The following is a 57,671-nucleotide window of genomic DNA, read 5'->3' as shown; positions in this document are numbered from 1 at the left end:
ATACGCGCACTTTGACCGGCGCTCTCCGCGGCCAGCTCGGCACGCAGCTGCGCGATGCTGGCGTCGGCATCGGCCAGCTGCCGCTGGCAGGCTTCGTAGCACTGCTCGGCAGCCTGCTGCATCTGCTGCGCCTGTTCCAGCTCTTCGGTCACGCGCCGCTGCCTCCCCTCAAGGGCCCGCTTCAAGGGACCACGCAGTATCAGGTACAAGGCCCCGGCGGTGATACCGAAATCGAGCAGGCGATAGGCAAAATCCTTCATCTGGCCGCCACCGTGGCCGCCAGCCTCGGTCGCCAGTGCCGTCGCCGTAAACACCAGCGTCACCAGCAGCCCGCAGCCGCCGGCCAACACACCGCACCGTGACCCCTTCACAACGGCCTCCCCAGCAGCCGCGCCGCAGCTGCTTCTCCCAGACGCGCGGCCAGTCGCGGCAGCTGCTCGGATTGCTGTTGCAGCTGCCCGGCCACCTCGTGGCGCACCTGCTCCAGCACCTGCGCCGCCTGCGCATGGGACTGCTGCAGCAGCTGGGACTGCTGCCGCTGAGCCTCGGCCAATACTGCGGTTCGCGCCTGTTGCGCCTCGTTGCGTACCTGCGCCAGCCGGGCGTCATAGGCCTGCTGCTGCCGCTCGGTGTGTTCCTCCAGCTGCCGGCTGCGCTCCAGAGCCTGTTCCTGCCGTGCCTGGCGCTGATCCACAACCGCCTGCAGCGGCCGGTACAGCAGACGCTCCAACAGGACTATCAACACCACGAAGTTGCCCGCCTGCAGCCACAGCGTCCAGTCGATATTGTCCACAGTGCTACCTCACGTGAATACAAAAATCAGTACTGACGGTCCCGGTTTGCGCAGCCAACAGCGACAAGCACAAAACGGTGAACCGCTAAATTGACCAAAAAAAAGGCAGACACGCCGAAAAACCGTGCAACAGTTTTTGGAATGGCCCACCCTGGTCACCAAATCTGAAACTTCCGCAGCCGCCAAAATGCATTATTTCAGCCTCCACGAGCACGGTGAAACTTGCCCGGGTCGCCTGGAAGACAGCGGCTCTTGCCGGCGCGGCCAGCCCTGTCACGATGTGCAAAATCTGCAAGATTCGTGAATCGGCAGACAGCGCCCTGCTGCCCTATGAAGCCGACTCAGCGACGCGACAGGCACCGCCGCATTTCAGCATATTCCATGCCACTCAGCCATGCTTGACAATCCGGACGGGAAGATCGTACCGGGCGAGAATCGCATCGACTTCCGCCAGCTGTGCCGGGGTATGGGCAGGCATCTCTCCCATGGGGTACTGCATATCGAGTTGACGGTATTTGGTGACGCCGAGGCGATGGTAGGGCAAAACTTCGACGCCCCTCAGATTGGCCTTACCCTGCGCGGCCCGCACCAGCCAGTCCAGTGTACCAGACAAGGCTGCGACGTCGTCGTTCACCCCGGCAATCAGGGGCATGCGCACCACGACATTGGCGCCCATATCCAGCAACATGCCCAGATTGGCAAGAATACGCTCATTGCCGGCGCCTGTAAAGGCCCGATGTCGTTCGGAATCGATGTGCTTGAGGTCGAAAAGGAAAAGATCGGTGCAGCCGGCCAGCTCGCGATACACCTCCGCCGCAGCCTGGCCGCAGGTTTCCATCGCGGTATGCACGCCGTTGCGCCGGCACTCCCGCAAAATAGCGCCGGCAAAGTCGTGCTGCATGGTGGGCTCGCCGCCACCGACGGTCACCCCGCCGCCGGAAGTCATGTAAAAGAAGTGATCCTCCATGACCACCTCGACAACTTCCCCCACCGTCATCTCGCGTCCGGCAACACGCAGCGCCCGGGCCCCGCAGCTCGCAACACAGGCGCCGCAGCCCGTACAGGCGGCCTGCCTGTCGATCCGATGTTGCATCGGACCATTATCGACCGCGACCAGGGTGTGAACGCCCGCGGGGCAGACCTCCACGCAGCGGCCGCAGGATACACACTGTTCAGCCAGGCACATCACCTGGAAACCGGGGGCGAGACTCTCAGGGTTGGAACACCACTTACAGCACAACGGACACCCCTTGAGAAACACCAGGGTCCTGACACCGGGCCCATCATGCATGGAGTATTTCTGAATATCGAAAACCATGCCTTGCAACTGTCCCTGTTCGCTCATGGTGCAACTCCTGTTGCCGGCGGGTTCCCATCTGATGGAAAACCCTGGTGGAAACCGGATAAAACCTTTCGGTTGTGTGAATCGTGACTGAAAAAACCGCTCATGGCAGGGTACCGCTTGTTCGCATCGTGGCCGCCCCGAATTGAGGGGCGGCCACGATGCGCCGTATCAGACCTTCCAGGCTTTGGGCAGATATTTGAGACGCCCCTGCCCGAATTCGGTAATGGCATAGTTCACCACCAGATTACCGTCCCGGTCCAGTTCGATATCCCGGGTTTCGATCAACCCGCCGGCCCTCATGGAAAGAAGGTGTTCGCCGATGACATTTTCATTGAACTGCCCTTCAGCACCATACTCGGAGCGCAACGCGTTCATCAGTTCTTTGATCGAAGACTCCTTCACTGTCGAGAAAAAGTGAAGAATACGGAATCGCATAGGAAGTACAGCTGCCATGTTAAGCCTCCGCCCGCAGGTTGATCATTTCTTTGGGATTGCCGACAACCAGGATGGCGCCGATGGTGATAACGATCGCGCCAACCACCAGATTGCTGGTAATCGCGACATCGGTCATGAAGTAGGAAAATACCAGACCCCAGATAGCGTAGGTGATATTCAGAGCCATGCAGCGACTGCAGCCGCACATGCTGAAAGCCTTGTACCAGAGCAGATAGGAAAAGCCGCCGGCCATGCCGGCCAGAGCGATGACCCAGATAACATTGGGCGTGATCAGGGCCTGCCCGAAAATGGCCAGTCCGGCGACCAGGGGCAATACCGCCAGTACGGAAACGACACAGGAGGTCGCTTCACGGATATTGATGGCCACGGCGGGATCAACCATATCCATGCCAAAGGTAGCCAGTACGCCTTCCGTACCCCAGCCGAAAGCGGCCAGCAGGGAACAGCCGATGCCGAGATAGAAGTTGGGCATGGTGCCGCCCTCGGGCGGAACATAGCCGAGGATAACCGCGCCGGTGACGCAGGTGAGAATGCCGAACCACACGCGGGGGCTGATCTTTTCCTTGAGAATCAGCCGCGCCATAATCGCGCCGACAACCGGATAGCCGGCTGATATGCCCATGGCGTAGGCGGCCCCGGCGAAGTTGATGCCGAGCAGATAGGCGCCCATGCCGATAGGCCCGCCAAGCAGGGCGGCCACACAGACAATGAAGCCGGGAAAGGTCTTGAGAGAGCGGCCGATGTCTTTCCAGCGCCCGGTGAACAGGTTGTAGAGAGCCAGCCACAGTCCGGCAAAGCCGTCATGCAGAGCCGACCCGGCCAGCGGGGCCGCATACATGGTGGCCCCGGCGGTAAAAGGGGCCATGGCCAGCGCAATGCCGAGAACAACCCCGTCCAGCCCCCACAACATGCCGGAGCCCAGGGCCGTTGCCAGGCCGCGTTTGACAAACCCCAATTCCTTTCGTTCGAAAACCTGCCTTGCCGAAACGCGGGTTCCGGCCATACTTGCTGTTTGCACCCCGTTAGCCATAATGCCGTCTCCAATAAAATGGTTGTTTTGTCCTGCCCCCGATGTGACCCCTGCCACAGGCAAAGGGCATTGCAATCATTTGTGCGACCGTGCAGCTTTTCAAACCATCAACCGTCGGACAACGGATCCGGAACACCCCGACGGACCGACCCTTGTGCCGAAGCCGGCGACGGCGCAACGCTTTGAAAAGACCGTCGCACCCGGATGGGTGAAACGTTCATATGAACACCTGAATCGTATGGCATGTTCGTTTATGTTGTCAAGTGTTATTTCGGACACAACCCAAGCATCTTAGAACACGCTTCCACACTTCCCAGCTGAAGGATTGGCATCCTGCCGGGAGCCCGGCACGGCGCTCAATATATTTTTGTAAAGCCCTGTTTTTGAAAGCCTTAAATAAAACAAACCAGACAACCCGACAGCTGAAAACGGACATCTTCGACGCGCCCAACCCTTTTAAGACCGTGTACACTTTCATACCAAATCGTTCATATTTTATCAGAAAAACTACCATCGCATCTCACATCCCCGATATTTTGCGGGCAATAATCACCCCTGAAACTCCAGATCAGTTGCAATCCGGGAGTTGAAAAAGAAAAACACCGTTGAAAGTCTCTGGGAGAGAAAACTTTCATTGCTCTGAAGCGGTTGGAAATGTTATAAAAGAACAAAAACAGAAAGGATCGAACAAATACGCGATGCTCGAAGAGAATGGTAAAATCACGAGATCCGAGAGTGCTTCCGGCAGCAACGACCAACTGCTTCCGGCCGAACGGCACATGCGCATCCGCAACCTGCTGCGCGAACGACTGACCATCCGGGTCACCGAATTGAGCGACATGATGGGCGTTTCAGAGATGACCATCCGTCGCGACCTCGAAACCCTTGAGCGGCAGGGCCTTCTCGAACGGACCTACGGTGGCGCGGTTTACCGGCAGGAGCGCATGACCCACGAAGAGCCCTACGAGACCCGGCTCAAGGAACTGCCCGACATCAAGGACCAGATCGGTCGCAAGGCCGCCTCCCTGATCGAACCCCATGACACGCTGCTGCTGCACTCGGGCACCACCGCGCTCTACGTCCTGCGCCACCTCGACCCGGAAATCCCGGTGCGTGTCTACACCAACAATGTCGGCGCCATCCAGGAGGTCAAGGGCAAACGGGCCGAACTGATCCTGCTGGGCGGTGAGTATCGTCCCGAGACACACTCCATGGAAGGTCCGCTAACCATGGAAACGCTACAGGAACTGCACCCCAAAAAGACCTTTCTGATCCCCGACGGCATCAGCTTTCGGGACGGCATCACCACACCGTCCTTCACCGAAGCCGCACTGGAACGAGCCATGATCCAGCAGACACGGGGACAGGTCATCGTGCTCGCGACACACAATTCTTTCGGCAGGGTGGCGGACCTTGTCGTCGCCCCCATCGACAAAGTCGATCTGCTGATTGTCGATCACAAGCTGCCCGAGGAATACCTGCGAGACCTCAAGGCCCTCGGCATTCGCGTCCTGGTGGCGGATTAAATGCCCGGCGGGGGTCCTCTGATGCAAAGAAAACGGCACCAGGTTTCCACGGTGCCGGATTTTTCCTACCCGACCCAGCTTTCCTGCAGGCTGATGGCCGAACAGGCCGCGCGGGTAGCCAGGGACTGCTACGATATCGGCGAACTCCAGGACATCGTGCAGCTGTACGGGGGCTATACCAACCTGAGTTTCAAGGTCATCACCCGCACTGCCGGCGGTTTTCAAAAATACTTCTTGCGCATTTACCGCCAGGGAACCCCCATCGAGCATATCTGCTTCGAACATTCCCTGGTGGAGCATATCGTCGACCGCGGCGGCCACATGGTGGCCGCCCTGATCCGCACCAGAGACGGCGCCAATTTCGTCCGGCGCCCGATCCCCAATCCCGACAGCAGCGGCGAGCTTTTGTACGCGATGTTCGCGTTCATCGGCGGCGAGGACAAGTATTCCTGGACCTGCAATCACCTGAGCAGGGAAGAATACATCTACTCGGGCCGCATGCTCGCCGAGTTGCACCGATGTGCCGCCGGTTTCGATCCGGGGGGGCTGACATCAATGCACCGACCCATCAGCGAACGCCTCGTCACCCTGCCGGTCGAGTTTGCACACTGTGCCGAACAGACGCGGCAGAGTTGCTTCGACCGCTACTTCCTTAAAAACCTCGAAGACATGGCAGCGGTCGCGGAAAAAATCCACAACCGTCTGGTTGCGGCTTCAAACCTGCCGATCATGGGTATTCATGGTGATTTTCACCCGGGGAACCAGAAATACAATCTCAACCGGGTGATCGGCGTGTTCGATTTCGACCGCGCCTGTTACGATTTTCGCCTGTTCGATGTGGCACTGGCGGTTATCTATTTCTGCTGCTGCTGGGAAAAAAAGATGGATGGCAACCTGTGGCTGCGCAAGGCGGATCTGTTCCTGCGGGCTTATCAGAAACGCGCCGCGCAGTGGCCCGCGCCAGGGCCACTAAACCGCGAAGAGATCGAAACATTCTCCCCCCTGCTGACCGCCGCCGCCCTGAGCCTGATCCGCTGGGCCACCGTTGAAGCCTACTACCTTGAGCGGGAGAACTGTCCGGACCAGGAATATCTGTTTTACCTGAAGCACAATGTCCGACTGGTACGCTGGCTCGAGCATAACCGCGGCCGCGTCGAGAACATGCTGCGCAAGGCCCTGGCCTGACCCTCCCTGCCCGCCTCCTGCCGACGGCACATACCGGCAAACCCCATCCATCAAACCATGCCTCAACGGCAATCCCTGTCTCGTACACATTTCGCAAAAAGGCTCCCCGCAAGCCGATCGGCCCGAGCGGGGAGCCCGTAAGAGAATTGCCCTGCGGCCATGACAGCCGCGTCAGGGTCAGAAAGTGAAGGTTACATAGGCTTCAACCACCATCATGGCCTGATCGTCGCCCCAGTACTGCTCCGCGGCTTCGCCGGGGAACGCGCAGCCGAACACGCCACTGAGCCAGACGTTGTCGTTGAGGGCATAATCGGCGTACAGATTGATTTCGTCGGCATACTCGTCGCTGGTCACCGGCGTGCCGAAAATGTTGTTTTTGTCGAGCTTGAAGTTGTAGTAGATGGCGCCGACGGAGAGCTTATCGGTCGGAACCAGGTTCAGATGCACCATCTGGATCTGCTGGTTGCTGTTGAACAGATGATATTCGCCAACCACCTCGCCCATGAAATGGGTGCCCCAGCCGCGCAGAAAACCGTAAAACAGCGGATCGAAGGATTCGTAATCGGAGGTATCGGCATCGTCGCCGGAGAAAAACGCGTACCGATAGCTCAAGGTCGGCGTCCAGGGCAGGTTGCCGAAGGTCCAGCCCGCCTCGACATAGTAACCGTAAGCATCGACGTCGGCCCGGTCACCGCCGGACTGGTCGACATATTCGCCGGACAGGAAGAGCTCTTCGAGGCCCCAGGCGGTCAACGGATTCCCCTGAAAACGCACGCTCCAGACATCCATGCCATCGCGGTTGGCATAAAAGTTCTCGGTCACGCCGTCTTCATAGAAGGCGTTGGCGTCGGTGATGGTCATCCAGGAAGCACCGAGGGTGCCGAAACCGTCCTTGATGTACTCGACATTCACCCCGTACAGTTCGGTATCGGCATAATCCTTGTCGGCCTTCAGATAGAAGAAATCGGCCCGCACCGGTTCGGTGTTGACTTTGAGGATGGCGGTCTCGCGGAAGGATTTGTGGGGCGCGATCCAGTAACAGCCTTTGGCGCCATCGAATTCGCCGTCGGCGATCAGAAAACCGTCGCCGACGGAAAACACCTGCTCACCGAAACTGATGTCGATGACGTTTTCAGGCAGGCCGGGGATCAGGTTGCCGGATTTCCAACCGGCATAGAACAATTCGGATTCCCAGTCGCCGGGGTTTTCGCTGCCGCCGAAGGTCTGTGAGAAACCGGCGGGATCGATACCGCCGAAGGTCTGGGTGCCGACATAGGAAAACTCGCCGTAAAAGGTACCAAATTTTCCGGTGTCGTAGGACATGTTGAGGCTGGGCATGATATAGACTTCAAACCAGCTGTTATCCTTGTCGCCGTTCTTGACGCCGCCAGCCCCGAAATTGGAATTGTTGGTGTGAAAGGTGCCCATGGCGGCACTCAAGCCGGCGCCGGCATGAAAGCCATTGTAGTCGATTGCGTAGATTTCCGCACCGGCCGGCGCCGCGCCGAATCCGACGCCCGCGGCCAGCAGTCCGAGCAGCAGACTTTTAATCCACCTTGCTTTGCTCATTGCCTTGTTCCTCCATCGAGTATTTTCTCGCCCAGTGCGCCGGCGCGCCACAATCCGCCAGCGACTGCCAAGTTCAAATGCGAGTTAACCTGCCGATCGTGCAACACCATCAAGACACGCAAACGCCATTCCTTCCTGATGCATTGCGGCATAACACCATAAATTACATTTGAAAAACCGTGCCACCCAGAGACTCAACGCTGTAAAGTTCAAATTTTCATCACTATCTTCCGTGACAGGTTTTTCGGCAACCCTCCGGCGGGCCATATGCCGGCCCGCCGGGAATCTTCTTACCTGGTCGCCATCCGGAAACTCCGGATGGCGGCCCGCCTAAAACCCCTGCAGCGTGGTGCGGCTGATGATTTCGTCCTGCACTTCCTTGCAGAGTTCCACGAAGAAGGCACTGTATCCCGCTACGCGGATCATCAGGTCGCGATATTCTTCCGGGTTCTGCTGAGCCTGCTTCAGGGTTTCGTTGTCGACATAGCTGAACTGCATCTGGCCGTTGCCCAGAATGGAGGCGGTGCGCAGCAAAGTGATCAGGCCGGCCTCGCCTTCGGGGGTCTCCAGGACGCCTTCCATCAGCTTGAAGTTGTGCACCATGCCGATATTCATCGATTCCACATTCATCTTGCTGACCGACTTGATGATGGCGGTGGGGCCTTTTTTGTCGGCGCCCTGCACCGGGCTGATGCCGTCGGACAGCGGCGTGAAGGCCAGGCGGCCGTCGGCGGTGGCACCGGTGATTTCGCCGATGGGGGTGTTGTTGGAAATCGACAGGGTCCCGTGGCTCATGGTGGAATACAGCATCTTGAACTGACGGCAGGCCTTCTCGGTGTATTCGACCAGGTCGGCGGCGATCCTGTCAGCGTAGTCGTCATCGTTGCCGTACTTGGGTGCGCTCAGGCAATCCTGGCGCATCTGCTCGTAGCCTTCCCAGTTGGCGTCAAGGGCCTTCTGGAAATCGGACAGGGTGTATTTCCTGTCGTCGAAGACAAGCTTCTTGATGGCGGCCATGGAGTCGGTATAGGTGGCCAGGCCGGAAAAAATCAGGCCGGGACCATGGTTGAGGACAGCGCCGCCGGCGGTCACATCCTTGCCGGTCTCCATGCAGCCTTCCACAAACAGGGACATCAGAGGCTTGGGCGCCACGTCCCGGTGCACGCGCTGGCTGATGACGGTACCGATAGCCGACAGCTTGCAGATATATTCGATCTGCTTCTTGACGGCAGCGTCAAACTGCTCGTAGGTGGCGAACTGATCCAGATCGCCGGTATCGAGGCCCTGCCTGGTGCCGTGCCACTTCATCACGCCGCGATTCAGAACAAACTCGATGGCGACCGGCCACTGGGTATAGCCGGTGGAGGTCCACTGATAGATACGGCCCGATTTCTGTGGCTCGACGCAGCCCATCAGGCAATAATCGCGGGCGTCTTCGAAATCGTAGCCCTTGCGCAGCATCATCTTGATATGGGCATCGTCGAAATGGCAGGCGGGGAAGCCCAGACCCGCCTTGACCACTTCCACGATCTTCTGCAGATACTTGTGCGGCGACTGGTTGTGGATGCGGCAGGCCAGAGACGGCTGATACACGCCAAGCTTGCGCACCACGTCCATCACCAGATAGGTCAAATCGTTGGTAGCGTCGCCGCCTTCGCGTTTCTGGCCGCCGACGCACAGATTGATGAAAGGCTGGTAGCCGGCGAAATACTTGGCGGCCAGTTCGCTGGTCAGCCACATCATTTCGGCGCACTTGATAATGAAGCAGCTCAGCAGTTCAAAGGCCTCGGTTTCTTCGAGTTTACCGGCTTTGACATCCGCTTCGTAGCAGGGATAGACGTACTGGTCGAGACGGCCAAGAGACAGACCGGTCTGGTTTTCCTCGATGACAAACAGCGACTCGATGGTCCAGATCGACTGCAGGGCTTCCTGGAAGGTCCGCGGGGGATTGGCCGGCACGCGGGCGTTGACCTCGGCAATCTTTTCGAGTTCGGCCTTGCGCCCGGGATTCTGCTCCTTGCCCGCAAGTTCGCTGGCGTAGGCGGAGAGACGACTGGCGTAGGTGATGATACCATCGCAGGTATGAATGGCGGCTTTGTAGAAATAAATCCTGTCGATGTCTTCCGGCACGTCCATGGACAGCGTCGCCAGGTTGGCTTCGGCCTCGGCCTTGATGCCGCTTACTCCCTTGGTGAACAGGATCACGTCGAAACCGGGGCAGGTGTCGCCGCCGCCGTTTACCTGATGGTAGGACAGATCGCTGACGAACGCCTCGGCGGCAAATTCCCACAGTCCCGCTTCGCGATACTGGGTTTCACAGACTTCATCGAGGGACTTGCCTTCCCAGAAAGGGAAGATCTGCTCACGCATGATTTTTTTGTCTTCATCGCTGACCTCGAAAGGATCCTGCGAACGGGTACCGATGCTGTCGAGTTCGTCGCGCACCCATTTCCAGGCGATATCCGGGGAAAAGGCACCGGCACGAGGTTTGCCGCAGGGATGCCCGACGATCAGCTCGTCGTCCTGGATCAGCAGCGGCGCATCCTCGCAGGCCTTCTTGAACGCCAGGGCGCGACGCAGAATGTTCGGCAGGCCCGGGTTCTGTCGGGTGATTTCCGTAAAAGCCAGGGCGCGACCGACGGCAATGCTGGGTTTTACCTGCAGGTAGGCATCCTTGAGACGCTGAATCCGTTCGGGAAGTTCGTACTTTTTACGGGTGGCGCCTTCAGCCATTCCCCCACAACAGGTTCCTGCCATGATCAACCTCCGTTATTTTGGGTGTAAAAGGTTAGCAACCGTGGTTAGACACTCTCAACCAGAAGCCCATCCTCTCCGGCCGGCGGGGCCAGGCGCTCAAAAGAATGAACTGTTGTGTTCGAAATCAATGTAAATGATGTTCGTTTTTGTTGTCAAGAGTAAAAACCTAACCACAACAAAACATTTTTTGCAAAGAACCTTTCACGCACCGCTCTTCTCCATAAACCACCAAAACCCACGACTGCCACGTTTTTTCAATACCTTAAACCGCAACCACAATTTTGATCACCCGCCGGGCGCAAGATAATTCGCGCCCTCCGACGGACAATACACCTCACAACTTATCGGACAAACCTTAACAAAACAGCAAGCGACAGCAGCCCGAAGACGCCAACGACACCCTTTCAGCGGCCTGAAAAGTCGTATACATTCAGACGCCTCCACGCCACATGCCCGCCCGATGGCAAGAGCAAACACATTCAACAGCATTGCGGGCTCCAAAATGTTTGACTGCTCTCAAAATAACGTTCATTTCCTATTGAGCCCAGGCCTTGTTTGCGGCAGAATGAACACAGCAATTCCTTGCCATGCAAGCACGCCGTTCGCGACTGGAGGTTCCATGAAAAACGACACCGCCGCCGACAGGGCAAAATCCTTTGCCGATTCAGGCTTCGGCCATTTGAAAACCGCATCCTATGATGCCGCGCTTGACGCTTTTGCGGAGGCCGCCAGGCTCTGTGAGCAAGCTGGCGACAAGGCCGGCGAGGCGACGCAGCGCATGATCATGGCCGACATCTGTTTTGCCACAGGCCGTCAGGGCCAGGCACTGGATATTTATCGGGAGGTTCTTGCCATTCTGAGGCCCGACGCTGACAAGGCACGTATTGCCGCCGTGCAGAACAATATCGGGCTGCTTTTGAGCCGCCTGCAGCGACACGCGGAAGCCATGGCGGCGTTCGGTGAGGCCAGGGCTGGATTCCAGGCATGCGGGCAGACGCAGAGAGCAGCCGAACAGCTGGGAAACATGGGGTCGCTGTGCCGCGACCGCCAGACCTACGAAGACGCCCTGAATTATTACCAGCAGGCATTGGAGATGTTCGAAGAGATGGCCCTGGCGGAAAAAATCGCGGATCAGCACGCCAATATCGGCTATATCCACGCCATGCGCGGCGACAAGGACGCCGGTTTGTTACACTTTGAACAGGCTCTCACGCTATATCGGCAGTCGGGAAATCAGGACAAGGCTCTGGAAACACAAAAAAACATCGACACGCTCAACAACTGAGGGCACAGACCATCATGCAGGGATTACAACTGGCGCGGGAATTTTTCCTGGCCCACGGCCAACCGATGCTCGAAAGCCGCTTCGGCGATCTGTGGCCAAGGATCGCCATCGGCCTCGTCGGACCAGGCTCGGAGTGTTACGGCTTCGATGACGCCATCTCCCGCGATCACGACTGGGGACCGGGCTTCTGCCTGTGGTTGACTGGAGAGGATTACGCGACCTGGGGCGCGCAGCTGCAGGCTGGCTACCGCAGCCTGCCACCAACTTATGCCGGGTACGGTCCGCGCCGCAGCAGCCCCGGCGAGGAACATCGCGTGGGGGTCATGAGCATCGAGAATTTTTATAGTCGCTATACGGGCCTCGACCATCCGCCAACAGCATTGCGAGAATGGCTGCGGCTGCCGGAGCAGAATCTGAGCGTCTGTACCAACGGCGCAGTGTTCCATGATCCCGCGGGCGTTTTTTCGGCATGGCGCCAGGCGCTGCTCGCCTACTACCCGGAAGATATCCGTCGCCAAAAAATTGCCTCGCGCTGCATGACCCTGGCGCAGAGCGGCCAGTACAATCTGGCGCGCAGCATGCGGCGCGGCGATCCTTTTGCCAGCCGCTATGCCGAAATGCAGTTCTGCCACGACCTGATGTCCATGGCATTTCTGCTCAACCGATGCTACCCGCCATTTTACAAGTGGCTGCACCGGGCCACGGCCCGACTGGCGATTCTCGGCGCGGTGATTCACGAAAAAATCACCTGCCTGGTCACCAGCACCGAGGATGCGGAAAAGCTTTCCATCATCGAGGAGCTTTGCCAATTCATCATTGACGAATTGCGCAGGCAGGGGCTGAGCGACGCCCGCGGCAACTTTCTGCTCGACCACGCGTTCCCCGTGCAGGCCGGTATTGCCGACCCCGTATTGAGAAAAAACTTCTCTATTTCACCCTGAAAACCAGGAAAGGTGCTGTTTATGAGCCATCGTGCAACAATCACCGACCAGATTCTGGAATGTGAACTGGCCATGTTCCTCGCCGTTCCGACCGACCAGCCCTATCGCTGCCAGCAGGACCCCGAGAGCTTCAAACTGCACCGGCGGGCCCAGTTTGCGGCCTGGTCGCTCGCAACCCTCCAGAGCTACCTGGCCGACCTGCAGCAGGCCCGCAAAAACAGCCGCAATCTTCTGGCCATCAAATATGCCCGCATGGAGAATCTCATCCCCTGCGACAATGCCAGCCCGGTTATCGACACCATCATCGCCATGGCACTGGACGGGCAAAAACGCTTCATTGCGGCGTATCCCTTCCTGATGCGGGGCGGGCGGCCGCTGGACAAGGCTCAGGACAGCCCCGGCGTGACCTCTTTTGAAACCTACCTGCGAGGCGAGCTGGAAACCTATTCAGAGAGCACCCTGGCGTTGCTGCTTCAGGACCTGCAGGAGCTGGAGCGGGCCGGATCGAGCCTGTCCGAAGCCACCTATCGCCACCTGGCGGCAGAGTGGGGATTCGATTCGCTGCAAGCGCTTGAGAAGACCCTGGAGGAAAAAAACAAAACTTCCGACAGATAAGAAACGCCGGCGCCGAAGCGACAGACCTTTCCTTACAACCGTTGTCCGCGGTCAGGGGCGGCTCTCAGCGCACGTTTCCCCCGGCTGACCCTGCAATGCCGCCCTGGATCTGGTACGCTTCGAGAAGACGCACTGAAAGTGACGCTATTCCAGAACCGGAGGTCGAACATGGGGAACAGACACGAACTGGAAAATAAGCTCAAAGGTGAATCGCTGGTGCGCAAAGGGCTGATGAAATCCCATGCGCATATCAAGCCGATCCGGCTCATTCCCGATCTGCACGTGATCAAGATCGGCGGACATGGCACCATGGATTACGGTCGTGAAGTGGTGATCCCCCTGGTACAGGAACTCGGCGAACTGTCCAGGAACCACAAACTGCTGGTCGTCACCGGCGGTGGCGTACGGGTCCGGCATATCCTCGACATCGGCATCGACCTCGGCATGCCCACCGGTGTGCTGGCGGAACTGGCCGGCAAAATCAGCGAGCAGAACGCCGAAATCATGGCATTGCTGCTATCGCCCTATGGAGGCACCCGTATCAAGAGCGACGATCTGCTTGACCTGCCGATGATGCTGAGGCTCGGTTTTCTGCCCGTCACCCACGGCACGCCCCCCTACGGCCTGTTCGAGCATCCGGCCGGAACCGGGCTGATCCCCCCGCACCGCACCGACACCGGGGCGTTTTTGATGGCCGAGGTGCTCGGCGCCCAGAGCTGCATTCTGGTCAAAAACGTCGACGGCCTGTTCACCGAAAATCCCTTTGTCAATCCCGAGGCGAAACTGATCCCCGAAATAACCGCGGAGGAACTGCTGGCCATGGACATGGAGGACATGGTTCTGGAGCGCAAACTGCTGTACCTGCTCAAAGATGCCGCCAACCTCAAGGAAGTTCGCATCGTCAACGGACACAAACGCGGAACCATCATCCGGGCGATGCGCGGCGAGCCGATCGGGACCGTAATTCGCGCCTGAAACTTGCTCTCGAACCGGCATTTAGTGGTATACTATAAGTGCAACTGTATCTACCGCTATCCAGAGCGGTACAACGAGAGGAGGACACCATGGCAGGCAAGATTTTTTACCGCGAGCGGGAAAAAATTGTGGACGGCGCCAAAACTCCGCGCTACATCGTCGGTGCCGTGTCGGACGTGAACCTCAAGGTTTACAGCAAGCACATGCGCATGTGCGAGCTGAAACAGATTGCCGAAGAACTCGGGGCGGAGCTTATCGCCCTGAAACGCGGCCCGAAGCACTAGGTTAGTATCCATCCGGAAACTCCGGATGGATACAGCGTAGTTTTCATATGGGGAACGAGCAATTTTTCGTTGTGGCAAGGAAATCAAGGGGTTGCGCGGAGGCGTACATCGGTACGCCGCACAAGCAAGCCTGCGGATTGACGCCGCCACGGCGGAAAAGGGCCGTTTCCGGATGAAAACTAGACTAGAGGCTGTGTAAACAGGCAAGGCAACACTGCGGCCCGCCACAATTGTGGTGGGCCGCTTTTTTTATTGCCGCCCGATGGCCGCCAGAAAGCACTTCGTCACACGGGCCAGCCTGTCGTCGAGGCGACTGAATGCTTCCTTGGCGATGACATCGGGCACCGCGCCGTAAAAGGCCTCGGCCACCGCCCCGGTGATGCAGGCGATGGTGTCGCTGTCGCCGCCAATGGAAACCGCATTGCGGATGGCATCTTCGAAGTCGTCGGCCTCGAAAAAGGCCTGCAGAGCCTGGGGCACCGACCCCTGGCAGGTTACGTCGAAGTGATACCAGGGCCGGATGTCTGCGAGGGTCCATTTGAAATCGTAACCAAAGCGCGCGGCGACAAATTCCCGGATGGCGGATTTGCACTCACCGCTGCGGGCCAGGAAAATGGCCGACGCCACCGCCTGGGCCCCCTTGATGCCTTCGGGATGGTTGTGGGTCACGGCGGCGCTGCGGCGCGCTTCGTCAAGAACCTCCGCAAGGTCGTTAAAATACCATCCGACCGGGCTCACGCGCATCGCCGAGCCGTTGCCAAAGGAATTGTACGGCTCCAGAGAATCGCTACCGGCCCATTGCCGGAAAATCCCCCCATAGCCGGCGTCGGGATACAGGCGGAAATACTCTTTCAATTTCCGGGCGAAGGATTCCCCGGTAAGCAGGGCGTCGGCCTGTGCCACGGTCAATACCGTATCGTCTGTAAACCGCGAGCTGTCCGTAAACAGTTCGAAATCCCTGGTCTTGATATTGTGCCACTCAAACCGCGAACCGATAATATCGCCAGCCAAAGCCCCGAGCATAGCCGCACCTCCCGCACAAATCCACCTGCACCTCGATCAATTATAACACGGCCGAAGCGACGCCCCGTGCATCGACGGGGAGACAAACCTCGGGTGATTGTTCAAAGGTCTTGGCAAATCCCCGGGCAACGCTATATAATCCACAACAAATCGCATATCCGCCCGTTATCCCCCTGCGCTCATCGCAACGACCTTGACGGCGGACATTCTCTCTGGCGATCGCAAAACGCCAGGCATTACGGAGCTTGCTGTGGATTTCATATTCGATTCGCTCAAAACAGCCTTTGTACTGATCCTTTCATGGGACCCCGAGGTTTACAAAACGGTCTGGACCTCTCTGTACGTGTCCCTGATCGCCATCGTGTTCTCCACCGTAGCCGGCGTTCCGGCCGGCATGGCCATCGGGCTTGGACAGTTTCCCGGCCGGCGCGCGGTCATTACCCTGCTCAATACCCTCATGGCCCTGCCGACGGTCGTTATCGGACTGGTGGTGTACGGATTCTTCAGCCGTTCAGGCCCCCTGGGGCAGTTCGGCCTGCTGTTCACCCCGACAGCTATGGTCGTCGGGCAGATTATCCTGGCCACGCCGATCATCGCCAACTACACCCTCGGCGCACTGAGCGCTTCGGACAGCCGCATCATGCCGACCGCCCTGACCCTCGGTGCCAGCACCAGCCGCGGGGCCCTGCTGTTGATGCAGGAGATCCGCTTCGGCGTGATGGCCGCCATTATCGCCGGATTCGGAAGAATTATCGCCGAAGTCGGAGTCGCCATGATGCTGGGCGGCAACATCCGCGGCTATACCCGCACCATGACCACCGCCATCGCGCTGGAAACCAGCAAGGGGGAATTCGCCTTCGGCCTGGCCCTCGGCATCTTCCTGTTGTCGGTCGCCCTGCTTATCAACATGTTTCTGAACTTCCTGCAACAGAGGTAACCGTGACCCCTTTTTTAGCGCTGCACGCCATCGAAAAACGCTACAACAGCCACCTGGCTCTGCAACTCGAGGAAATCCGCTTCGAGTCCCGGAAAATCTATTCCCTGGTAGGCTCCAACGGTTGCGGCAAGAGCACCCTGCTGCAGATTGTCGCGCTGTTGCTCAAACCTACCTTCGGAGAGATGGTCTTCCAGGGCGAAAAGGTGGTCTGGAAGAAAAAAAACCTGCTGCGGCTGCGCCAGGACATCACCCTGGTGCACCAATCCCCCTACCTTTTCAGCCGCTCTGTGCACCACAACATCGCTTACGGGCTGAAAATGCGCGGCACCAACAGCAAGGACCAGCACCGCCTGATTCACGGTGCCCTCGAAATGGTCGGGCTGGAAGGGTTCGGCCGGCGCAGCGCCCGTGAACTGTCCGGCGGCGAACAGCAGCGGGTGGCCATCGCCCGGGCGCTGGTGTTGCGTCCCCGGCTGCTGCTGCTTGACGAGCCAACCTCCAACATGGACCGCGCCAGCATCGAAGCCTTCGACAAACTGCTGCCGCTGCTGGTGGAACAGGGCATGACCATCATCCAGGCCACCCACTCCCCGGATCAGCCGGAACGTCTCAACAGCACCATCATTCGCATGGAGGACGGACGCCTCGCCTGAATAAACCGTGTGCGGCGCGCCCTCCCGCCGTTTCGGCAAACCGTTTTGCGCCCCCGCTCCGGAGCAGCCCGGAGGCTGCCTTGCGCGGTGCTTTGCGCCACCGGCATTTCTGTGATAATCGTTAAAGACGGTTCAAGCGCAGGCCTTTGCAGGAGGAGGCAGCATGGAGCAAGCGGACATCGGCGTTGTCGGCCTGGCGGTCATGGGACAGAACCTGGCGTTGAACATCCGGGATCACGGCTATCGGGTGGCGGTCTATAACCGCACCACTGCCAGAACCGAATCATTCGCCGCCTCACCGGAAGCGAATCGCGGGATTCTGCCCTGTTTTTCCATCGACGGACTGGCGCTGGCCCTGAAGCGCCCCCGCAAGATCCTGCTGATGGTCAGCGCGGGCAAGGCGGTCGACGATACCCTGGGGTTGCTGGTGCCGCACCTGGAAGCCGGCGACATCATCATCGACGGCGGCAATTCCCATCCGGACGACACCCGTCGTCGCAGTACGGCACTGTCCGCACAGAAACTGCTGTTTGTAGGATGCGGCATTTCCGGCGGCGAGCAGGGCGCGCGGCACGGACCTTCCCTGATGCCCGGCGGCGATCCCGACGCCTGGCCGCATATCCGACCGATTTTCGAGGCCATCGCCGCACGCGTCGATGGCCAGCCCTGCTGCCGCTGGATAGGACCGCAGGGCGCCGGGCACTTCGTCAAGATGGTGCATAACGGCATCGAATACGGCGACCTGCAGCTGATCGGGGAAACCTACCATCTGTTGCGTTCCGGATTGCACATGTCCCCGGAACAACTGTCCGGGTTGTTCCATCGCTGGAACCGTGGTCCGCTGAATTCCTACCTGATCGACATCACGGCCCGCATTCTGTCCGCCAGGGATGATGACGGGACCCCGCTTATCGACAAAATCCTCGATACCGCCGGGCAGAAAGGAACCGGGCGCTGGACGGCCATCGAAGCGTTGAAACTGAATACCCCGCTGACCACCATCAACGAAGCGGTCTTTGCCCGGAACTTGTCCGCCCGCCGAGAAGAACGGCTGCTGGCGGCGCAACAGCCCGCCGCGCCGCTGCGTCCGTGGCCAAAAGCGGATGAAGAGACGCTGCAATTCGCCCACGACGCACTGTATGCTTCCAAAATCATTTCCTATGCCCAAGGCTTCATGCTCCTGAAAGATGCTGCCTCGGCCTACGACTGGGATCTCGATTACCTGGGGATTGCCCTTATCTGGCGCGGCGGCTGCATCATCCGCAGCATCTTTCTGGACGACATCGCCGCTGCATTTGACGCCGATCCCGAGCTGCAGAGTCTGCTGTTGGCGCCCTTCTTTGCCGGACAATTACGGCGCGCCGAAACAGGCTGGAGGCAGGCGCTAACGCTGGGGATCGGGCTCGGCATCCCCCTGCCGGCCATGGCCGCCTCCCTCACCTTTTTCGACGGTTACCGCTGCGCCCGCCTGCCGGCCAATCTGCTGCAGGCCCAGCGCGACTTTTTCGGCGCCCACACCTACGAGCGGACCGATAGACCGCGCGGCACGTTCTTTCACACCGACTGGGACCCTCCCGATGAATAACATGACCGAACCCTGCACTTTCGTCATTTTCGGTGCGACCGGCGATCTGGCACGCGGCAAGCTGCTGCCGGCCCTTTACCATCTCGATGCCGCGGGACGCCTGCATCCGGGCACGCGCATCCTCACCACCGGGCGGCGGCATCCGGACCGTGACGCCTGGTTGAGCGAAACCCGAGCCGACCTGTCCGGCACTGTGCGGGGCGGTCTTCAGCAGGAGGTTTTCACCAGGTTTGCCGACCGTGTCGATTACATGCAGGGCGATCTGCGGCAAGCCGATTTCTATAAACAGTTGCAGGCCAGACTCGCCGATCGACAGGGTTTTCCCGCGGATACCGCCTTTTACATGGCCCTGGGGGCGTCGGACTATGCCGGCGTTATCGAAAACCTGGACCGGGTGGCCCTGCTGGAGGAGCAATCGGGATGGCGGCGGGTGGTCATCGAAAAACCATTCGGAAACGACCTGCAAAGCGCCGCGATATTGCAGCAGAAACTGTCCAACCATCTGCGCGAAGAGCAGATCTACCGTATCGACCATTACCTCGGCAAGGAAACGGTACGCAACATCCTGGTGTTCCGTTTCGGCAACGTATTGATGGAACCCCTCTGGAACCGTGACACCATCGACCATATCCAGATCATTCATGCCGAACCGCAGGGCATCGGCAAACGCGGAGCGACCTACGATGCCTCCGGTGCCCTGCGCGATATGATCCAGAGCCACCTGCTGCAACTGCTGACCTTCGTTGCCATGGAATCACCGGTTTCGATGGCGGCCGAGGCCCTGCACGCCGAAAAGCTCAAGGTTCTCAAATCGATCCGCCCCATCCCCGCCGACCGCATCGGCGACTACGCCGTGCGCGGCCAGTACGATGACGGCAAGGTCGGCCCCGATGACGTCATCGCCTATCGCGATGAAGGCAGGGTGGCTGCCGACAGTCACACCGAAACCTTTGCCGCCCTGAAGCTCCATATCGACAACTGGCGCTGGGCCGGTGTCCCTTTCCTGCTGCGCACCGGCAAGCGTATGACTGCCAAACAGGCCATGGTCGCCATCTGTTTCAAACAACCGCCCCAGCAGTTCTTCCGCTCCAGCCATATCCGGTGCGATGCCTCCAACTGGCTGTTGATCGGCATTCAGCCCAACGAGTGTCTGCGCCTGGAAATGACCGTCAAAGCGCCGGGAGAGGCGCTCGCCACACGCCAGACCGCTCTCGACGCCGCCTTCCGAAAAGCCGATGAGACCGTCAATGATGCCTATGAAGAACTGCTGCTTGATATTGTTCGCGGTGACCGCTCTCTGTTTTTAAGTTACGAGGAAGTCACACAGGCATGGCAAATCATCGACCCCGTACTCAAGGCATGGTCGAAACCGGGAGAAGATCTGCACCTTTATCCCGCCGGATCCTGGGGTCCACGGGCCGCCGACAGGCTGTTCGACAGTGCCTGTCAATCCTGGCGACACACCCTCGGGGCGTGTGGGTGCGGCATGGAGAAGCTCTAGGTTATTAGCTGTAAGCTGTAAGCTGTAAGCTGTTAGTTTAAAAGCGGAAACAACTGACCGATGACCGATGAACAAAAAATCATATGGCACTGTTTAGCCGATGCCGACGCCGTTGTTGAAAATGCGGCGGATCGCATATTGGCGGCCGCAAAGGAGGCTATCGTCCGGCACGGCCGGTTCCGCATCGTTCTGGCCGGGGGCCGCACGCCGGAAGCGGCCTACCGGCTTCTGGCCAACGCGAATGCGGATTGGCGCCGCTGGCATATCTATTTCGGCGACGAACGCTGCCTCCCGCCGGCGCACCGGGAACGCAACAGCACCATGGCCGCCCGGATATGGCTCGATCATGTGGCTATTCCCCGGCGGCAAATTCATGTCATCCCCGCGGAACTCGGACCGGCAGAAGGCGCCAGACGTTACACCGATGAAATCGTCGGCGTCCTGCCTTTCGACCTGGTGATTCTCGGCCTCGGCGAAGACGGCCATACCGCGAGCCTGTTTCCGGGGCACCGCCCCCTGATGGATCGCCTCGTCGTCCCTGTCACAAATGCACCGAAACCACCTGCCGAGCGCGTCAGCCTGAGCTCCTTCTCGCTCGGACAGGCCGAACAGGTGCTGGTGCTTGTGACCGGCATGGAAAAACATGGAGCGATACAAGACTGGAAGGCAGGCAGGCAACTTCCGATCTCAGATATCATGCCGAAAAATCCGCTGCATGTTTTGCTGGACGATTTGGCCGGCACATGATCATAACGGCACGGGCCGGATGCCTTCTCCGGCATCCGGCCCGTGCAAATCACCGCTGTTTTGGCTGGCGCTTGCGCCGCTCATCCACTGCCCGGCGGATAGCTTCCACACAGCTATAAGGGATGCGCAGGTTACCGCGGCCCCCTCCGATCACAATCTCCCCCCCCTCCCCGCCGTGAAAATCGCTGCCGCCGGTGACGATGAGATTGCGCCTCCGTGCTTCGCTTATATACCAGTCGACATCGTCATTGGAAGAACGGTTGTTGTAAGCCTCGATGCCGTCAAGCCCCAAAGCGGCGAAAGCATCGAACAGGCGGCGCAGCTGACCCCGATCCCCGGTGATGTAGGGAGGATGGGCCAGTGAGGTTATGCCGCCGGCCTGATGAATCAGGCCAATGGCCTCATCCATGGGAAAGTAGCGTTTGGGCACGTTGCACGGAACCAGATACCGCGCAAAAGCTTCTTCCGAATCCCGCGCGTAACCATGGTCGACAAGCACCCTGGCGATGTGCGGTCGGCCCAGGGTGCCTTCGGCATGCCGCCGCACCTCGCCAAAGGCGATCGGCGCACGATTCTCCTCGGCCAGCTTCTGGTTGATGCGTTCGAGGATACGTTGGTTGCGGCCGGCACGAAATGCACGAAAATCCTCAAGAGCGGCACTCAGTTCGCGGTGATGGCGATCCATACCGTAACCAAGCAGGTGGATATCGCGAAACCCACCCCAGACCACTGAAAGCTCGACCGCCGGCAACACCTCGATACCACAGGCGTTGCCGGCCTGCATGGCGGCATCGATACCGTCCACATTATCGTGATCGGCCAGGGCCGCCGCGGCCAATCCGGCGGCCGCGGCCCTGCATATCACCTCGGCGGGTGCGTACAAGCCGTCGGAACAGCGGCTGTGCAAATGCAGATCGACGTACTTTTCCAATCCCTGTATCCCCTTTCGACCGGCGTACGGACTGCACCAGTCACCAGTCACCGTCTTACTTCCGCTTCACCCGGAACCCCGCCTTTTCCCAGGCGGAGGGATCCTTGAGCGGCGCATTCCCGGTTTTCGCGCGTTTTTCTGCACCTGAACTTTTCGTCGCCCCGGGATCCGGCTGAGCTTCCTTGATGGACAGCCCGATGCGTTTGCGGGCCTCATCGACCGAGAGAACCTTGACCTTGACGATATCGCCGACCCGTACCACTTCGCCGGGATCCCTGACGAACCGGTGGGCCAGATGACTGACGTGCACCAGACCGTCCTGATGCACACCGATATCGACGAAAGCCCCGAAAGCGGCCACATTGGTAACGGTACCGGAGAGGATCATCCCCTCTTTCAGGTCGCCGATGTCGCGCACGTCGTCGCGGAAGGATACGGTTTCGAACTGCCGCCGTGGATCCCGTCCGGGCTTTTTGAGCTCTTCGACGATATCCCGCAGGGTCGGCAGACCCACGGTATCGGTGATGTAGCGTTCCAGCCGCAGCCCGGCAACCTTGCCGGGGACCGCGGCCAGTTCCGCTACCGACAAGCCGAGATCATCGGCCATCGCCTTCACCGTGGCGTAGTTCTCCGGATGCACGGCGGTGTTGTCGAGAGGATTAGCGGCGCCGCGGATACGCAGAAAACCCGCCGCCTGCTCGTAAGTTTTAGCGCCGAAGCGGGGAATATCGAGGAGCGATGCGCGGGCCGCGAAGGCGCCGTGGCTTTCGCGGTAACGTACCATGCTTTTGGCGAGGGCCGCGCCGATTCCCGACACATAGGAGAGCAGTGCCCAGGACGCGGTATTGAGATCGACCCCGACAAAGTTGACGCAGCTCTCCACCGTATCGTCCAGAGCCTTTTTAAGGGCCGGCTGATTGACATCATGCTGGTATTGACCGACGCCGATGCTTTTGGGATCGATCTTGACCAGCTCGGCAAGAGGATCCTGCAGGCGTCGCGCTATGGAGATGGCGCCGCGCACCGTAAGGTCGAGATCGGGGAATTCTTCGCGGGCGATATCCGAAGCCGAATAGACGCTGGCGCCGGCCTCGTTGACCATCACCACCGGCAGCTTGAGTCCGGCTTCCGCCAGGGTTTCCCGCACGAACAGATCCATCTCGCGCCCCGCCGTTCCGTTGCCGATGGCGATCATCTCGATGCCATGCGACTGAATCAGCCGCAGCAGATGTCCGCGGGCGGGTCCGATCTGACTCTTTCCCGTGTGTGGATAAATGGTCGCAGCCTCCAGAAAACACCCTGTCTGGTCGACCGCCGCCAGTTTGGAGCCGGTGCGCAGGCCGGGATCGACCCCCAGCACCCGGCGGCTTCCGGCCGGTGGCAACAGCAACAGGTTGCGCAGGTTGTCGGCGAAGACGGCAATGGCCGCTTCGTCGGCCCGTTTTTTGGCCTCAAGACGCAACTCCACCTCGATGGAAGGGGCGATCAGCCGCCGATAGGCATCTTCGGCGACCTTTTCCAGCACCGGCCTAAAGATGCTTTCGCCCTGGATCAGGCGATTTTTAAGGCGCGCCAGCAGCTCTTCTTCCGGCGCGGCGATGGACAGGCGCAGCACCTCTTCCTTTTCGCCACGCCGCATCGCCAGCATGCGGTGGGAAGGCACCTCGCGCAGCGGTTCCTGATAGTCGTAATACATTTCGAACTTGCTGACCTTCCCGGCCCAGTCAGGCGCCACCCGCGAGCAGAACAGACCCTGTTCCCAGGTCAAACGCCGGACCACAGCGCGCATATCGGCATCTTCGCTGAGGGTTTCGGCCAGAATGTCGGAAGCTCCCTGCAAAGCCGCGGCGGCGTCCGGCACCTCCCGTTCCGCATCGACAAACGGGGCGGCGATCTGCTCCGGTGACCCATGCGTGACCCGGCCATCCGCCATCAGCTCGGCCAGTGGCTCCAGTCCCCGTTCGCGGGCGATCATGGCACGGGTACGACGCTTGGGTTTGTACGGCAGATACAGATCTTCCAGTTCGTTTTTCTGGCGGGTCCCTTCGATACGGGCGGCAAGCTCGGGGGTCAGCCTGCCCTGCTCTTCGATGGAGGACAATACGGTGACCTTGCGCTCTTCGAGTTCGGTAAAATAAGCGAGGCGTTCTTCAAGGTTGCGGATCTGCACTTCATCAAGTTCGCCGGTGCGCTCCTTGCGGTAGCGGGCGATGAAAGGCACCGTCGCGCCCTCGCGCAGCAAGGCGATAGTATTGGCGACCTGGGCAGTCCGCAGGCCGGTTTCTTCGATCAGGCAACCAAGAATGCGGTTATCCTGTTGTGCGTTAAGAGACATTGAAAACCTCCAAAAATGGGTATATCGGGGGCGAATTCTAACACGGCATGGCTACCGCGAAAAGGCCAACTTGTCAGCGGCACTCGGCACGCAGCCCGGGCACTTGACGGGCAACGGCTTTCCGGCTACATTGGCTGACTGCAACCCGCCACAAGGAGCATGCATGCCCGCCCTTCTCGACGTTCGCAATCTGCGCACCTATTTTTTTACCAAAACCGGCTTGACCAAGGCCGTGCGCGGCATCGATTTCACCATTGATGAGGGGGAGACCCTGGCGCTGGTCGGGGAATCGGGCTGCGGCAAGTCGATCACCGCCCTGTCCATGCTGCGGCTTGTGCCGCCGCCCGGCCGCGTGGTCGAAGGAGAAGTGCTTTTCCGGGGCGAGGATTTACGCCTGCTGCCGGAGACGGAGATGCGCCGGGTGCGGGGCAACCAGATCGCCATGATCTTCCAGGAGCCGATGACGGCCCTCAATCCGGTGTTCTGCATCGGCGAGCAGATCGCCGAGGTATTGCGCATCCATCAAGGCATCGATCGCCAGGAATCCCTGCAACAGGCCGCCGGACTGCTGGCCCAGGTCGGCATTTCCTCGCCCCTCCAGCGCTGCCGTGAATACCCTCACCAGCTTTCCGGTGGCATGCGCCAGAGGGTGGTGATCGCCATGGCCCTGGCCTGCCGCCCCCACCTGCTGATTGCCGATGAACCGACCACCGCCCTGGACGTCACCATCCAGGCTCAGATCCTGCAACTGCTCGATGAACTGAAAACCCGGCACCGCATGGCGACACTGCTGATAACCCACGATCTTGGCGTGGTGGCGGAAACCGCCGACAAGGTCGCGATCATGCACGACGGTCTGATTATGGAATACGCTCCGGTAACGGCTATTTTCGATAATCCGCGCCACCCTTATACGCGCAGTCTGCTGGCATGTATTCCGAGGATGGGACAAAAGCGGCACCGTCTCGCCATTCACCATACTCTGACGCCGGCAAAGGGCCTCTCCCTGCTGGACAGCTGCCCCGCCCCCTTCGCCCCCGAAAAGGGCAAACTGCCGCCCTTGCTGGAGGTGGCGCCCGGACACCTTGTACGCTGCTGGAGAGAAGCATGAATACGCTGCTCGAGGTACGCAATCTGCGCAAAACCTTTCAGGTCTCCACAGGCGCCCTGGCGGGCGCACCCCGCCTGTCCCTCAAAGCCGTCGACGGTGTCGGTTTCACCTTGCAGACCGGAGAAACCCTTGGTCTCGTCGGCGAATCGGGTTGCGGAAAATCCACCACCGGCAAGGCGATTCTGCGGCTTCTGGAGCCGGATTCGGGGGAGGTCCTGTTCGACGGAGAAGACCTGTTGAAGCTCAGCCGAAACCAGATGCGCAACCGGCGTCGTGATCTGCAGATGATTTTCCAGGACCCATACGCCTCGCTCAACCCCCGCATGAAAGTAGCCGACATTGTCGGCGAACCCTTCATCATCCACGGCCTTGCCAAAGGCAGGGAACTGCGGCAGGAAGTGCTGCGGTTGCTGCAAACCGTCGGCCTGGACGCGCCTCACATGGACCGCTATCCTCATGAATTTTCCGGAGGACAGCGCCAGCGCATCGGCATTGCCCGGTCACTGGCGCTGAATCCCCGCCTGATCGTGGCGGACGAGCCTGTCTCGGCGCTGGATTTGTCCATCCAGGCCCAGGTTGTCAATCTGATGCAGGACATCCAGCAGCAGTTCGAGCTTACCTACCTGTTTATCGCCCACGACCTGTCGGTCATCGAACATATCAGCAACCGGGTGGCCGTCATGTATCTGGGGCGCATCGTTGAACTGACCGCCGCCGAACAGTTGTACCGGGCACCTCGCCACCCCTATACCGAAGCACTGCTCAACGCCGTGCCGATCCCCGACCCCCGTGCCCGCCGCCAGCGTCGGCCGCTGACAGGTGAAATACCCTCAGCCACCCGTCCGCCGGAAGGGTGTCACTTTCACCCGCGATGCCCCTACGCACAGGAGATCTGTCATTGTCAGGCCCCTGAACTGCGCGACCAGGGCAGCGGCCATCTGGCCGCATGCCATTTCAGCCAGGAAGTCGGGCGTTACCGCATTCCTCGCTGACGCGCGGCCGGGCCAGGCACAACAGCTTCCTTGCAACTGACCGTGCAATGCGCACCGCACCGTTGACGCCCATCATGCGGCGGACGCTTTTCTCATCTGTTTATTATCCATCGTCAATGACATTTGCAAAATGTTTGACTTGCCTGTGGCATTGATGGCACACTTCCGGCATATTTACCGCAACCAACATCCCGGCCCGATGATTCCTTGTGAAGGGATTCGCCACCCGTGGGCATGATTCAAACCGACATCCAACGCTGCCGCAGCTGTTTTGCCTGCCTTCGTCATTGCCCGGTCAAGGCCGTCCGCGTCACCCCGCAGGGCACCGACACCGATGCCGGTCGTTGCATCGGCTGCGGACGCTGCCTGCAGGTCTGCTCCCAGCAGGCACGCAGGGCACCGAACAGCCTGAACCGGTGCCAGCGCCTGTTGCGGCACAAAGAACCGATGGCAGCCATCCTGGCTCCATCCTTCCCGGCCTACATAGGTGATATGCGCCCCGGCCAACTGGTATCCGGCCTGCACCGGCTCGGCTTTCAGCTCGTGGTTGAAGGCGCCTGGGGGGTCGAACTTGCCGCCCGAGCCATCGCCGCCGGGTTGCGGACCGTGTCAACCGCGCCTCGGATTCTCAGCCATTGCCCGGCCATCGTGGCCTTGGTGGAGCGCCATTTCCCGCAACTGCTGCGCAACCTGTCGCCCTGCGTCTCGCCGCTGGTGGCTGCGGCACGGGCCCTGCGCGCAACCCATGCGGGGCCACTGCGCATCGTCACCATAAGCTCCTGCTTCGCCGCCAAAATCGAAGCAGCGGACGACCAGTTCCAGGATGTCATCGACGGGGCATTGACCTTTGCGGAAATAGGCGAACTTTTCGAAACGGCCGGCATCACACCGACGCGCTTGCCGGAAACCGTGTTCGACCAGCCCCATGCGCGAAGCGGAAGACGCTTCGCCCTGTCGGGCGGAGCCCCGACCAGCCTGTTGCCGCGTGATTACGCCGAGCAGGGCGAGATGCTCTCGACGGAAGGCTACCAAAACGCGCGGGAGGTCCTGCTCGACCTGGCGGCGGGCCGCATCCGGCCTGGGATTGTAGACCTGCGCCTGTGTCGCGGCGGCTGCCTCGGCGCGTGTGACCCGGGCAGCCGCCTGTCCGCTTTTGCGCGGGGCCGGCTGGTGGAACAGTTTGCCCGTCAGCACGACAACGGCCCCCGGCCCGAGCCTGACGCCGCGTCCGCAAAGGTCAATCTCAAGCGGACTTTCAGCAATCGCCAAACCCGACAGGAACACCCCAGCGGCGAAAGCATCCGCAGGGTTCTGCAGTCCACCGACAAATTTTCCCAGCGTGACGAACTCAATTGCGGTGCCTGCGGCTATCGCACCTGCCGTGAACACGCTACCGCCGTGTGCCGGAGTCTGGCTCGGGAAGACATGTGCCTGCCCTATTTCGTCAAGCGACTCAAAGCGGAGCAGGCGCGCCTGCAAAAATCCGCGCAGCTTGCGCAACAGGCCGCCGAGGAGGTCATGCCCGGTGACGACCTGCTGGCGAGGCAGCTTCTCGATCTCGTGCAAGAAGTAGCGCCTGGTGATAAAACAATTTTGCTGCGTGGCGAGATGGGAACCGGCAAAAAAACCGCCGCCCGGACCATCCATCGTTACAGCCGCCGGGCGGAACAACCTCTGGCCACCCTCAGCTGCTCCGGGCTGGATCAACAGCAGCTGCTGATCGAATTGTTCGGAAGCCGCCACGCTTCGGATTTCCGGCAGGGGCTTTTGGAGCTGGCGGCCGGCGGAACCCTGCTGCTGGAAGAAATCGGGGATGCCGGGCAAAAGGTACAGGATGCCCTGCTGGAGTTTCTCAACCATGGCTCCATCATGCCGGTGGGCGCGAAAATCCGGCTTCCGGTCCATGTGCGACTCATCGTCACCAGTCGCCGCGACCTGGAACAGGGCGTTAAGGAAGGCTGGTTCAGCAGCGACCTGTATTACCGGCTGTGCCTTTGTACCCTGACCCTCCCCCCTCTGCGCAACCGGCCGCAAGCCCTCCAGGAACTTGCCGAACAGCTGCTGCGGCGATCAGGCCGGCGGCTTAACAGGAACCCCGCAGCCATCGACGCGCCAGCCATGGAAGCCCTGTGCCGCTATGCATGGCCAGGCAATATACTGGAACTGGCGGCAGTCATCGAGCGAGCGGTCATCCTTGGCGGCGATGATCCTGTCCTGCGACGGGAGCACCTGTCCTTGCCCCTTGCGGCAGGCGCGTCGGCTCCGCAGCCGGATCCCGGAAAATCCCCAAGCGATTTCCGGGCCCGGCGAGGCCGGCAGATGGAATTAATCGAGCGCGACCTGCTGGAACGTTACCTGCGCGAATCGTCCGGCAACGTGTCCGCCGCCGCGAGGCGCGCCAACCTGCCGCGACGCACCTTCTATCGGCTGATGGAACGCTACGACATCCAGCGGTGCAAGTTTCTGACCCGCCCGGCGGCGAGGAAAGGTGACTGATCGTCGCCACGCTTTTGAGTTCAAGCCCGCCGACGCGGTTTTCTTCAATATGATTTGCCGGACCCGATACCGTTTGTGCAACCGGCACCCGAGAAAGGCCATTGTGTGATGGAGCCAAAACATACCAACCACATCGGACTGCGCACCCTTGAGGATATCAGCACGCTGATTCTCAAATCCCACGATTTGCACGAAACCCTGCAGAACATCGTGTCGGTCGTCGCCCGACGGACCCTGTCGGAGGTCTGTTCGATCTATCTGCTGGACGAGGATCGGGAGACCTTGCGGCTGGGAGCCACCAAGGGGTTGTCCCGTCGTGCGGTTGGCCGTGTTACCATGAAGGTCAGCGAAGGGTTGACCGGCCTGGTGGTGGAAAAACGACGCGTGGTCGCGATTCAGGAGCCCCAGAATCACCCCCGTTTCCGCTACTTCAAGGAAACCGGCGAGGAGAGATTTCACAGTTTCCTGGGAATCCCGCTGTTCGACCGCAATGAGCCGATAGGCGTGCTTGTCATCCAGAGCCGGGCCTCCCGGCGCTTCAGCGACGAAGACATCAGCGCCCTGTCGACCATTGCTTTTCAGGTATCGTCCATCGTGATCAACGCCCGCCTGCTCGACTCCATCCAGCGCAAGGAAGCCGAGGCCAGCCGCTATGCGGAGGTGTTACGCCAGGCTGCCGGCACGACACGGTCCGTCTCCGGACAGGCGCCGACGCAAAAGGAACCGTCCCAAAGCACCCTGCGCGGCAGCATCGCCTATCCCGGCCTGGCTGCCGGGCCGGCTCATGTCATGTCGGCACCGCACGGGCTGACGGATATTCTCGAGGAGGAAGCACTCGATCCGCAGCGGGAGAAAAACCTGCTGGAGGAAGCCCTGGAAAAAACCCGCATCCAGACCATCTATCTGGAAAAACGCATGGCCGAGAGGCTGTCCCGGTCGGACGCTTCCATTTTCCATACCCACCTGATGATTCTCGAGGACCGGGCCATGCACCAGCGCCTGATGGCGGAAATCGACCAGGGCCACGGGGCGCGCTACGCGGTTGAAAAAACCATCGGGAACTACGTCGAAGCGTTCGAAAAAATGGAGGACCCGTATCTTCGGGAACGGGCCGCGGACATGCGCGACATCGGCCGTCGCCTTCTTGCCAATCTGGCAGGCCAGGATCCGCATCCGCTGCAGCTGAAACATCCCGGCGTGCTTATCGCCCGCGAGATTCTGCCATCGGACATGGCAATGCTCGATCACGAGCAGATACGCGGCATCGTCACCGAGGCCGGCGAACGCAATTCCCATGCCGTCATCATGGCAAAATCCCTTGGCATCCCGGCGCTGGTAGGGGTCCGGGGGGCACTGAAACATATAGCGCCCGAGGAGCATGTCATCCTGGACGCCAATTCCGGCCTTCTGCATATCAACCCCGGCCCGCGGATCCGTGAAGAATACCGCAGGCTGGAGGAAGACGCCGGACGCCAACTGCACCAGATTGAACGATTCCGTGACCTGCCAGCCTGCACCCGCGACGGCGTCAAGGTCATCCTCCGTGCCAATGTCGGTCTGGTCAGCGATATTCATATCGCCCGGCGCAACGGCGCTGAAGGGGTCGGGCTGTACCGCACCGAATTCCCCTACATGATCCGCGCCGACTTTCCCGACCGTGAGGAGCAGTACCGCCTCTACGCGAGGGTTGTCACGGAATTCGACGGGATGCCCGTCACCATCCGGACCCTGGATATCGGCGGAGACAAGGCCCTGCCCTACTTCCGCCCCCCCCTTGAAGACAACCCCTTCATGGGCTGGCGCTCGATCCGGGTATCCCTCGACAATCGGGACATTTTCCGTACCCAGATCGAGGCGATTCTCATGGCGGCCTGCCACGGCCCGGTCAAAATGCTGTTTCCCATGATTTCAGGGATCGAGGAAATTCGTGCCTGCAAAGCGGTTGTCGATGAAGCCCGTCACAATTTAAAACGGGAAAACCTGGCCTTCGCGGCCGATGTGCCCATAGGGATAATGGTCGAGGTGCCGGCCGCCGTGCAACTGGCTGAAAGCCTGGCGAGGGAGGTCGATTTTTTTGCCCTTGGCACCAATGACCTGATCCAGTACCTGCTGGCGGCCGACCGCAACAATCCCCTGGTCAACCGCTATTACGATCCGCTGCATCCTGCCGTGCTGCAAGTATTGAACAACGTCGCAAAAATTGCGCAAAAGCAGAAAAAAGGGCTTTGCCTGTGCGGTGAAATGGCTAACGATCCCCTCAACCTGCTGGCTCTGATCGGCATGGGAATCCGCGAATTTTCCATGGCCGCGCCTTTTATCCCGCGGGTAAAAATGATGTTGAGCCGCATTTCCAGCCGCGAGGCGGAAAGCACGGCCCGAAAAATCCTGACCATGTCGGAGGGAAGCCGTATCCGCGACTGCCTTGCCGCGATGCTGAGGCATCTGGAAATCACCTTTTGACACGGGGCTGCTGTCAAAGAAGCTCTTCCGGACAGAACTCACCCTGCGGATGGCCCCGGAGAAAGGCTGCGGTCTCCGCCGCCGTCATGGGCTGTGCCAGATGGAAGCCCTGCCCCGAAGGGCACCCCAGGCTGCGCAGGGTATCGAGTTGCAGGGCATTTTCAATCCCCTCCGCCACCACCTCCATCCCCAGGGTTCGCCCCATGCTGACGATGGCCTCGGCTATCGCCCGGTCGCAGGCATCGTCCGCCAGATTTCTGCTGAAGGCCTGATCCATTTTCAGCTTGGAAAACGGAAACGTCCGCAAATAGCTCAGGGAGCTATAGCCCAGACCGAAGTCGTCCACCGCCAGACAAATACCGGCCTGTCTCAGAATCGTGAGCATGTTGCGCGCATGCTCGGCACTCTGGATAACCACCCGTTCGGTGATCTCAAGTTCAAGCAGCCCCGGTTCCAGGCCGTAATGGCGCAACAACCGGAACACCATATCGATAAAACCCGACTGACGGAACTGGCGGGCGGAAATATTGACGGCCATGCGCAACCGCGGAAAACCCCCGCGATGCCACGCCACCATCTGCCTGCAGGCTTCCCGCAGCACCCATTCCCCGATGGGAACAATCAGGCCGGTATCCTCGGCAAGAGGGATGAATTCGTCCGGCGGCACCAGACCACGGGTCGGGTGCCGCCAGCGCAGCAGCGCCTCAAGCCCGATGACCGAGCCGGTCTGTAAATTGAACTGCGGCTGATAGGTCAGGTGGAACTGCTGTTGTTCCAGGGCACGGTGCAAATCTGTTTCGAGATTGAGCCGAGCCTCGACGTCGACTTGTAACGACGGCATGAAAAACCGGCAGGTGTTGCGACCCTGTGCCTTGGCGTGGAACATGGCATTGTCGGCGGCTTTCAATATAGCCTGGGCATCACCGCCATGTTGCGGAAACAGGCTGATACCCACACTTCCGGTCAGATAGAAGCGGTGCCGGCCGATCTGCAAGGGACAAGCCATCGCTTCCAGCAGTTTTTGCGCCACCGCCCTGCCCCCTTCACCGTCAGCGGGATTTTCCAGCAGCACCAGGAATTCATCACCCCCAAAACGAGCCACCACATCCGATCCTCGCAAAACCCCCTGAATCCGCCGGGCCACCTCCATAAGAATCTGATCGCCAACTACATGCCCCAGAGATTCGTTGATGTTCTTGAAGCGGTCGATATCAAACAGCAGAGCTGCCACCGTTGTATTCCGGTTTCGGGCCCGGGCGATGGCGCCCTGCAAAAGCTCCAGGGCTTTCAGGCGATTGGGAAGGCCGGTCAGGACGTCGTGATAGGCAAGAAAATCGAGTTTCAGTTTTTGCTCCCGGAGCATGTTTTCCGATGCCCTGCGCTCGGAGATATCCCGTGCCAGCACAAAAAAATAACTCTGCGGCAGCAGCGCGACACGACTGACACTGATTTCTGCGGGGATCCCCTGACCGCGGCGCCCCCGCATCGTCACCTCGCAGGGCAGGAACCGCGCTGCGGAAAGGACATTCGCAGCACCCCGTGCATCTTCAAGGGAGGTATCGGCAACATCCGCCCAACCCAGTTCCAGCAGGTCCGGGCGGCTGCGGCCGAGGACCCGGCAGGCCTGTTGATTGGCATCCAGAAACCTGCCATTGGCATCGCATAGGAAAAAGGCATCCACCGAATTTTGGAAAACGTGCCGGAACAGGGACTCGCTGTCACGCTGTTTTTGCTCGGAACTGACCAGGCGTACCCAGATCAGCCAGATGCAGGAGCCTGCCGCAATGCTGAAAAGCAGCAAGCCAAGGTGAAAATAGACCATGGCCTGCCGCCCCCGGGCATAGATTTCACGCGGCAGGGTGACACCTAGCGCCTGCGCCGGCTGCCCCCATATGTCACGCAGCAGAATCCGTGATCGCAGGCGGTGTGAATCGACGGCCCGCAGCAGGATTTGCGGACCCGGGTTCGCGGTTTTTGTCCAGGACATCCATTCCGGCCCCGATTCCAGGCGGGTAAATTCAAAAGGCAGGTTCGCCTTGGCGCGAAGCCTTCCCAGTTCCGCTGGGTCGAGAAATCGCCCCATGAGCAAAGAGCCCCGCGGTGGCCCCTTGCCTTCTCCGGTCAGTACGGGCTGCAATGCCATCAGGAGGCTGCCTTCCGGCAAGGACACCAGACCGTGCACCCCCTGCGCATGGATTCGCAGCACCCGCTGACTCCAGCCGTCCCTGAAAAGCTGCTGCAACCCCGCATAAATTGGCACTTCCGATTGATTGTTCAGATCAAAAGCCTTGCCGGCCACGATCTTACCCTTGTCATCAAGAAACACCAACACGTTAAGATTCAAGGAAGTAAAGGTGCTGTCAACAACATTGCTCAGCAAAAAACGGCGATCGCGGCTCTGCATGAAGTCATAAGCATCATCCCACTGGGCCCAGTCCCCGGCGAGGCGCTTCAGAAAAACGAGATGTTCCTGATAGACTCCGACACCACGCTGCAGGGTTTCCCGCGCCTGGCGGCGCTCCAACCGGATAAAACTGTCGAGAAACACCTGGCGGCTCAACAGCAGCAGGATGCCGTTCAAGGCAATGATGGCCAGACCAAGACCCAGCAGGCATTTCCACCGACATCGCATGGCAGGCTTCTCCTCTTTGAAGCGAAGGGGTCCTGCAGATCCCTGCACCGAAAATGAGTCGTAATTTTTACGTTAATTTCATAAATGATTGCTTATCACGGATTTCATGTCAAGCGTTTCGCGATCAGCGTTTCCGCGCAAACGAAAAAAGCCCGGCCAGCCATGTTTCGGCTGGACGGGCTTTATGCAAAAAACCGCCGGGAGAGCGGCGAGGCTTACTTCAGGGCGGAAATCCTGGCCAGACTCTGCCGCAGGATGGCCGCTTTTTCCTCGGCATCCGCGAGCTTTTGACGGTCTTTTTCCAGGACATCGGCTGGCGCCTTGGACAAAAAGGATTCATTCGACAATTTTTTGCTGAACATGGCAATGTCCTTTGCGACCTTGGCGATCTCCTTTTCCAGCCGTTTCAGTTCCTCATCCAGGTCGATGAGGCCGGCCAGGGGCAACAGGATCTCTACCTCTCCGGCGACCTGGGTCGCAGCCTGGGAGGGACGTTCGACGCCTTCACCACAGGAGAGCTGGTCGACTTTTGCGAGGCTTCTGACATATCCCTCACCGGCAGCCAGAATTCCGGAAATCTCCGGGTTTTTACAGTCCAGAACCGCCGTGATCCGTTTTCCGGGCGGCACATTCATTTCGCCGCGGATGTTGCGAATGCCCTTGATGACCTCCATGATCAATTCCATATGCGCGGCACCCGCCTGATCGGCAGGCAGCGCAGACACGTCGGCATAGGGGGCCGCCATGATCGATATCGTCGGGCGGACCCCGGGCAGGGCCTGCCAGATTTCCTCGGTGACGAAGGGCATGAACGGATGCAACAGCCGCAACAGCTGTTCAAGGACGGTGTACAGCACGGCCTGAGCGGTTTTTTTGCGCAGTGCATTTTCCCCGTAAAGATCGTCCTTGCTCAACTCGATAAACCAATCGCAGAACTCGTGCCAGGTAAAAGCATAGAGGGCACTGGCAGCTTCGTTGAACTTATATTCCGTCAGAGCCTGGCGGGCTTCCGCAACCACATCGGTCAGGCGACTGAGAATCCAGCGTTCCGACAGGGCAAGTTCGCACTGCTGCAGATCGACCCCGTCAGGCTCGAACCCTTCAAGGTTCATCAGCGCGAAACGGCTGGCGTTCCACAGTTTGTTGACAAAATTGCGGTACCCGGCGATGCGGTCAACAGACAGTTTAACGTCGCGCCCCTGCGCGGCGAAAGCCGCCAGAGTGAACCGGAAGGCGTCGGTTCCGTACTCATCGATCACCGTCAGCGGATCGATGACATTGCCCTTGCTCTTGCTCATCTTCTGGCCCTGGGCATCACGCACCAGAGCATGAATATAAACATCGCGGAAGGGCACCTCACCCCTGAACTTGAGCCCCATCATCATCATGCGGGCCACCCAGAAAAACAGGATGTCGAAACCGGTGATCAGGCAGGATGTCGGGTAAAACTTCTGCAAGGTTTCGGTTTTTTCCGGCCAGCCCATTGTCGAAAAGGGCCACAGGGCCGAACTGAACCAGGTATCGAGGACATCCGTTTCCTGCCGGAGATCACTGCCCCCGCAGTGGCTGCAGGCGGTCGGATCTTGACGGGACACGGTTATTTCGTTGCAGGCCTCGCAGAACCAGGCAGGGATACGGTGCCCCCACCAGATCTGGCGGCTGATGCACCAGTCACGGATATTGAACATCCACTCGAAATAGGTTTTTTCCCACTGCGCCGGGATGATGCGGGTCTTGCCGGTCTGCACCGCCTCGATGGCCTTGTCGGCCAGCGGCTGCACTTTCACGTACCACTGCAGACTCATATAGGGCTCGATAACCGTTTTGCAGCGATAACATTCTCCAACGGCGTTAAGATGCTCCTCGATCCGCTCGAGCAGACCGGCCGCTTCCAGATCGGCCAGCACCGCCTTGCGCGCTTCAAAACGTTCCAGGCCCCGGTAGCGCCCGCCGTTGTCATTCACCACGCCGGAGGCGTCGAAGATGTTGATGAATTCAAGATTGTGGCGCTTGCCGATTTCAAAGTCGTTGAAGTCATGGGCCGGCGTGATCTTGACCGCGCCGCTGCCGAACTCCCGGTCGACGTAGTCGTCGGCGATAATGGGAATGGGCCGCTCCATCAGCGGCAGCATGACCGATTTGCCGATCAGATCAGCATACCTTTCATCATCGGGATGCACCGCCACGGCGGTATCGCCGAGCATGGTTTCGGGACGGGTGGTGGCGACTACCAGGTAGCGGTCCGTACCAACCACCGGATAGCGCAGATGCCAGAGGTTGCCCTTCTGGTCCTGATGCTCCACTTCCAGATCCGAAAGAGCCGTGTGGCAACGGGGGCACCAGTTGATCAGGCGGTTGTCGCGATAGATCAGTCCTTCCTCATAGAGCGTGACGAACACTTCCCGCACCGCACGGGACAACCCTTCGTCCATGGTGAAACGCTCGCGATCCCAATCGCAGGACGCTCCGAGCCGCTTGAGCTGATTGATGATCTGTCCGCCGGATTCTTCCCGCCATTGCCACACGCGCTCGATAAACCCCTCCCGGCCCAGCGCGTGGCGGCTGCTGTCTTCGGCGGCCAGCTGTTTTTCCACCACGTTCTGGGTGGCTATGCCAGCGTGGTCGGTACCGGGCTGCCACAGAACCTCGTACCCTTCCATGCGCTTCCAGCGTACCAGAATATCCTGCAGGGTATTGTTCAGAGCGTGTCCCATATGCAGAACGCCGGTGACATTCGGCGGAGGGATCACGATGGAAAAGGGGGCTTTGGCAGAATGTTCATCGGCGTGAAACAAGCCTTGCCCGGTCCAGAATTCATACCATTTGGCCTCGACGTCATGAGGCTCGTAACCTTTGGGGAGTTTCGCTTCCATGGACAGTCCATCCTTTGGCAGTGCCCGCGCGTTGCGGACATTGGATACATGCCGATCAAAAACAAACGGGGATTTTAACAATCCCCGTTTGGCAGGTCAACTGTTCTCCAGGCTTTCCCCGGCGCAAAAACAGGCGTTTGGATCATCGCCAAACACATCGGCCCGGCGACACCGGCCATTTTGTCCGGGTCATGCCGTCAGACTTTTTCCGTGATGCGGCGGATTTCGTCGCGGATCATCGATTCGGCCAGATCGGGGACCACCTCCCAGGCGATCCGCTCCAGAATGGTATCGGCCAGACGCTCGATCACGCCGGCCGCAACCTTTTCGACAATGCGGCTCAAATCTTCCTCGGAAATCCCCCGGACCTGCGCCTCGATCTCCGTTGCAGACGGAACGAAGCCGGAGCCGTCACCCACCATCTCGTCAGTTGGGGCGGCTTCTGCATCGAGTCCGGCATCAGGCGGTTCGGAAACAGGTGCAGTCATTTCAGTAGCGGCTGACGCAGCAGCGGGTTGCGACAGTTTCTCCACCAGGCCGGCGTTCTGGAAGAAGCTCAGCCCGTCCCGGCTGGGCACCTCGTCTTCAACCGGAGCTGCGGGTTCGGCCTCGAAAACAGGTTCGGGTTCGGAAAAAACCGGTTCCGGCGCCTCGGAAATCTCCGCCGCCGCCTCACTCGATGACGCAGTCGCTTCGCCGGCATCCCAGGACAGTTCGCTTTCCGATTCGAAAGCCAGGTCGGAAGCTCGTTCCGCGGCAAGCTCGTCGTCCGTCAGTTCCTCGCAAAGGATGTCATCCTCGTCAAGAAACAGAATCCCCTCGTCGTCGGCATCGTCCTGCGCAAGGAGGTCATCCTCCCCATCCCCGCCGGCAGCCGAAGCCGGAGTGGATGCAAAGATATCATGCGGTTCATCCGCAGGCAGCTCCGAATACGCCGCGAGGTCTTCGTCATCCGCAGGAAAGCTATCGGCAATATCCAGCAGATCCGGCTCCAGGTCACCGGCCTCATCGGCGGTCAGATCGGGGACCGGCGCAAAATCCGCGCCCTCCAGTTCCTGCCACATATCGGCATCGGCAACCGTTGCCTGCCCGGCGAAACCATCATCAAACTCCGGTATCGCGGGGACATTGGAAACCGCAGACGGCGGCGCCAACCGGGGCCCCCTTGCAAGCAACGCTTCCACCTTGTCCAGCAGAGCCTGAGACTCGAAAGGCTTGACGATCCAGTCATCGATGCCGGCGTCTCGGGCACGGTCCTCGTCGAACGGCTCAAAGCTGCCGGACAGCAGCAGGACAGGCACATCCCGCAACCCGGGATCCTGTCGAATGGCCGAACAGAGTTCATAGCCGTTTTTGCCGGGCATGATGGCATCGGCCATAATCAGATCGGGACGATCTGAACGAGCTGCGGCCAACGCCGAATCACCGTCGCTCACCACGGCAAGATCACAGTCTTCATTGGCGAAGATGATGCCAACTACCTTCTGTATGGTAATACTGTCGTCGGCCAGCAAAAGCTTCCTGCTCATTCAAGCCTCCCAATAACGTACAAGAACGCAGTAGTGGCCCGAACTGGAATTCATGCCGGGCCATAAATCGACTTCATGCCTTGGCTTCGCTCCGGGCTCGACATCCCCCTCCCGTTCACCGCCATGCATGATCTTGCCTGCAAAACGCGTCAACGCTAGCATAGCACCCTTAACCTGTCAAGATTTTTAACCGGAAATTTCAATAGCTTATGCACTCTCACAGCTTCTATACAAGGTTCCGTAAATTTCGATAACCCCAGCGGGCCATCGCAAGGATTCCGCCAAATCACACTATAACAACGCGGGCGGCAACCTTCAGTTTCCATGTCTGCCCCTGCCACCCTGGATCGATGAACCACGGTACCTTCTTATTATCCACCAAACCTGAATGCTGCAAATAAATGCAACAACAGGGCCGACAAATGACATGCCTTGAGTCAACCGCGAATTCAAATACGCCGCTTGTCGAATACACTCGCCCTGGGTATTCATGAGGGGCAAAAGGATCGGCATTACCAAACAACACACGCGGCTGCCTAATTGAAATATCGTGCATTGCCGACAAATAAACAAAAATCAAAAACCACAAAAGAGAATCGTTGCAAACGATAAAAGAATCCCATAAGTGGTCAAAAAAATCTTTTTACTTGCTTTTAGGAAAAGATATTGTATTAGTATTTTAAATTTGATAAACGAGTTCAAAACAACTTTTAAGGGAGGACACCTTTATGCCGAATTTGCTTGAAATGGCTGCCGAAATCGTCGCATCACACGCTTCAACCACCCCCATGACCAAGGAAGAGCTGATTGCAGAATTAAACGATCTCCACCAGGCTCTGGTTGCAATCGAAAATGGAACGGCACAGGAAACAGCAATGGAAGACGAAGAAGCGGCTCAAACACCTGCAGTTTCCCGCAAAAAGGCCTTTGGAAAAGACAAGGTGATTTGCATGATTTGCGGCAAGGCAATGAAAACCCTTGCCCGGCACCTGAAAACCGCTCACGGTATGACGGCCTCGGAATACCGGAAACAGTTCGACATCCCTCGCACCCAGCCGCTGGCCGCCCGGGCCTATTCCGAAAGCCGGCGACAGATGGCCATTGACCGAGGCCTTGGCGACAATCTCGCCAAAGCCCGTGCGGAGCGCGGAAAAAGCAAACCCAAAAAATAGCCCCGGATGGCACCTCGCCCCTCCCTCAGGGGGGGGCTCCAAAGGCGGCGCCTGATCGAATCTCCGTTAAAACAATCGGAAACTTCTGACGCCGAGCAAATTACTTCGGGCATCCCGCACTTCAACCCGCCACATACCCTGAGCGCCCTGAGGAATGCTTTTCCTCGACCATGTCCGCCAATTCTGTGAACGAACCGACAACGGAACCCTCGCCACCTGCCGGCCGTCGTGATACCAGATGTGCCACACGACCGCAGCCTCCTTTGCCCCGCCTATGCGAGAAAAAAAATACAGGCAGGCAACATTCGCTGTATAGGATCGCAGCGCATCGACAGGCGTGCGGTTTTCGATGGCGGTGGTTACCGTCAGGTCACAAGCCTGCAATCCGGGCGACTCGCCATATGCGGCCCCGGTCCACATCGTCGCAAGCAGCAATAAAACAAAGCAGAAACGTATCACAGTCCCCCTCTTTGGCGCCCAATACCGCCAAAAGGCGGACTTTTAGCACGATTTTCCTTGACCAGACGCCTTCCTTGACATATACCCGTAGGCGGCATGCCCGGTGTTTACAATAGCGTTCTATTATGACACGATCGATCTTTACGGAATGTTGCCTATGAAACGCCTTCTCCTCGGAGAACACAGAGAAGACATCCTCAACACCCTCGACCTGACCCTCAAACACTGGGGCTACCGGGTTCTGGCGGTGCCCCGCAGGGAGCGTCTGAACAAGCTCATCCGGGATACGGCCTTCGACCTGCTCATTATCAACGCGGACTGGCTGGACGCGAATCATGCAACGCTGGAGGCGCTGGAAACCTGTATCGGCAAAGGCGCATCCCTGATGGTTCTGAAGTCTCGCGAAACAACCCCGCAACTCCCCCTGCCGCACCAGCTTCTGGACGTGCCGGTTGATATTTTCTCCCTTTTCTCAGCCATTCAGCAGCATCTGGAGAAGCACCCCCGGAAGAACATGCGCCTGGCCCTGAAACTGCCCGGCATGATATGTCGCCACCACCAATGCCAGCTCGGCGAGGTATTGAGCCTTAGCACCCGCGGCCTCTTTATGAAAACCGGGTTCAGGCTGGACCAGGGCGAGCGGTTTCGCATTGTGCTTCCTTTAATGGGCATGAAGGAGGAACTGGAACTGAGCGGCAAGGTCCTGTACCGGGTCCACCCCGACCCGAAAAACAATTATCAACAGGGGGTCGGCGTAGGTTTTGTCGACCTGCAGCCAAACGCCGCCCAACTGCTTGAACGTTACATAAAAACCTGCTTCAGAGAGGAGATGTCCCACCGGCGGGGGCACCATGGCTGGCATACCGGCGCGCTGACCCAGGGGGAAGAAGATACGGTACTGCGCCTGCCGGCTCCGATGCTCTGGGAAACACCGCCAGCCCCGCCTCAGCCGAGCTGATCGGCGAAGCTCGATCCCGTTTCAACACGCACACCGAACATATCGGCAAGAGTCGCCGCTACATCGGCAAAGCTGCGCCGGATTCCCAACGACCCGCCCCGCTTCAATCCGGAGTGCCAGACGAGCAGAGGCACACTTTCCCGGGTATGATCCGTCCCCGGAGTGGTGGGATCACAGCCGTGATCGGCAGTGATCACCAGCAGATCTCCCGGTTCAAGTGCCGGCAAAAAGCCTGCCAGCCATGCATCGAATTCTTCTAGCGCCCGTCCGAAACCGCGCACGTCAAGGCGGTGCCCATAGAGCATGTCGAAATCGACCAGATTGGTGAAAATCAGCCCCCGGTCAACCTCGCCGAGCGCCTTGCGGGTTTTGGCCATGCCATCGCTGTTGCTGGAACTTTTTACCGATCGGGTAATCCCTTTTCCGGCAAAAATATCGCGGATCTTTCCGACACCATAGACGGTCAGCCCCTGCTGTTCCATGCGATCCAGAAGCGTGTCAGCCGGTGGCGGCATGGCAAAATCCCGGCGGCCTGCCGTTCGCTCGAAATTCCCGGCGGCCGTACCAACAAACGGTCGGGCGATGACCCTCCCGACATGGTATGGATCGAGGACCCGGCGCATCTTTTCGCACAAGGCATAAAGGCTTTCGCGCGGCAGCACTTGCTCGTGGGCGGCAATCTGAAAAACCGAATCAACACTGGTATAGACAATGGGGCGACCACTGCGAAGGTGCTCTTCCCCGAGCAATTGGAGAATCTCCGTACCGCTGGCGGCAATATTGCCCAGCGGAGCGACCCCGGCAATTGTGGCAAAAGCGTCAATAACCGCCTCGGGGAAACCCTGCGGATAAGTGGAAAACGGCTCGTCCTGCACCAACCCCGCCAACTCCCAGTGCCCGGATGTGGTATCCTTGCCCCGGGCCCGCTCGAGCATGCGACCGTAAAGTCCGCGGGGTGCCGCCACCGCCGGAACTCCGGAAACAGGCACAATCCTCCCCAGCCCCAGTCTTTCCAGGGTCGGAAGACACAGGCCGCCACAGCGCTCCGCCACGTGCGGCAGGGTGCTGGCCTCCTGATCGCCAAAATCCGCCGCATCCGGCTGCCCGCCGACGCCGACGCCGTCAAGGGTGATCAACACCACCCGTCGCCAGACACGCGCTGTCACGAGGCCATCCCGCTCTGCCATTGCTGCATGATTTGCACCCCGTTGCTGGTGCCGATACGATGCGCCCCGGCTTCCAGCATGGTACGGCAGGCGTTCCAGTTTCGGATGCCGCCGGCCGCCTTGACCTTGATCCGCCCCGCGGCGGTCTGGCTCAACAGCCGCACATCCGCTTCGGTCGCCCCCTGCGGTGCAAACCCGGTCGAGGTCTTGACATAGGCGGCCCCCGTTCCGGCCAGCAGATCGACCAGGGCGACTTTTCCTGCATCGTCCAGATAGCAACACTCGATAATGACCTTGACGGGCGCTGGCGCGGCGGCTCGCACAACGCCGACGACATCCTCCCCGACAAGGTCCAGACGTCCCTCGACAGCGGCCCCCAGGGGGATCACCATATCGATTTCAGTGGCACCTGCGGCCACGGCCGCGGCCGCGGCCGCAGACTTTACAGCAGAGATATCGTAGCCGAGGGGGAAGCCGACAACCGTTCCCACGGAGACGTTGCTGCCCCGCAGACAGCTTGCAGCGATCCCCACAAAACAGGGAGGGATACACACCGAAGCAAACTGCCAGTGCAAGGCTTCCTGGCACAACCGTTCAATCTGGGAGGGAGTCGCATCCGCCCTGAGCAACGTCTGATCGATAAACCGTGAAGGGGATTCCATAAAAAACCTGTTCTTGCAGTTTTTCATTGCGAAACGAGTTGCAGCAATGCAAAGCCTTCCGGACCTGATGCAGGCCCGCCTGGCTTCAGGTCCGATAGGCGGCGTTGATCTTGACATAGTCATAGGTCAGGTCGGATGTATAGTACTCCGCCCGACCATTGCCGATGCCGAGATCGATGCACACCGAAAATTCAGCCCGTTTCAGGACCTCCGTAGCCTGCGCCTCAAGCTCCGGCCCGGTACCAAGACCTTTTTGCACCACGGGAACATCGCCAAAACAGATGGCAATGCGGTCGGGATCGACCTGTGCGCCGGAATACCCCACAGCGGCGATAATGCGCCCCCAGTTGGCATCTTCACCAAAAAACGCCGTCTTGACCAGGCTGGATGTGGCGACATGATAGGCAACCCGTCGAGCATCGGCGGCATCGGCGGCACCTTCCACCTGCACATGCACCAACTTGGTCGCCCCCTCGCCATCGCGAACGATCATCTTGGCCAGATCGAGAAGAACCTCCCGCAAAAGCGTGGAGAACTCCTTTGCTTCAGGCGAACCAGCTACGATTTCCGGGGTTTTGGCCTCGCCGTTGGCCATCACCAGGACCATGTCATTGGTCGAAGTGTCGCGATCCACCGTGATGATATTGAAGGAATTGGCGACCGCATCCCGCAGTGCCTGCTGCAGAAAATTCGGCTCGACACAGGCGTCGGTCATCACGAAAGCCAGCATGGTCGCCATGTTGGGATGGATCATTCCGGCCCCTTTGGCCATACCGAGCAAGGTATAGGGCATGCCTGCAACCGCGCCCTGCCGGCTGGAGAGTTTGGCAAAGGAATCGGTTGTCATCATGGCTGCGGCCACATCCTCGACAGCGTCCGGCGACAACCCCCGGGGCAGATCGGGAATCGCGGCCTGCATAACCGGCATGGGCAAGGGATGGCCGATAACGCCGGTTGAAGACACCGCCACCAGTTTTTCGTCGATACCAAGGCAGTCCGCCAGCAACCTGCCGCAGCACCGGGCATCGCGCAGGCCGGGTTCGCCAGTGCAGGCATTGGCGTTGCCGCTGTTGATCAACACGGCCTGACACCGACCCGCAGCGACCCGTGGTGCCGTCACCAGTACCGGGGCCGCCTGGATTTTATTGGTGGTAAACACACCCGCGCACGTGGCAGGGACCGAAGAAAAAATCAAGCCGAGATCGAGCCTGCCGGATTTACGGATCCCCGCCGGCCGGGCTGCAAAGGAAAACCCCTTGACCGTTGTCATCATGCACTCCTGAATAAGATTGAAAAACCGGCGGCAGGCATCACTGCCCGCAACACTTTTTGAATTTCAGGCCACTGCCGCATGGGCAGGGGTCATTGCGGCCCACTTTTTTATCGTGACGAACCAGCGGTTGAAGCGCCTCTGGTTCTCCCCCGGCGCGATTGAACATCACCTGCTGCCGGCGCTGGCGGGTTTCCATCCGCTCGACATCCTGTTCCCTGGCCAACTGGACCCGAAACAACTTTTGCACCACCTCCTGCCGGATCCGACCCATCATCTGCAAAAACAGTTCGTAGGCCTCCCGTTTGTACTCTTCCTTGGGATTACGCTGGGCGTAACCGCGCAGGCCGATGCCTTCCTTGAGGTGATCGATGGACAGCAGATGGTCTTTCCACTGGCTATCGATGGTCTGCAGCAGAAGCACTTTCATCAGGTGAAGCATGACCGGCATGCTGAACTCTTCCTCACGCTCCCGCAATCGCTGATGAACCTGCTGTTTCAGCTGTTCCACCAACAACGCAGGGGTCAGATTGCGGGCCGATACGTCCACCGGATTCGGCATCATGTTGAACTGGCTGTAAAAGTCCTCATTGAGGCTGGTCCAGTTCCAGTCTTCCGGGTTGGTTTTTTCCGGGCAGAACGTCGCGACAATATCCTCCACCATCTCATCGACAATGGCGGCAATGGTTTCCGGGAGCTGCCGGCCGGCCAGAACTTCCCGGCGCTGAGTGTAGATGACGTTGCGCTGGGTGTTCATTACGTCATCGTACTCGATGAGGTGTTTGCGAATATCGAAATTGTGAGCCTCGACCTTTTTCTGGGCGTTTTCAATGGCCTTGGAAATAAAGCGGTGCTCAATGGGTTCGCCTTCGGGAATTTTCAGCCGATCCATTATATAGGCGACTCTGTGCGAACCGAAAATACGCAGCAGATCGTCCTCGAGACTCAGGTAGAAGCGGCTTGCGCCCGGATCACCCTGGCGACCGGCACGCCCGCGCAGCTGGTTGTCGATGCGCCGGCTCTCATGCCGTTCCGTACCGAGAATATACAGCCCTCCGGCGGCCAGCACTTCCTGCTTCTCTTTGGCGCAAACCTCCTTGAACCGGGCTAGGGCCTGAGCATGGACCGCCTCGTCCTCTTCGGTGCCGGAGGTCTCGCGCTGCGCCAGAAGTTCGGGATTGCCGCCCAGAATAATGTCGGTTCCGCGGCCCGCCATGTTCGTGGCGATGGTGACGGCTCCCTTGCGGCCGGCCTGGGCGACGATTTCCGCTTCCCGCTCATGATGCTTGGCGTTGAGCACATTGTGAGGCACGCCGCGCTTGCGCAGCATCTCGGACAGAATTTCCGAGTTTTCAATGGAAATAGTGCCAACCAGTACCGGTTGGCCTTCGGCATGACGCTGGATGATATCCTCCACCACGGCCTTGAATTTTTCGCCCGTGGTCTTGTATATGACATCACCCTGGTCGGTTCGCGCCAGCGGCCGGTTGGTGGGGATCACCACAACTTCGAGCTTGTAGATTTCACTGAATTCGGTCGCTTCGGTATCGGCGGTACCGGTCATGCCGGCCAGCTTCTCGTACATGCGGAAATAGTTCTGGAAGGTAATGGTAGCCAGCGTCTGATTTTCGCTTTCGATCTTGACGCCTTCCTTGGCTTCCACCGCCTGATGCAATCCGTCACTCCAGCGTCTGCCGGGCATGAGACGGCCAGTGAATTCATCTACGATCATCACCTCGCCATCCTTTACCACATAGTCGACGTCCCGCTTGAACAGAGCATGAGCCTTGAGGGCCTGGTTGACATGGTGCAGAATCTCGATATTACCGGGGTCATAAAGGTTTTCCACCCCCAGAAGGTTTTCCACCCTGGCGACCCCTTCCTCGGTAAGGGTCGCACTCTTGGCTTTTTCATCAACCGTATAATCACCGGTGTATTCCCGCACCGTCTGTCCAACACGACCGTCGCGACTCTCGATCACCTCGCCCTTCTTGAGCATGGGAATGATCCGGTTCACCGAATAGTACAATTCGCTGGACGCTTCGCTGGGCCCGGAAATGATCAGGGGGGTACGAGCCTCGTCGATCAGGATCGAATCGACCTCGTCGACGATGGCGTAATGCAGGGGCCGCTGGACATAATCATCCAGGGAAAATTTCATATTGTCGCGCAGATAGTCAAAGCCGAATTCGTTGTTGGTGCCGTAAGTGATGTCGCAGGCATAGGCGTCCTTGCGTTGCGCGTCGGTCAGTCCATGCACGATGCAGCCAACACTGAGTCCTAGAAACCGGTGGATTCTCCCCATCCATTCGGCATCGCGCCTGGCCAGATAATCGTTGACCGTGACGATATGCACGCCGTGGCCGGGCAGCGCGTTGAGATAGGCCGCCAGAGTCGCCACCAGAGTCTTGCCCTCGCCGGTTTTCATCTCGGCGATCTTGCCCTGGTGCAGCACCATGCCACCGATAAGCTGCACGTCAAAATGGCGCATGCCGAGAGCCCGCTTGCCAGCTTCACGCACAACCGCGAAAGCTTCGGGCAACAAGCTCTCAAGAACCGCTCCTTGGGTCAACCGCTGGCGAAATTCAACGGTTTTGGCGGCCAGGGCCTCGTCAGACAATTGCGCCATCTGTTCCTCGAGGTTGCCGATCTGCGCCACCAGCGGCTGCAGGCGCTTGAGGTCCCGCTCATTTTTACTGCCGAATATTTTGGTCAACAGGTTTCCAACCATAAAAGAAATCTCCATGAGTGCGGCCCATCCGGCCGGGAGGATATAACGGACGTGAAAGGAAGAAACAGGTCGTTTCGACGGGGCGCAGTGTAGCACAAAGGCGGAACGCCCTCAACGGGAATGGCAACCCCGACCAGGGGACGGACGTACATTCAGCGCCTCAGAACAGTTATTGTCAACAGATTCGGGAAAGCCGTTTCAATGAAAGGAAAAACAACGCCTGCCGGAATGGCTGTCCGCAGTTCTCCCGGGGGAGCCGCAGCGGCCACGTTCCAGAGAGGTGAGACCAAAACATGATCAGGGCGCCAGCCTATGGAAGGCAGCGCATGAGCAGCATCACAAAAACTTTTGGGGATTGACAGGCATGCCGTTGAGGTGGACTTCGTAATGCAGGTGGGGACCGGTCGAACGCCCCGTGTTGCCGACAGCCGCGATGATATCGCCGCGGCGTACCCGCTGCCCCGCCTTAACGAAAACTTTGGAAGTGTGGCCATAAACGGTCTGATAACCATAGCCATGGTCGATGACTACCATCTTGCCGTAATCCGGAGCGGTAGCAACCCGCTTGATCACGCCATCCGCAGGGGCGGTGATCGGAGTGCCGATGCGGGCGGCTATATCGAGACCACAATGCATCCTGCGGCCGCCACCAAACGGCGACCGGCGCAACCCGAACCCTGATGTAATCCAGCCTTTGACAGGCTTGCCCGCAGGCCTTGCCGCAAACAGGGAACGCTGGTCATTGAGCGCCCCCTGCAATTCTTCAAGACTTGCGCGCCGCAAGTCGATGGATCGGCGAATTTCGTCGATCTGACGCTGAACGCCGGACAGCTCCAACCCCGGATCGGATTCCACCGGACCGCCGATGCCGGCCGGTACGCCCTCGACGGGTTTGGCCAACTTGGTCATCAGGCGGACCTTGGTGTCGTTACTGGCCAGCACCACCATCTCTTTGCGCAATGACTGCAATTGGCCAGCCATTGAACGCAGTTTTTGTCGGTAGACGCTCTTCTCGGTTCGCAGACGTTGCAACTCGGCATAATCGAGCTGCATACGAAAGCAATGATATGCCAGCCCGCTGAGGATCACACCCGCGACCACCAGCGCAACCCCAAGCAATCGCAACCATCGGCGCCCCGCCTGGAACCGGCGAATGCGATGGTGCCCATCGGGGATAATGATGATGGAAAACTTCTCCGCGGGCAAAAAAACCTCCCTGAAACACCTGAAAGGGCAATAACCATTGACACATAAGGAAAGATGAAACCATTGAAAGATAAAGGGAAACAGCCTGAATTGTCAAGGATTAATTTTATCTTTCCATGCCCTTCAAGCCCCTGCCGGAATCTGAATCTCCAGAAAAATTGGCGCTTCTGCCATCAAAAAGAGACGTTCTTTTTACAGCCGGATACTCATGGCGATTTCGTCGCAGTCAGGAAACTTCGGACATTTCAGACAATCGCTCCAGATTTTCTGGGGCAACTCGGATTTTTCGATAAAATCGAATCCCATCTTTTCAAAAAAACCCGGCTGGTAGGTCAACGCGAAAACCTGCTTGATGCCCAGTTCACGAGCCTCATCAAGACAGGCCTGCACCAGCTGGCGCCCAACGCCACGGCGTTCATGACTGGAAGCCACGGCCAGGGAGCGGACTTCCGCCAGATCATCCCAGCAGATGTGCAGGGCAACCGCGCCTACCACCTGTCCATCCTGTTCGAGAATGTAAAAATCGCGAAGGCATTCATACATATCGGCAAGCGACCGGGACAGCATCAGACCCTGCTGGGCGTAACCGAGCAGCAGCTTGTGGATCACTTTGACATCGGGAATACGCGCCTTGCGAACCATGATTCACCCCTCTCCTTGCTGGCCGGCCTGAGCCGACTGTCCGATAATTTCCCGTGCGTGTTCCAGGGCATGCTCCGTCACCTGTGCGCCGCCAAGCATCCGGGCCATTTCCTCCACCCGCTGCTCGCCATCCAGAGGCACCAGTTCGGTAAAGGTACGCCCGTCCTTTTCCTGCTTCTGAACCCTGAAATGATGATCCGCGCAGGCCGCCACCTGCGGCAGATGGGTGACGCACAAAACCTGGCAGCGGCCGGCGATATCCCGCAATTTGCTGCCGATGGCACTGGCGGCCACCCCTCCGACCCCAGCATCGACCTCGTCAAAAATCAGGGTTGAAATTTCATCGCCCTCCGGAGCCGCCCTTCTCAGAGCCAGCATGATGCGGGACAACTCCCCGCCGGAAGCGATCCAGGCCAACGGTTTCGGAGTTTCACCGGCATTGGCGGCCAGATAGAACTCCCCCCGCTCCAGCCCCTGAGGGCCCGGCTCATCGAGAGGGAAAAGCCGCAATTCAAACGATGCACGCGGCATGGCGAGATCGCTCAACTGCTCCTCCACTGCCTGGCGTAACCGTGCCGCGGCCTCATGACGCCGGCTCGATATCTCCCCGGCCTTGTCGCTCAGCAACTCCTGGTCGGCGACCTGCTGTTGCCGCAGGCTCTCCCTGCGAACGTCAGCGTGCATGAGGTCTTCGATCTGCTCATCGATGGACCGGGCATGGGCGATCATCTCGCCGACGGCCATGCCGTATTTTCGCTTGAGCCCGGAGATAAAATCGAGACGTTTTTCGACCTCTCCCTGGCGAACCGGATCAAACGCCACCCGGCCTGCGTATTCGCGCAGCTTGAACGCCACATCCTCAACAACATACAAAGCGCTGCGGATTTCTTCGGCAGGGCCGGACAGAAACGCATCGATCTCGCAAAGCTTCTCCAGTTCCCCCGCGATCGCATCGAGTTGCTCGCTGATGGCCCCCTCGGCGGCATAAAAGACATCGTAACCGCGTTCGGCGATGCGAACCAACCGCTCGGAATTCTGCATCAGGCGCCGTTCCGCCTGCAATTCTTCCTCCTCCGTCTCCTTCAGGCCCGCCGCCGCAAGCTCTCGCTGCTGATACTGCAACTGTTCAAGACGATCGGCGCGCTGCTGCTCGGCCTCTTCCAAAGCCTGCAGCCGGGCGGCCTGCTCCCGGACCCGCCCGTGCAGCGCTGCGTAGTCAGTCAACATATCGGACAGTCCCGCGAAGCGGTCGAGCATGACCAAATGCTGCTCGACCCGCTGCAGGCTCTGGTGTTCGTGTTGGCCATAGATATTCATCAGACGCGTGGTCAACGGCTGCAACTGGGAAAGTTTGGCAAGCGAGCCATTGATGTAGATTTTGTTGCGGCCGGTTCGATTCACAACCCGCTTGATCAGCAGTTCATCACCGTCATCGAAACCGGTTTCCGCCAGTTCCCGCAGCAGAGACGGCTTGTCGGAAACATCGAAAACCGCCTCCACCACGGCTTCATCTTCACCGGTGCGCACCAGATCGGGATTGGCCCGCCCCCCCAGGATCAGGGATACCGCATCGATAATAATCGATTTTCCGGCTCCAGTTTCTCCGGTCAGAACGTTGAACCCGCCGCTGAATGACACATGCAGTCGGTCGATAATCGCGAAATGCCTGATGTAAAGATCTGTCAGCATGTCTTTCCCCCGGGAACACCTTCTTTGACCACTTGCCAGGCCGGGTCAGCGTTCCCCCCAGCCCAGCTTGGTGCGCAGTACCTCGAAATAATCCTTGGACGGACTTTTGATCAGCCGCGTAGATCGGCCCGCCCTGCGGATTTCAACCACATCGCCCGCTTCCAGAGCCATTCCGACCTGACCGTCCGCAGTCAGCACGACATCCTGATCGCGGAACTTCATCTCGATGCGGATACAGGCCGTATCAGCGACAATCAGCGGCCGGTTGGCCAGCATGTGCGGACATATGGGAGTCACCACCAGGCAATGCAGGCCCGGTGAAATGATCGGCCCCCCCGCGGACAGATTGTAGGCCGTTGAACCGGTTGGCGTTGCAATTATCAAGCCGTCCGCCTTGAAGGTTGTCAGATAGGCGGAATCAACGGAAACCTCCATATCGATGATGCGGGCAATCGCCCCCTTGTTGATAACGATATCGTTAAGCACACAGAAACTGCCGGCTTCGATACCGTCGCGCAGCACCACGGCGTTGAGCATCATGCGCTCGGAAAGGGTGTATTCTCCCTTAAGAACCTTCTCCAGGCTGAGATAAAGCTCACCGCGAGTGATTTCCGTCAGAAAGCCAAGGCTCCCGAGGTTGACCCCAAGGATAGGCACATCCCGCCCGCAAACCTTGCGCGCCACGGAAATAAGGGTTCCGTCCCCGCCCAGCACGACGATCAGATCGACCATGGCGGGAATCGCGGCGCGGTCGTAGCCCGGTTCCTGCCCTGCCATGTTGCAGGCCAGGTTTTTTTCCAGAAACACTTCCAGCCCCCGCCCCCGCAACCAGCACACAACGTCACGGGCAAGCATAACGGCATCGGGATGATTGTATTTTGCGTAAACACCAATTCTTTTCATGGTTCTAAATTCTCCGACAAAATTATCAGGCGCAAACCTAACATAGCCTTCCAGGCAAAGTCCATCACATTCAAGAACTTAGCCCGTTCCCGGCAGTTGTGAAGCGGACCGCGTTCATGGTACATTCCTTTCACCGCAAGGCAAGGATCTTTTGCCGTACGCACCAAACGGCAAGACAAGCCGGCGCACACCACCATCTTTTCAGGGGCAAGCAGCCCAGAACGAGGATCACGACCGTGGATTTGTTTGAAAGCGACACCCACACCAACAACCGGGCCCCGATGGCGGAACGTATGCGCCCGCGCACCCTTGAAGAAATGGTCGGGCAGCAGCACCTCATCGGTCGCGACAAACCCTTGCGCCGCCTCATCGAATCGGACAAGCTGACCTCCCTGATTTTCTGGGGGCCTCCCGGAACCGGGAAAACCACTCTGGCCCAGGTCATTGCCGGCTCGACCCGCAGCCGCTTCGTCTTCTTTTCCGCGGTCCTCCAGGGCATCAAGGAAGTACGCGAAATCGTCCAGAAAGCCCGGGAGGAGCGGGCCTTTCACAATCGCAGAACGCTGCTGTTCGTCGACGAGATCCACCGCTTCAATAAAGCCCAGCAGGATGCTTTTCTGCCGTCCGTGGAAAAGGGAGACATTACCCTGATTGGCGCGACGACGGAAAATCCTTCTTTCGAAGTGAACTCGGCTCTGTTGTCCCGCTCCAGGGTGTTTGTCCTGCATCCTCTCGACGCTGCGGAGATTGCCCGTTTGCTCGAGCGGGCGCTTTCCGACCCGCGGGGATTGCAAGACGCCTTTCCACAGACCGAAACCGCGGCGCTGGCTTTTCTCGCCGAAAGTGCCCAGGGCGATGCCAGGGTGGCCCTGAATGCCCTGGAAATGGCGGCGGACCTGAGCCGGGGCCAGCCGGCCATATCCCTCCAGGCAGCCAGGGACGCGATGCAACAACGCGGCCTGCGTTACGACAAGGGCGCCGAGGAACACTACAACGTCATTTCCGCTTTTATCAAAAGCCTGCGGGGCTCGGACCCGGATGCCGCTGTTTATTGGCTCGCCCGCATGATCGAAGCGGGCGAAGATCCCATGTTCATTGCAAGACGCATGGTTATTTTCGCCGCCGAGGACGTCGGCAACGCTGATCCGCGGGGCCTGCAACTGGCTGTTGCCGCCCAGCAGGCAGTTCACCTTATCGGCCTGCCCGAGGGGCGCATTCCTCTTGCACAGGCGGCAATCTACCTTGCCTGCGCCCCGAAAAGCAATGCGTCCTACCTAGCCATCGACCGGGCACTGGCCTGCGTTCGCGAAACCGGAACGCTGCCCGTCCCGATCCACCTCCGCAACGCGCCGACCCGTATGATGAAGGACCTCGGCTATGGCCTCGGATATCGATATCCCCACGACTTTCCGGACGCCTGGGTTGACCAGGAATATCTTCCTGAAAAACTACAGGGGCATTGTTTTTATCAACCATCCGGAAGCGGCTACGAAAAACGCATGGAAGAATTCCAGTCGCGGCGCAAACCGGACTGACGGATCGGAGCGTCCGCCCATCTTCCACGGTTTCCGCATGTTTCCTGCCCGACATTAATTCTTGACCGGACATGAATAAATTGCAAAAATCCACGCCAGGGGTATGCTAAACAGCGAAACAATATGTATGCTGTGGCAAAAGCAGCCCCGCGGCACCTTTCCAGGCAGTGATCAAACCGGGTCCGTTCTTGTCAACGCATGACTGCAACCTGACTTTTCTGGGCGTATGAGCGGCGAACCTCGATACAGCAGTAAAATTTTCAACCTCTACATCACACTGGTTCGCCAGAGGTATGGCCACGTCAACCTTTCCGAACTGTTAGAAAAATCAAATATCAGGCCTTGCGAGGTTGCCGACCTTAATCACTGGTTCAGCACACGGCAATTCGCCCTTTTTTACGAAACCCTGATCAGGGAAACCGGCAACCCCCGCATCGCACGGGAAACCGGCCGTTTTGCCGCGGCGCCGGAAGCGACGGGGTTTATACGGCAACATGTACTGAGCTTCGATTCACCGGGCAACGCCTTTGCCAATCTTGACGCGACAATGGCCACCCTGGATCATGCCAGCAAATTGGAAACCCGCCAGACGGGCTCCGGCCGTGTGGACATCTCCGTATGGCCCGCAGCGAAAAACGAGGGAAACACCGGACAGTGCCAATTTCGCACCGGCCTGTTCGAAGCCATCGTCACAACCTTCAACCTGGATATGCCGAGCATCACGCATCCCGAGTGCATCGACCATGGGGGCTCCTGTTGCCGCTACGTCGTCCAGTGGAAGCCCTCGCATGCCCAAAGATTGCAGCGCCTTCGCACCTTGGCCGGGGTGACGGCCCTGACCGCTCCCGCCGCGGCCTGGCTGGCAGCCCCGCAATTCGCCTTGACGACGGTGTTGCCAATTACGACGGGTGTTTTCTGCGGGCTGTCGCTGCTCACGGATCATTTTTTGAAAAAGCGATTGTCCACCAGTCTTTATCATCTGCGCAGCTCTTCCGAGGAGATGGTCGCCCAACTCAGCAGCAACTACAACAATGCCCTGCTGACCAATGATATTTCGCATGCCATCAGCAGCAAAACCACCATTGAGGACATCCTTCAGAGCGTCTGTCACGCTTTCGAAAAACGCCTTGATTTCGATCGTGGTCTTATCCTCCTCGCCGATGCGGACAAAACCCGGCTCAACTTCCGCGCCGGGTTTGGATTACCGCCAAGGGTGAGGTTGCTGTTAAAAAACACCCTGTTCCCACTCGACACGCGTGCGGCAGGCGATATCTTCACCACGGCCTTTCGGGAAAAGCGCTCATTTCTTATCGCCGACATCGATATCCCACAGGAAAACCTGCCTGATTACAGTTGCAATTTTTTGCGCAAAACCGGCTGTAAAGCCGTCATCTGCTGTCCAATTCTGTGCGACGGCAAAGCCCTGGGTGTCCTTGCGGTAGACCAGACTCGAAACCGCCGGACTTTGACCCAAAGTGATCTGAACCTGCTCAGCGGCCTGGCCAACGTGCTTGGCGTCAGCATCCGCAATGCACAATTGCTGGCCTCCCGAAAACGCCAGTTCAATTCCACCCTGCATGTGCTGGCGGCGACCATCGATGCCCGGGATCCCCTGACCGCGGGGCATTCAGAGAAAGTGACGGAATACGCGCTCGGCATCTGCCGGGAGTTGAATCTCTCGGAAGATTACTGTGAAATGGTCAGGGTTTCCGCATTGTTGCATGATTACGGAAAGATTGCGGTTCCCGATGCCATTCTCAAAAAATCCGGCCGCCTGACACTCGAGGAATACGAAATTGTCAAAGCTCATGCCGAGTGCACCAGCAGCATTTTGAAACAGATCAACTTCGAGGGCATCTACAAACGCGTCCCGGTGGTGGCCGGCGCTCACCATGAAAAAATAGATGGCAGTGGCTACCCCAAGGGGCTCAGGGATGCGGAAATACCGATTGGCGCCAAGATCATAGCCGTCGCCGATTTTTTCGAAGCCATTACGGCGCAGCGACACTACCGTGACCCCATGCCTTTGCCTGTCGCCTATAAAGTCCTGAAACAGGAAGCCTTTTCTCATTTTGATGGAAAAATCGTCAAAGCCTTTCTGAACTATTTCAGGCGAGCCTACCCCGAAGACTATGAACGCATGGTACGGCTGGCGCCTCTCGTCAAGCGTGAAATTGTCCGCATTCCGTGCCGCACGCCGGTGGTTTTTGAAAACGGGGGGAAAAGCGTCTTTGGTACCAGCACGGACATAAGCACCGGTGGCATTTTCGTCGCCAGTCCTGAAGCCATGGCTGAGGGAACAGCCCTGAAGTTGTCCTTCTTTCTCCCCGACAGTCCCAACAACATTATCGAGGCAGGTGGCCGGGTTGCATGGGTAAATCACAAATCCCATCCCAGAAAAACGGCTTTTCCATCGGGCTTCGGCGTTCAATTCATCGGGTTGCCTCGACAGGCCGTCGATGCTGTGCAGAAATTCGCCCGGGGGCTGCCGACAGGAATTCACGCCTGAAGCCTCGGTGCTTGATGTTATAAACAATTTGCCATGCAGGTGTGATGTGCGAGCTATCGGTAACTGCCACGAATCAGAACTTCTTTCCCCTCAAGCGGAATCGACAGCCGACCCTGGCATTGCCCGGGATATCCTTGTCAATCATTTGAATTTCTTTAATTTTCAGGGACGCAGTGTCATTGTCAACCTGCGCCACAAAGACTTTGGACGCGCCCTCTGCCTCAACGCGACGCCGCTGCCCTGCTCCGGGAACCGGCTGCAGTGTTTCTGGGCGGACCCTGAAGAACTGCCGGAAGATCTGGCTTTTTTTGAGACGGAAACCATCGTGGTGCCGCTGGGCCGCGATTCCCTGTGCATTCCCGGAACCGACGCCGTTTGCGACCTAGAGGGCATCAGCCTGGATTTGCCAGCGTTCTGCTCCAAAATCGGCATCCGCCGCCTGGAACGCTACCGCTGCCCGGACATCCATGTTTCCATGATCCAGAACAGCGCCCTGTTTCAGGGCAGGCTGATCGACTTCAACGCGCTGTCCTTCTGTGTACGAATCTCACTCACGCCCCCCCAATCCTATCAGTGGCTGAATTCCGAACTGCCCGTGAACATTTTGCTGCAGGATGACAGGCAAACCATTTTTTGTGGAGAATGCAGAATCATCCGTGAAGGCGGGTCCAAGCAGAACCGGGAATTCGTACTTTGTCCCACCGTCCACAACACCCGGCGCTTCCGGGCGAAAAAAGCACGCAGCACGCGCCAGGAACTGCTGCCTCTGCCAAGTATCGTCTTCACCCATCCTTTGACCCGCAAACTGATAAATCTGAAGGTGACTGATATTTCCGGGTCGGGACTTGCGGTGGAAGAAGACCGCGCAAACCCGGTTTTGCTGCCAGGCATGTTTCTCAAAAATGTCAGACTGCGCTTTACCAATCACTTCGAAATGGCTTTCGACGGCCAGATCATTCATCGCACACCGTCTGTTGATGACGATCAAGCCTCCCGGTGCGGTATCGTGTTTCTGGACATGGCGGTCAACGACCATGTGCAATTGCTCGGTCTGCTCCAGCATGCCTGTGATCCCAACGCCTATATCTGCGACGCGGTGGACATGGATGAACTCTGGCGCTTCTTTTTTGATACAGGGTTCATCTATCCGCAGAAATACCAACACCTGCAAAAAAACAAGGACCGCGCCAAACAGGTATACCAGACCCTTTACGCTCAAAACCCCAACATTGCCCGACATTTTATCTATCGCGAAAAAGGCGCAATCCTGGGTCACATTTCCACTCTCCGTTTCTATGATAAAGCCTGGCTGATTCATCATCATGCAGCCAAGGGCAATAAAGGCCGAAAAGCGGGAATTGCCGTATTGAACCAGATTGGCAGCTTCATCAACGATTCGCACAGTATCTACTCGATGCACATGGAGTATGTACTCTGCTATTTTCGACCTGAAAACAAATTCCCCCGTCGGGTTTTTGGAGGTGTCACCGAAAGCCTCAATGACCCTCAGAACTGTTCGATCGATAATTTCGCCTACTTTTATGACGCTACCGGAGATCCGCAGGATTGGGATGTGAGCGGCTCCTGGGAATTGAAAAAGGCCTCCGCCGAGGATCTGCTCGACTTCGCCGCATTCTACGAAAACTGTTCGGGCGGACTGCTGACCAGCGCCCTGGACATGGAAGCGGATGCCCTGGAGCAGAAAGAGCTTAACCGTGAGTACAAAAAACTCGGTATTCAAAAAGAGCGGGAAATTTTTGCCTTTAAGGAAAATGGCAAATTAAAATCCATTCTTGTATTAAGTATTTCTGATCTTGCAATCAATTTGTCAGAGTTAACCAATTGTTTAAAAATCTTCGTCCTTGATCAGAATCTTCCCGTAAAGAGCTTGAATTGCGCCATCAACTTAATTTCGGCTAAAAGTCCACACACAAATATCCCCAAACTTCTTTTTCCTGTTGAATATGCAGAGGCGAACCTTATAAACTACGAGAAACAATATTGCCTCTGGATTTTCAAAACAAAGAACTCCGACCAGGGCCTGAGGCAAATGCGATCGACGACCAGATTCAATCGGCAAGAGAATCAAAAAACAAAAAGAGATGCTAATGAACTACAAACAAGAAACAAAAAAGCAACGATATAACAGCCGAATCATCGATCCATTTCTGCGCCTTCTGCAAAACCTCTATCCGCAAATGGC

General features: G+C 58.6%; 42 protein-coding genes and 1 pseudogene (1 of these 43 running past the window's edge). 21 read left to right on the top strand and 22 right to left on the bottom strand.

Going from position 1 to position 57,671, the window contains the following annotated elements; genetic code table 11:
* The 5 genes from AB7E65_RS00520 to AB7E65_RS00500 all read right to left on the bottom strand — a co-directional run.
* Window positions 1-371: the 5' portion of a hypothetical protein gene (locus AB7E65_RS00520; protein WP_428745072.1), read on the bottom strand. It extends 214 nt beyond the left edge of the window; the window shows 371 of its 585 coding nt (coding positions 1-371); it begins with the start codon at window positions 369-371; the stop codon falls past the left edge of the window.
* Window positions 368-793, bottom strand: coding sequence for a hypothetical protein (locus AB7E65_RS00515; RefSeq protein WP_428745071.1), 426 nt, complete (start codon window positions 791-793; stop codon window positions 368-370). Before AB7E65_RS00515 ends, AB7E65_RS00520 begins: the two co-directional genes overlap by 4 nt.
* Before the next feature lie 388 nt (window positions 794-1,181).
* Window positions 1,182-2,138, bottom strand: coding sequence for a choline TMA-lyase-activating enzyme (gene cutD, locus AB7E65_RS00510; protein ID WP_428745070.1), 957 nt, complete (start codon window positions 2,136-2,138; stop codon window positions 1,182-1,184).
* A 168-nt stretch (window positions 2,139-2,306) separates the two neighbouring features.
* Window positions 2,307-2,591: a DNA-binding protein gene (locus AB7E65_RS00505; RefSeq protein ID WP_072287150.1), complete on the bottom strand. Its 285-nt coding sequence runs from the start codon at window positions 2,589-2,591 to the stop codon at window positions 2,307-2,309.
* Window position 2,592: 1 nt separating this feature from the next.
* A complete protein-coding gene (locus tag AB7E65_RS00500; protein WP_083558717.1) occupies window positions 2,593-3,624 on the bottom strand; it encodes a DMT family transporter in 1,032 nt (343 codons plus the stop codon).
* 698 nt (window positions 3,625-4,322) lie between these two features.
* Between AB7E65_RS00500 and AB7E65_RS00495 the strand changes: the two genes are divergently transcribed.
* On the top strand, window positions 4,323-5,150 hold the full coding sequence (locus AB7E65_RS00495) for a DeoR/GlpR family DNA-binding transcription regulator (RefSeq protein WP_072287148.1): 828 nt from the start codon (window positions 4,323-4,325) through the stop codon (window positions 5,148-5,150).
* Window positions 5,151-5,171: 21 nt separating this feature from the next.
* A complete protein-coding gene (locus AB7E65_RS00490) occupies window positions 5,172-6,335 on the top strand; it encodes a phosphotransferase (protein WP_428745069.1) in 1,164 nt (387 codons plus the stop codon).
* A 177-nt stretch (window positions 6,336-6,512) separates the two neighbouring features.
* Here the strand turns inward: AB7E65_RS00490 and AB7E65_RS00485 are convergent, their stop codons facing one another.
* A complete protein-coding gene (locus AB7E65_RS00485; RefSeq protein ID WP_428745068.1) occupies window positions 6,513-7,904 on the bottom strand; it encodes an alginate export family protein in 1,392 nt (463 codons plus the stop codon).
* Between the two features lie 330 nt (window positions 7,905-8,234).
* A pseudogene (gene cutC / locus AB7E65_RS00480) lies at window positions 8,235-10,604 on the bottom strand (choline trimethylamine-lyase); the annotation flags it as partial.
* A 676-nt stretch (window positions 10,605-11,280) separates the two neighbouring features.
* Here cutC and AB7E65_RS00475 point away from each other — a divergent pair.
* The 5 genes from AB7E65_RS00475 (at window position 11,281) to AB7E65_RS00455 (ending at window position 14,761) form a co-directional block, all read left to right on the top strand.
* Window positions 11,281-11,946: a tetratricopeptide repeat protein gene (locus AB7E65_RS00475; protein ID WP_428745067.1), complete on the top strand. Its 666-nt coding sequence runs from the start codon at window positions 11,281-11,283 to the stop codon at window positions 11,944-11,946.
* Window positions 11,947-11,960: 14 nt separating this feature from the next.
* The gene (locus AB7E65_RS00470) at window positions 11,961-12,887 is read left to right on the top strand and encodes a DUF4037 domain-containing protein (protein WP_428745066.1); all 927 of its coding nucleotides are present in this window, start codon (window positions 11,961-11,963) and stop codon (window positions 12,885-12,887) included.
* 21 nt (window positions 12,888-12,908) lie between these two features.
* Entirely contained in the window at window positions 12,909-13,502 is a 594-nt protein-coding gene (locus AB7E65_RS00465) for a DUF4125 family protein (RefSeq protein ID WP_072287142.1), read from the top strand.
* 168 nt (window positions 13,503-13,670) lie between these two features.
* Entirely contained in the window at window positions 13,671-14,477 is an 807-nt protein-coding gene (locus AB7E65_RS00460) for a uridylate kinase (RefSeq protein ID WP_428745065.1), read from the top strand.
* Between the two features lie 89 nt (window positions 14,478-14,566).
* Entirely contained in the window at window positions 14,567-14,761 is a 195-nt protein-coding gene (locus AB7E65_RS00455; RefSeq protein ID WP_072287140.1) for a hypothetical protein, read from the top strand.
* A gap of 249 nt (window positions 14,762-15,010) precedes the next feature.
* On the opposite strand, the gene AB7E65_RS00450 is transcribed toward AB7E65_RS00455, so the two are convergent.
* Entirely contained in the window at window positions 15,011-15,784 is a 774-nt protein-coding gene (locus AB7E65_RS00450; protein WP_428745064.1) for an ADP-ribosylglycohydrolase family protein, read from the bottom strand.
* Between the two features lie 250 nt (window positions 15,785-16,034).
* Here AB7E65_RS00450 and AB7E65_RS00445 point away from each other — a divergent pair, with 250 nt between their 5' ends.
* The 5 genes from AB7E65_RS00445 to pgl all read left to right on the top strand — a co-directional run bounded on the left by AB7E65_RS00445 (window position 16,035) and on the right by pgl (window position 21,207).
* The gene (locus AB7E65_RS00445; protein WP_072287138.1) at window positions 16,035-16,721 is read left to right on the top strand and encodes an ABC transporter permease; all 687 of its coding nucleotides are present in this window, start codon (window positions 16,035-16,037) and stop codon (window positions 16,719-16,721) included.
* A 2-nt stretch (window positions 16,722-16,723) separates the two neighbouring features.
* Window positions 16,724-17,374: an ABC transporter ATP-binding protein gene (locus tag AB7E65_RS00440; RefSeq protein WP_072287137.1), complete on the top strand. Its 651-nt coding sequence runs from the start codon at window positions 16,724-16,726 to the stop codon at window positions 17,372-17,374.
* A gap of 163 nt (window positions 17,375-17,537) precedes the next feature.
* The gene (gene gnd, locus AB7E65_RS00435) at window positions 17,538-18,959 is read left to right on the top strand and encodes a decarboxylating NADP(+)-dependent phosphogluconate dehydrogenase (protein WP_428745063.1); all 1,422 of its coding nucleotides are present in this window, start codon (window positions 17,538-17,540) and stop codon (window positions 18,957-18,959) included.
* On the top strand, window positions 18,952-20,460 hold the full coding sequence (gene zwf, locus AB7E65_RS00430; RefSeq protein ID WP_428745062.1) for a glucose-6-phosphate dehydrogenase: 1,509 nt from the start codon (window positions 18,952-18,954) through the stop codon (window positions 20,458-20,460). The genes gnd and zwf overlap by 8 nt, the downstream gene beginning before the upstream one ends.
* Window positions 20,461-20,520: 60 nt before the next feature.
* On the top strand, window positions 20,521-21,207 hold the full coding sequence (gene pgl, locus AB7E65_RS00425; protein WP_428745061.1) for a 6-phosphogluconolactonase: 687 nt from the start codon (window positions 20,521-20,523) through the stop codon (window positions 21,205-21,207).
* A 49-nt stretch (window positions 21,208-21,256) separates the two neighbouring features.
* Here the strand turns inward: pgl and AB7E65_RS00420 are convergent, their stop codons facing one another.
* Both AB7E65_RS00420 and AB7E65_RS00415 read right to left on the bottom strand, forming a co-directional pair.
* Window positions 21,257-22,138: a PHP domain-containing protein gene (locus AB7E65_RS00420; RefSeq protein WP_320361875.1), complete on the bottom strand. Its 882-nt coding sequence runs from the start codon at window positions 22,136-22,138 to the stop codon at window positions 21,257-21,259.
* 55 nt (window positions 22,139-22,193) lie between these two features.
* Window positions 22,194-24,473 (bottom strand): Tex family protein, encoded by a 2,280-nt coding sequence (locus AB7E65_RS00415; RefSeq protein WP_428745060.1) that lies wholly within the window; start codon window positions 24,471-24,473, stop codon window positions 22,194-22,196.
* A gap of 163 nt (window positions 24,474-24,636) precedes the next feature.
* Here AB7E65_RS00415 and AB7E65_RS00410 point away from each other — a divergent pair, with 163 nt between their 5' ends.
* The 4 genes from AB7E65_RS00410 to ptsP all read left to right on the top strand — a co-directional run bounded on the left by AB7E65_RS00410 (window position 24,637) and on the right by ptsP (window position 31,532).
* Window positions 24,637-25,584: an ABC transporter ATP-binding protein gene (locus AB7E65_RS00410; RefSeq protein WP_072287131.1), complete on the top strand. Its 948-nt coding sequence runs from the start codon at window positions 24,637-24,639 to the stop codon at window positions 25,582-25,584.
* Complete coding sequence (locus tag AB7E65_RS00405; RefSeq protein ID WP_072287130.1) at window positions 25,581-26,576, top strand: ABC transporter ATP-binding protein; 996 nt, start codon at window positions 25,581-25,583, stop codon at window positions 26,574-26,576. Before AB7E65_RS00410 ends, AB7E65_RS00405 begins: the two co-directional genes overlap by 4 nt.
* Window positions 26,577-26,810: 234 nt before the next feature.
* Entirely contained in the window at window positions 26,811-29,072 is a 2,262-nt protein-coding gene (locus tag AB7E65_RS00400) for a [Fe-Fe] hydrogenase large subunit C-terminal domain-containing protein (RefSeq protein WP_428745059.1), read from the top strand.
* A 108-nt stretch (window positions 29,073-29,180) separates the two neighbouring features.
* A complete protein-coding gene (gene ptsP, locus AB7E65_RS00395) occupies window positions 29,181-31,532 on the top strand; it encodes a phosphoenolpyruvate--protein phosphotransferase (protein WP_428745074.1) in 2,352 nt (783 codons plus the stop codon).
* Between the two features lie 13 nt (window positions 31,533-31,545).
* Here ptsP and AB7E65_RS00390 read toward each other — a convergent pair whose 3' ends face one another.
* The 3 genes from AB7E65_RS00390 to AB7E65_RS00380 all read right to left on the bottom strand — a co-directional run bounded on the left by AB7E65_RS00390 (window position 31,546) and on the right by AB7E65_RS00380 (window position 38,566).
* Window positions 31,546-34,164 carry a bifunctional diguanylate cyclase/phosphodiesterase gene (locus tag AB7E65_RS00390; protein ID WP_428745058.1) on the bottom strand — a complete coding sequence of 873 codons (2,619 nt, stop codon included), beginning with the start codon at window positions 34,162-34,164 and terminating at the stop codon, window positions 31,546-31,548.
* A 215-nt stretch (window positions 34,165-34,379) separates the two neighbouring features.
* Entirely contained in the window at window positions 34,380-37,037 is a 2,658-nt protein-coding gene (locus AB7E65_RS00385; protein ID WP_428745057.1) for a valine--tRNA ligase, read from the bottom strand.
* Window positions 37,038-37,234: 197 nt separating this feature from the next.
* Complete coding sequence (locus tag AB7E65_RS00380; protein ID WP_320361544.1) at window positions 37,235-38,566, bottom strand: response regulator; 1,332 nt, start codon at window positions 38,564-38,566, stop codon at window positions 37,235-37,237.
* A 728-nt stretch (window positions 38,567-39,294) separates the two neighbouring features.
* Here AB7E65_RS00380 and AB7E65_RS00375 point away from each other — a divergent pair.
* Window positions 39,295-39,738: a MucR family transcriptional regulator gene (locus AB7E65_RS00375; RefSeq protein WP_072287126.1), complete on the top strand. Its 444-nt coding sequence runs from the start codon at window positions 39,295-39,297 to the stop codon at window positions 39,736-39,738.
* A gap of 66 nt (window positions 39,739-39,804) precedes the next feature.
* Here the strand turns inward: AB7E65_RS00375 and AB7E65_RS00370 are convergent, their stop codons facing one another.
* Entirely contained in the window at window positions 39,805-40,158 is a 354-nt protein-coding gene (locus tag AB7E65_RS00370; RefSeq protein ID WP_407058568.1) for a DUF2914 domain-containing protein, read from the bottom strand.
* Window positions 40,159-40,354: 196 nt separating this feature from the next.
* Between AB7E65_RS00370 and AB7E65_RS00365 the strand changes: the two genes are divergently transcribed.
* Window positions 40,355-41,155, top strand: coding sequence for a PilZ domain-containing protein (locus tag AB7E65_RS00365; protein WP_428745056.1), 801 nt, complete (start codon window positions 40,355-40,357; stop codon window positions 41,153-41,155).
* Here the strand turns inward: AB7E65_RS00365 and AB7E65_RS00360 are convergent.
* From AB7E65_RS00360 to AB7E65_RS00325, 8 genes are all read right to left on the bottom strand, one after another.
* Complete coding sequence (locus AB7E65_RS00360) at window positions 41,143-42,342, bottom strand: phosphopentomutase (protein WP_407058567.1); 1,200 nt, start codon at window positions 42,340-42,342, stop codon at window positions 41,143-41,145. The two genes, AB7E65_RS00365 and AB7E65_RS00360, sit on opposite strands and share 13 nt — an antisense overlap.
* Window positions 42,318-42,983 carry a deoxyribose-phosphate aldolase gene (gene deoC, locus AB7E65_RS00355; RefSeq protein ID WP_320361537.1) on the bottom strand — a complete coding sequence of 222 codons (666 nt, stop codon included), beginning with the start codon at window positions 42,981-42,983 and terminating at the stop codon, window positions 42,318-42,320. The genes AB7E65_RS00360 and deoC overlap by 25 nt, the downstream gene beginning before the upstream one ends.
* Window positions 42,984-43,068: 85 nt before the next feature.
* Window positions 43,069-44,253: a bifunctional glutamate N-acetyltransferase/amino-acid acetyltransferase ArgJ gene (gene argJ / locus AB7E65_RS00350; protein ID WP_072287122.1), complete on the bottom strand. Its 1,185-nt coding sequence runs from the start codon at window positions 44,251-44,253 to the stop codon at window positions 43,069-43,071.
* Window positions 44,254-44,293: 40 nt separating this feature from the next.
* On the bottom strand, window positions 44,294-46,984 hold the full coding sequence (gene secA, locus AB7E65_RS00345; RefSeq protein WP_428745073.1) for a preprotein translocase subunit SecA: 2,691 nt from the start codon (window positions 46,982-46,984) through the stop codon (window positions 44,294-44,296).
* 336 nt (window positions 46,985-47,320) lie between these two features.
* Window positions 47,321-48,190, bottom strand: coding sequence for a M23 family metallopeptidase (locus tag AB7E65_RS00340; RefSeq protein ID WP_320361531.1), 870 nt, complete (start codon window positions 48,188-48,190; stop codon window positions 47,321-47,323).
* Between the two features lie 192 nt (window positions 48,191-48,382).
* A complete protein-coding gene (locus AB7E65_RS00335) occupies window positions 48,383-48,832 on the bottom strand; it encodes an N-acetyltransferase (RefSeq protein WP_072287121.1) in 450 nt (149 codons plus the stop codon).
* Window positions 48,833-48,835: 3 nt separating this feature from the next.
* Window positions 48,836-50,521 (bottom strand): DNA repair protein RecN, encoded by a 1,686-nt coding sequence (recN, locus tag AB7E65_RS00330; RefSeq protein ID WP_072287120.1) that lies wholly within the window; start codon window positions 50,519-50,521, stop codon window positions 48,836-48,838.
* A gap of 45 nt (window positions 50,522-50,566) precedes the next feature.
* Window positions 50,567-51,424 carry an NAD(+)/NADH kinase gene (locus AB7E65_RS00325; RefSeq protein ID WP_072287119.1) on the bottom strand — a complete coding sequence of 286 codons (858 nt, stop codon included), beginning with the start codon at window positions 51,422-51,424 and terminating at the stop codon, window positions 50,567-50,569.
* Window positions 51,425-51,660: 236 nt separating this feature from the next.
* On the opposite strand from AB7E65_RS00325, the gene AB7E65_RS00320 reads away from it, so the two are divergent.
* The 3 genes from AB7E65_RS00320 to AB7E65_RS00310 all read left to right on the top strand — a co-directional run bounded on the left by AB7E65_RS00320 (window position 51,661) and on the right by AB7E65_RS00310 (window position 57,614).
* Complete coding sequence (locus AB7E65_RS00320; RefSeq protein ID WP_320361528.1) at window positions 51,661-52,959, top strand: replication-associated recombination protein A; 1,299 nt, start codon at window positions 51,661-51,663, stop codon at window positions 52,957-52,959.
* Between the two features lie 226 nt (window positions 52,960-53,185).
* Complete coding sequence (locus AB7E65_RS00315; protein WP_072287117.1) at window positions 53,186-55,468, top strand: HD domain-containing phosphohydrolase; 2,283 nt, start codon at window positions 53,186-53,188, stop codon at window positions 55,466-55,468.
* A 46-nt stretch (window positions 55,469-55,514) separates the two neighbouring features.
* Window positions 55,515-57,614 (top strand): PilZ domain-containing protein, encoded by a 2,100-nt coding sequence (locus AB7E65_RS00310; RefSeq protein WP_428745055.1) that lies wholly within the window; start codon window positions 55,515-55,517, stop codon window positions 57,612-57,614.
* Window positions 57,615-57,671: the final 57 nt, after the last annotated feature.

It is taken from the genome of Syntrophotalea sp., assembly GCF_050253115.1.
GTDB lineage: Bacteria > Desulfobacterota > Desulfuromonadia > Desulfuromonadales > Syntrophotaleaceae > Syntrophotalea > Syntrophotalea acetylenica.
Note: the sequence above shows the minus strand (reverse complement) of the source record. Positions and strands in the feature narration are given on the sequence as shown.

Excerpts from the sequence above, each read along its gene's own strand:
- cutD (WP_428745070.1), bottom strand. The coding sequence starts at position 2,138 with ATGAGCGAACAGGGACAGTTGCAAGGCATGGTTTTCGATATTCAGAAA.
- AB7E65_RS00505 (WP_072287150.1), bottom strand. The coding sequence starts at position 2,591 with ATGGCAGCTGTACTTCCTATGCGATTCCGTATTCTTCACTTTTTCTCG.
- AB7E65_RS00500 (WP_083558717.1), bottom strand. The coding sequence starts at position 3,624 with ATGGCTAACGGGGTGCAAACAGCAAGTATGGCCGGAACCCGCGTTTCG.
- AB7E65_RS00495 (WP_072287148.1), top strand. The coding sequence starts at position 4,323 with ATGCTCGAAGAGAATGGTAAAATCACGAGATCCGAGAGTGCTTCCGGC.
- AB7E65_RS00490 (WP_428745069.1), top strand. The coding sequence starts at position 5,172 with ATGCAAAGAAAACGGCACCAGGTTTCCACGGTGCCGGATTTTTCCTAC.
- AB7E65_RS00485 (WP_428745068.1), bottom strand. The coding sequence starts at position 7,904 with ATGAGCAAAGCAAGGTGGATTAAAAGTCTGCTGCTCGGACTGCTGGCC.
- AB7E65_RS00475 (WP_428745067.1), top strand. The coding sequence starts at position 11,281 with ATGAAAAACGACACCGCCGCCGACAGGGCAAAATCCTTTGCCGATTCA.
- AB7E65_RS00470 (WP_428745066.1), top strand. The coding sequence starts at position 11,961 with ATGCAGGGATTACAACTGGCGCGGGAATTTTTCCTGGCCCACGGCCAA.
- AB7E65_RS00465 (WP_072287142.1), top strand. The coding sequence starts at position 12,909 with ATGAGCCATCGTGCAACAATCACCGACCAGATTCTGGAATGTGAACTG.
- AB7E65_RS00460 (WP_428745065.1), top strand. The coding sequence starts at position 13,671 with ATGGGGAACAGACACGAACTGGAAAATAAGCTCAAAGGTGAATCGCTG.
- AB7E65_RS00455 (WP_072287140.1), top strand. The coding sequence starts at position 14,567 with ATGGCAGGCAAGATTTTTTACCGCGAGCGGGAAAAAATTGTGGACGGC.
- AB7E65_RS00450 (WP_428745064.1), bottom strand. The coding sequence starts at position 15,784 with ATGCTCGGGGCTTTGGCTGGCGATATTATCGGTTCGCGGTTTGAGTGG.
- gnd (WP_428745063.1), top strand. The coding sequence starts at position 17,538 with ATGGAGCAAGCGGACATCGGCGTTGTCGGCCTGGCGGTCATGGGACAG.
- zwf (WP_428745062.1), top strand. The coding sequence starts at position 18,952 with ATGAATAACATGACCGAACCCTGCACTTTCGTCATTTTCGGTGCGACC.
- pgl (WP_428745061.1), top strand. The coding sequence starts at position 20,521 with ATGACCGATGAACAAAAAATCATATGGCACTGTTTAGCCGATGCCGAC.
- AB7E65_RS00415 (WP_428745060.1), bottom strand. The coding sequence starts at position 24,473 with ATGTCTCTTAACGCACAACAGGATAACCGCATTCTTGGTTGCCTGATC.
- AB7E65_RS00410 (WP_072287131.1), top strand. The coding sequence starts at position 24,637 with ATGCCCGCCCTTCTCGACGTTCGCAATCTGCGCACCTATTTTTTTACC.
- AB7E65_RS00405 (WP_072287130.1), top strand. The coding sequence starts at position 25,581 with ATGAATACGCTGCTCGAGGTACGCAATCTGCGCAAAACCTTTCAGGTC.
- AB7E65_RS00400 (WP_428745059.1), top strand. The coding sequence starts at position 26,811 with ATGATTCAAACCGACATCCAACGCTGCCGCAGCTGTTTTGCCTGCCTT.
- ptsP (WP_428745074.1), top strand. The coding sequence starts at position 29,181 with ATGGAGCCAAAACATACCAACCACATCGGACTGCGCACCCTTGAGGAT.
- AB7E65_RS00390 (WP_428745058.1), bottom strand. The coding sequence starts at position 34,164 with ATGCGATGTCGGTGGAAATGCCTGCTGGGTCTTGGTCTGGCCATCATT.
- AB7E65_RS00385 (WP_428745057.1), bottom strand. The coding sequence starts at position 37,037 with ATGGAAGCGAAACTCCCCAAAGGTTACGAGCCTCATGACGTCGAGGCC.
- AB7E65_RS00380 (WP_320361544.1), bottom strand. The coding sequence starts at position 38,566 with ATGAGCAGGAAGCTTTTGCTGGCCGACGACAGTATTACCATACAGAAG.
- AB7E65_RS00375 (WP_072287126.1), top strand. The coding sequence starts at position 39,295 with ATGCCGAATTTGCTTGAAATGGCTGCCGAAATCGTCGCATCACACGCT.
- AB7E65_RS00370 (WP_407058568.1), bottom strand. The coding sequence starts at position 40,158 with ATGTGGACCGGGGCCGCATATGGCGAGTCGCCCGGATTGCAGGCTTGT.
- AB7E65_RS00365 (WP_428745056.1), top strand. The coding sequence starts at position 40,355 with ATGAAACGCCTTCTCCTCGGAGAACACAGAGAAGACATCCTCAACACC.
- AB7E65_RS00360 (WP_407058567.1), bottom strand. The coding sequence starts at position 42,342 with ATGGCAGAGCGGGATGGCCTCGTGACAGCGCGTGTCTGGCGACGGGTG.
- deoC (WP_320361537.1), bottom strand. The coding sequence starts at position 42,983 with ATGGAATCCCCTTCACGGTTTATCGATCAGACGTTGCTCAGGGCGGAT.
- argJ (WP_072287122.1), bottom strand. The coding sequence starts at position 44,253 with ATGACAACGGTCAAGGGGTTTTCCTTTGCAGCCCGGCCGGCGGGGATC.
- secA (WP_428745073.1), bottom strand. The coding sequence starts at position 46,984 with ATGGTTGGAAACCTGTTGACCAAAATATTCGGCAGTAAAAATGAGCGG.
- AB7E65_RS00335 (WP_072287121.1), bottom strand. The coding sequence starts at position 48,832 with ATGGTTCGCAAGGCGCGTATTCCCGATGTCAAAGTGATCCACAAGCTG.
- recN (WP_072287120.1), bottom strand. The coding sequence starts at position 50,521 with ATGCTGACAGATCTTTACATCAGGCATTTCGCGATTATCGACCGACTG.
- AB7E65_RS00325 (WP_072287119.1), bottom strand. The coding sequence starts at position 51,424 with ATGAAAAGAATTGGTGTTTACGCAAAATACAATCATCCCGATGCCGTT.
- AB7E65_RS00315 (WP_072287117.1), top strand. The coding sequence starts at position 53,186 with ATGAGCGGCGAACCTCGATACAGCAGTAAAATTTTCAACCTCTACATC.